Origin of the sequence: Stutzerimonas stutzeri (genome assembly GCF_038561965.1) — a bacterium.
Lineage (GTDB): Bacteria > Pseudomonadota > Gammaproteobacteria > Pseudomonadales > Pseudomonadaceae > Stutzerimonas > Stutzerimonas stutzeri_AA.
This window is the reverse complement of the sequence record NZ_CP139348.1, coordinates 632,324-689,994: the sequence shown is the minus strand read 5'-3', so window position 1 is coordinate 689,994 and position 57,671 is coordinate 632,324. Positions and strand designations below refer to the sequence as shown.

The following is a 57,671-nucleotide window of genomic DNA, read 5'->3' as shown; positions in this document are numbered from 1 at the left end:
GCTCGGCTTCGTCGAGGATCTCCTCGCCGGTACGGCCTTGCGGTGCGTAGGCGCTGTCGGCGATCTCGTTACTGATACCGATCAACTGCCGCAGCGTCGCGCGCTCGCGAATGATCTGCGCGTAGGCCTTGATGTTGGCTACCGACGGGGTGTTCTTCGCCAGCTCACCGAGATAGGCCAGGCCGCCGACCTGCGACAGGTGCCCTTCCTTGTCCAGCTGCTCGGACAGGGTGACCACGTCGAACGGCGAGTTGCGTTCGGCCAAGGTGAAAACGGCGCGGAAGATGAGGCGATGATCATGACGATAGAAATCGCCATCGGAGACCTGATCGAGCACGCGCTCCCAGGCATTGTTGTCCAGCATCAGACCGCCGAGCACCGCCTGCTCTGCCTCGATGGAATGTGGCGGCACCTTGAGCGCGGCGGTTTCCAGATCGTATTGCTGGGGGGCACTGATGTCGTTCATGGCACTCGGAATTCGGAACTACAGAAAAAACAAAGGGCACGTTCCATTCGCATGGAAACGTGCCCGATGTTACTCGTCAGGCACCAGCGGCGCCAAACGATGGCTTAGCCGGCTACGACGATCAGCTTGACGGTCGCTTCGACGTCGGTGTGCAGGTGCACAGCTACGTCGTATTCGCCAACCTGGCGAATGGTGCCGTTCGGCAGACGAACTTCGCTCTTCGCCACTTCAACGCCAGAGGCGGTCAGTGCGTCGGCGATGTCGTGAGTGCCGATGGAACCGAACAGCTTGCCCTCATCGCCCGCGGTAGCGGTGATGGTGACTTCCAGTTCAGCCAGCTGAGCAGCGCGAGTTTCGGCAGAGGCCTTACGCTCGGCAGCAGCTTTTTCCAGGTCAGCGCGACGAGCTTCGAACTCGGCGATGTTAACTGCGGTAGCAGCAGTAGCCTTGCGCTGCGGCAGCAGGTAGTTGCGACCGTAACCAGACTTGACGTTTACCTTGTCGCCCAGGTTGCCCAGGTTTGCGACTTTTTCCAGCAGGATGACTTCCATTTGAGTCTTACCTCTTAGCTTTTAACCTTCACCGTTCGCAGGTCCCGCACCGTTCTTACCGGCTGCGCGACCACGAAAATCAAACAGACTGTCGACAATGGCCAAAACGGCCAGTAGCGGATAAATCAACTGCATGAACAGCACCATGGTGACGTACAGCCCCACCAGCCAGAATCGCGGCAGACGCCCCTGAGCCACCAGTCCGTGCATCAGCGCGATACCGGCGAATACCAGCGGCACACTGCACAACGGCGTCAACACGGCCAGCTCTACGCCAAGGTTGGGCCCCAGCAACATGCCGACCAGCAACAGCATCGCCAGCAGCGGCGGAAACCGCAGCGCACGAAACTCGCTGCCGAAACCACCCGGGTTGTACAACGCACCCTGCCAGTACCGGCCCAGCATCAGGCTTAGCAACGTAACGATCTGCAGCAACGCAGCCAGAAGGCCGGTCAGTACAGGTGCCAACAACGACTCCAAGCGCCCGCGCTCTTCCACCGAAAGCTGCTGATAGGCGCCCGACAATGCGTCAGGCAACACTTTCTGCAGTTCGCTGGCCAGCGCCGCAATGGGCTCGCCGAACACCGCACCGAGAGCCCAGACATACAGCAGTCCAAGCCCCACGCTGCACAACATCACCCGCACCCACGACGCCTGGCTACGCAACAGCAACGCCAGCCCCAGCGAACCCAGTAATACCAGCAGGGTTCGCGGATCGCCGAAGTACCACCAGGCCAGAGCCGGCAATACGGCCCAGACCAGCACACCCAGCGCATCGTTGAGACCACGCCGCAGCAACACTAGGCAGCCCGCGGCAGCGCTCAACCAGAACAGCATGGGCAGCGCCGCGGCGCCGGCCACCACGAAGATGGCTTGCATACGGCCGCGCATGATGAACTCAGCCAGGGCGCGCATGCGATTTATCCTTTACTTCTGCCGACCAGCCGGATCAACGGCCGTGGCTGTCGGTGTAGGGCAGCAGGGCCAGGTAGCGGGCGCGCTTGATAGCGGTAGCCAGCTGACGCTGATAACGTGCCTTGGTTCCGGTGATACGGCTAGGAACAATCTTGCCGGTCTCGGAGATGTAGGCCTTCAGAGTGTTGAGATCTTTGTAATCGATCTCTTTCACGCCTTCGGCGGTGAAACGGCAGAACTTACGACGACGGAAAAAACGTGCCATGAAATAGGCTCCTCAATAGATCCGTGGATTACTCGTCAGCGTTGTTATCGCTGTCACTGTCGCTCTCATTGGAGCCATCAGTGTTGTCAGGGCGATCACGACGCTCGCGGCGCTCGCTACGGTTTTCCTCGGCCTTGAGCATTTCAGACTGCTCGGTCTCGGCTTCGTCGCGACGAATGACCAGGTTACGGATGACGGCGTCGTTGTAGCGGAAGTTGTCTTCCAGCTCGGCCAGGGCCTTGCCACTGCACTCGACGTTCAGCATCACGTAGTGAGCCTTGTGCACGTTGTTGATGGCATAAGCCAACTGACGACGGCCCCAGTCTTCCAGGCGGTGAACTTTGCCACCGTCTTCTTCGATCAGCTTGGTGTAACGCTCCACCATGCCGCCGACCTGCTCGCTCTGGTCCGGGTGAACCAGAAAGATGATTTCGTAATGACGCATAATTGCTCCTTACGGGTTGCAGCCTGCCGATAATACGGTCAGGCAAGGAGTGAATGACTTGTTGTCTTGCCTGTAGAAAGGCGCGCAAACGCCTGCCACCCAGGCAAGGGGCGCCATTCTAGTGAAGGGCCGGCAGTGGCGCAAGGCAAACTGGTGAATATTTAACCAGCCCGGCACCTGTCAGCGGCGCAACGCTGCGCGCTCGGCGCGAATGCCGTCCAGCAGCTCTCGAACCTGATGGATGTCGTAGGGCTTGAGCATGGTGCGCAGCCGTGCCAGACCGACGTCGGAGGCATTGACCGCATAACCCGAAGCAATCACCAACGAGAGTTGCGGCTGCCGGCTGGCCGCCTCACGAGCAAGGTCAATGCCACTCATACCAGCCAGCCCTACATCGGTCAGCAATACATCGAAGCTCTGCCGCTCGAGAACCTCAAGCGCCTCCTCTGCCGTTTCACTGGCCACGACCTGATGCCCGAGCTCCATCATCACCTCGCCGGTCAACATGCGCAGCGTAGGATCGTCCTCGACGAAGAGAATCTGCAGGCTGCGATCATCGTCCTGCCGCTCCGAGGTAGCTGCCAACGGCGCCTTCCCTGTAACCGCCTGGATTGGCCTGCCTGAACGGTCGCCATCCTCCCCCAATGACTGAGCATCGTCGACACAGCGGGGCAAATGAACATGCACAGCCGTACCACCGCGCTCGCCGCTCTCCAGCGTGACGAAGCCACCGCTCTGCTTGACGAAACCGTAGACCATGCTCAAGCCAAGGCCAGATGCGTTGCTGTTCTGTTTGGTAGTGAAGAAGGGCTCGAATGCCCGGGCACGTACGTCGTCGCTCATGCCACTGCCTTCATCGATCACACTGAGCAGAACGTACTGACCCCGCTGTTCGGCCGGAGCCTCTTCACCCAGCAGACGGTTCTCCAGGCGCAGCACGACGCGGCCACTGCCTGCCATCGCATCACGCGCATTGGATGCCAGGTTCAGCACCACGCTTTGCAGATTGCCTACATCGACAAAGATCGGCCAGGGCTGGCCCAGCACGTCCAGTTCCAGCTGCACGGCCGAACCCAGGGCCCCGTTTAGCAACTCGTGCATCTGTTCGAGAAGATCGGGCAAATCAACCTGCTGCGGAAGCAGCGGCTGGCGACTGGCGAAGGCGAGAAGCTGCGAAGCCAGACGCGCGCCCTTCTCGACTCCGCTAACCGCCGAATCCAAACGCCGCGCAGCGGTTTCGTCGCTACCAAGGCTGCGCCGCAGCAATTGCAGGTTGCCACCGATGATCTGCAACATGTTGTTGAAGTCGTGCGCGATACCGCCAGTCAGCTTGCCCACCGCCTCCAGGCGCTGGGCCTGCTGTAGCGCCTGCTCGGCCACCTGTCGCTCGGCCTCGCTTTGTTGCAATGCAAGACTGCGCTCGCGAACCAACTCCTCCAGATGTTCGCGATAGCGGCGCAACTCCGTTTCGTTGCGCTGCTGCTCAGTCACTTCCTGGCCCTGGACGAAAATACCGATGACAGCGCCGTCGTTCTCAACGATCGGCTGCAGCACGAAATCCAGAATCGTTTCCTCCGGCTCTCGGTCCGCCTGTCGTCGGAGAAATAGCGATACGCGCTTACCGATATACGGCTGTCCCGTCCGATAGACGTCATCGAGCAACCCGATAAGCGCCTGCCCCTGTATTTCCGGCAATCCTTCACGAACCGTCTTGCCCAACAACTGACGGTGCCCGGTAACCTGCCGGTAAGCATCATTGACCAGTTCGTAAACGTGTTCCGGACCACGCAGGAAGCACACGAATCCAGGCGCCTGGGCAAAGAGACGGCGCAGCTGCTCGCCTTCAGACTGCAACAATTTGGCGCGGGACATTACGCCCTGCTCCAGCTGTTGCACGGGCTGCTGGCCCGCCACGGCCTCGCGCAGGGAGTCTTTCATCGCCTGCAGCTCGGTGATGTCCGATGTGTGCTGCAGGATCGCAACCACCTCATCCTGCTCATCCAGGATCGGCGTGTGCGTAGCGCTCCAGTAACGATCCTCGTAGACGGGTCCGTGTGGCGTTTGGCGCGCGATGGAATAACGAATCACTGGCAGCGTATCGATCGTCTTGCGGCTCAGCACGCGAGCAAAAGAGTCGAGCAACTCCTGCACCCGAGTGGTTTCGGGACTGAGCGGATCGGCCGCAAAAGCCTCGTGCAGCCGCTGCCCCTGAATGTCACCTAGACTCCTGCCGGTCAGCGTCAGGTAGGCCGTATTGGCATCCAGAATGACCAAATTGGGATCAAGCAGGACATAGGCGTTCGGGGATAGCCGGAACAGGCTTTCGAAAGATGGGCGCTGCTGCATACAACCTCCATGGTACGAGCCTGACGCCGCGTAACGAACTCAGCAAGGCTCCGATGGCATCCGGAGCGCTCAAGCAATATGACGAGAAGCCGCTATCCGTCGGACGGGCCTGGGACACCGATTGACCACAAAAAGGTCAATCGGTTTCAGATGGCACAGGTAATCCTGCAAAGCTAACCAGTCACCTTTGCGCCCCTACGCTGGCGTAGTGCTTCGAACAGGCAAACGCCGGTGGCTACAGACACATTGAGACTACTGACGCTTCCGGCCATGGGCAGGCGCACCAGGTAATCGCAATGTTCGCGAGTCAAGCGCCGCATACCGCGACCTTCTGCGCCCATGATCAGAATGGTGGGCCCGGTAAGGTCCTGATCGTAAAGGGACTGCTCGGCTTCGCCGGCGGTGCCGACGACCCACAAGCCGCGCTGCTGTAATTTCTCAAGAGTACGCGCGAGATTGGTGACGGCGACCAGGGGAATCACCTCGGCCGCTCCGCACGCAACCTTACGCACGGTGGCGTTGAGGGTGGCCGACTTGTCCTTCGGCACGATCACTGCCAGCGCTCCCGCGGCATCCGCGGTGCGCAGGCAGGCGCCAAGATTGTGCGGATCGGTCACTCCGTCCAGCACCAAGAGCAGCGGCGGCCCTTCGGCGCGATCGAGCAACTCCTCGAGCATCGCCTCGCCCCATACCTGGCTTGGACTGACATCGGCGACCACTCCCTGATGCACGCCTTCAACCCAGGCATCCATCTCGCGGCGCTCGCACTGGCCGACACTCACGCGCGCCTGGGCGGCGAGCTCGATCAATACCTGAACGCGCGGATCGCCACGACCCTCGGCCAGCCAAACCTGTTTGACGCGCTTAGGATGATGGCGCAGCAACGCCTCCACGGCATGCAGACCGTAGATCTTCTCCAGCTGACTCATGACTTGGCCTTGCGCTTTCTGGGAGCACCGCTGGTACCGGACGGCTTCTCACCCGACTTCACGGCGGGCTTGGACTTCGCAGCCCCCGACCTGGACTTGCTGCCAGTCGCCTTCTCGCCCTTGCTCTTGCGACCGCCCTTGCCTTCAGCCAGTAGTGCCTTCTTCAGCTCTCGACTCTTGCGCACATCGGCATTGCCAGGCTCGCGACTACGACCCTCACCATCGCGCTGACCCGGGGCAGACTTGGTACCGCCTCCAATCAGCTCGAAGTCGATCTTGCGCTCATCCAGATCGACGCGCATGACGCGAACTTCGACGCTGTCACCGAGACGGAAACTACGACCGCTGCGCTCGCCGGACAGACGATGGTGCAACGGATCGAAGTGGTAGTAATCGCCCGGCATCGCTGTGACATGCACCAGACCCTCGACATAGATGTCGGTCAACTCGACGAACAGGCCGAAGCCGGTCACCGCAGTGATGACACCTGGGAAGGTTTCACCGACGCGATCTTTCATGAACTCGCATTTGAGCCAGTTCACCACGTCACGAGTGGCCTCATCGGCACGCCGCTCGGTCATCGAGCACTGCTCGCCCAACTGCTCCAGAGCCGCTTCGTCGTACGGATAGATGCGCGCCTTGGGCATGCTGCTTGCGCCTTCGCGGCGCACGTGCGGCGTATCACGACGAGAACGGATGACGCTACGAATGGCCCGATGCACCAGCAGATCTGGATAACGCCGGATCGGCGAGGTGAAGTGCGCGTAGGCCTCGTAATTCAATCCGAAGTGACCGTGATTCTCGGCGCTATACACCGCCTGGCTCAACGAGCGCAGCATCACCGTTTGGATCACATGGAAATCCGGGCGCCCCTGGATCTGCTCCAGCAACGCCTGATAATCCTTCGGCGTTGGACCATCCTTGCCCTTGTGCAACGAAAGACCAAGCTCACCAAGGAATGCGCGCAGTTTTTCCTGGCGCTCCAACGGCGGGGTATCGTGGACACGATACAGCGCTGGAATCTCATGTTTCTGCAGGAACTCCGCCGTGGCGACGTTGGCGCAGAGCATGCACTCCTCGATCAGCTTGTGCGCATCGTTGCGCTCGGTGGGCTTGATCTCGGCGATCTTGCGGTCGGCGCCGAAGACGATACGCGTATCCTGCGTCTCGAAGTCGATCGCTCCGCGAGTGTGACGCGCCTTGAGCAGGACTTTGTACAGCGAATAGAGCTGCTTGAGATGCGGCAGCACTTCGGCGTACTCGGCACTCAAGCGCTTGCCTTCGGCGGACTTGGGCTGTTCGAGCATGGCACTGACCTTGTTGTAGGTCAGACGTGCATGGGAGTGGATCACCGCCTCGTAGAACTGGTAGTCGGTCATCTTCCCCGATTTGCTCAGGGTGACTTCACAAACCATCGCCAGGCGATCGACCTGCGGATTCAACGAGCAGAGCCCATTGGACAGCTGCTCGGGCAGCATCGGCACCACCCGCTCGGGAAAATACACCGAGTTACCGCGAACCACCGCTTCCTTGTCGAGCGCCGAGTCGACTTTGACGTAATGCGAAACGTCAGCAATGGCGACGTATAGGCGGAAACCGCCAGTCAGCAGTTTCCAGCCACCCGGCTTTTCGCAATAGACGGCATCGTCGAAATCCCGCGCATCCTCACCGTCGATGGTCACAAACGGCAGATGGCGCAAATCAACGCGCTTGTGCTTGTCCTTTTCGTCCACCTCGGGCTTGAGCCGGGAAGCTTCCTTCAGCACCGCTTCCGGCCAAACATGCGGGATATCGAAGCTGCGCAGGGCTACATCGATTTCCATGCCCGGCGCCATGTAATTGCCGATCACCTCGACGATGTCGCCCTGCGGCTGGAAGCGCTGGGTCGGCCAGTGCGTGATCTTCACCTCGACGAACTGACCTGGCTTGGCATCCAGCGCCCGACCCGGCGTCACCAGCACTTCCTGCTGGATCTTCGGATTATCGGGAATGACGAAACCAACATCGCTTTCGATGTGGTAGCGACCGACGATGCTTTCATGCGCGCGACTGATCACTTCAACGATCGCGCCTTCGCGACGCCCGCGTCGATCGAGGCCGGCCACGCGGGCCAGAGAGCGGTCACCGTCGAAGACCAAACGCATCTGCGCAGGACTGAGAAACAGATCGTCGCTGCCATCGTCGGGTATCAGAAATCCGAAACCATCGCGATGACCACTGACGCGACCACAGACCAGGTCCAGCTTGTCTACCGGGGCATAAGTGCCGCGCCGGGTGTAGATCAGCTGGCCATCGCGCTCCATCGCGCGCAAACGGCGACGCAGCGCTTCGATATCTTCTTCGGACACGAGCCCGAACTCTTCAACCAGCTCTTCGCGGGCCGCCGGCGAGCCACGCTCACCGAGATGCTGGAGAATCAGCTCGCGACTGGGGATAGGGTTGTCGTACTTTTCCGCTTCACGAGCGGCCTCGGGATCGAGGGATTGCCAATCGGCCATTAAGAGATGTCACCTTTCATTCATTTATAGGGCCAGAACGCCCTTTTTCTATTGAAGCGCGAATCGCTGCCGGACGGCAGCTTTCACGCAAATTATTTTTCACCATCAGGGGTTTACAAGGCTATACCTCAGCCGTATAGTTCGCGCCCACAATGTCTGGCAGACGTTGTAACACGGAAACGGCCAAGTATCATCGTTTCTTGTGCCCAGGTGGCGGAATTGGTAGACGCACTAGGTTCAGGTCCTAGCGGTGGCAACACCGTGGAAGTTCGAGTCTTCTCCTGGGCACCACTTATTCAAATGAAACCCGCCGCAACATGGCGAGTCTCATGCAAGACGAAGAAGTCAACTTCGGTCGATCTGATCGACGAAATGGCAAAAAAAGTCGATGAGCAATCATCGCAATGTGCCCAGGTGGCGGAATTGGTAGACGCACTAGGTTCAGGTCCTAGCGGTGGCAACACCGTGGAAGTTCGAGTCTTCTCCTGGGCACCACTCTTCAAGAAAAAACCGAGCCTTTGGCTCGGTTTTTTCGTTTCAGTGCCAGGCCGGTCAGCAGCGTCACCAGCAGCGCACCCTATTCGATCGCCCACCCACAAGCCGTAACGCAAAAGACCGCCCGAGGGCGGTCTTTTGCTGTAGCCATAACCCTTCGATCAGGCGTACGGATGACGCAGCACGATGGTCTCGTTGCGGTCCGGGCCAGTGGAAATGATATCCACCGGGGCCTCGACCAACTCCTCGATACGCTTGATATAGGCACGTGCATTGGCCGGCAGCTCATCGAGCGCCTTCACACCAACGGTCGACTCGCTCCAGCCCGGCATTTCTTCGTAAACCGGCTGCAGGCCATCGTAGCTGTCAGCATCGGTAGGCGCATCGACGAGCACGTCGCCGTTGCGATCCCTGTAGCCAACACAGATACGAATGGTTTCCAGCCCGTCGAGCACATCGAGCTTGGTCAGGCAGATGCCGGAGATGCTGTTGATTTCGATGGCACGACGCAGAATGACCGCGTCGAACCAACCACAGCGACGCGCACGACCAGTAGTCGAGCCGAATTCATGACCACGCTCGGCCAGGCGAGCACCGACCTCGTCGAACAGCTCGGTCGGGAACGGACCGGACCCAACACGCGTGGTGTAGGCCTTGGTGATACCAAGAATGTAATCAAGGTATAGCGGGCCAAAACCGGAACCGGTGGCGGTGCCGCCAGCAGTAGTGTTAGAGCTGGTCACGTAGGGATAGGTGCCGTGATCAATGTCCAGCAACGAACCTTGAGCCCCCTCGAACATGATGCAGGCGCCCTGCTTACGCAGTTCGTGCAAACGCGCGGTAACGTCGGTGATCAGCGGCCTGAGAATCTCCACATAACCAAGCGCCTCATCGAGGGTCTTCTGGAAATCAACCGGCTCGACCTTGTAGTAGTTCTGCAGCACGAAGTTGTGATATTCCAGCAGCTCGCGCAGCTTGACGGCGAAACGCTCCGGATTGAACAGATCAGCGATGCGTAGACCGCGACGCGCAACCTTGTCTTCGTACGCCGGGCCGATGCCACGACCGGTTGTGCCGATCTTGCCTTCCGAGCGCGAAGCTTCGCGCGCCTGATCCAAGGCCACATGGTAAGGCAGGATCAGCGTACACGACGGACTGATGCGCAGACGCTCGCGTACCGGCACACCCTTTTCTTCCAGCTTGGTGATTTCGCGCAGCAGCGCATCGGGAGCGACCACCACACCATTACCGATGAGGCACTGCACGTTGTCGCGCAGGATGCCGGACGGAATCAGGTGCAGCACAGTCTTCTCACCGTCGATGACCAGAGTGTGACCGGCGTTGTGGCCGCCCTGGTAACGCACGACCGCAGCCGCCTGATCGGTCAGCAGATCGACGATCTTGCCCTTGCCCTCATCACCCCATTGGGTGCCCAGGACCACGACGTTCTTACCCATAACCCTTTGTCCTCTTCGGCGAAGCATACCGGTCGCAACCGGCGATAATCGAAACCAGGCCGGCGCCGCAGCGCGGCGCCACAGCCATTAGGACGCCAGCGAGGCTACCGTCCAGACATCATTACTCAACAGCAATTGCCGGTCACAACCCAGCTGCGCGGCGTCGGCCTGCGACTGACCGTCGAGAGCCTGAACGACGCGCTCGCCCTGGCTGCGCAAGTCGCGAATCGCACCCCACAAACCGGACTCATCACCCTGCGGCGCCCAGATGCCAGACACGGGCGTCGTCAGATCAGCATTCCCCAGACTGACCAAGGTCTTTAGATCCGTGGAAAATCCCGTCGCGGGCCGCGCACGACCGAAATCGGCACCGATATCGTCATAACGACCGCCCTGAGCGATCGACTGACCGACGCCAGGCACGAATACCGCGAACACCACTCCAGTATGGTAGTGATAGCCACGCAATTCGCCCAAATCGAAATACAGCGGAACATTCGGATATCGCGCTGCCAATTGATCGGCAATGACCACCAGGGTTTCCAGGGCTGCCTGCACGTCATCCGGCGCGCCAGCCAGCGCCGCACGCGCGTCGCCGAGCGCTTCGCGCCCGCCGCACAGTCGCGCCAGCGCACGCAGCATGCCCGCCAGGGCAGGCTCGATCGCTGCAGTCAGCTCGCCAATCTCATCCATTGCCTTGCGCTGCAACGCATCAAAAAGGCGCTGCTCAGCCTCGCCGCTAAGCCCAGCGGCCTTGGCCAGGCCGCGATAAATGCCGACATGACCGAGATCCATATGCACGTCAGGCACATCGGCCAACTCGAGCATTTCCAGCATCAGACTGATCACTTCGATGTCGCTCGAAGCAGACGCATCGCCATACAGTTCCGCGCCCAACTGAATGGGGCTGCGCGAAGTGGACAGTGCCTGCGGCTTGGCGTGCAGCACGCTGCCGGCGTAGCACAGGCGACTCGGACCTTCACGGCGCAGGGTGTGCGCATCGACACGAGCCACCTGCGGCGTGATATCGGCGCGAAGGCCCATCTGCCGCCCGGAGAGCGGGTCGATGACCTTGAAGGTACGCAAATCCAGATCCTGCCCGGAACCGGTGAGCAGAGACTCGAGAAACTCTACATGCGGGGTGATGACCAGCTCGTAGCCCCAGCGCTGGAACAGGTCCAGCACACGTCTACGCGCCGTTTCGATACGCGCCGCTTCGGGCGGCAGCACCTCTTCGATGCCATCTGGCAAAAGCCAGCGGTCTACCGTTGCCATTCGCGAAATCACCTCTCGTTCCGGTAAGCCCAGACGAAAACCGTGGCAGCAGCCTTGGCTGGCCTTCGGTCGCGTGCAGTTGTAATCGAACCATGGCATCCGAGCCATGCCCCTGAGGGGTCGGCATGACCACTGCATGCCTGGGATAGCCTGCGACCTCAAGGGCACAGACGCAAAAAAGCCGGGATTTCCCCGGCTGGCGGATCATAGCAATCTTTTCCCTACCGGTCACCCGGCGGCACTCGCGCGCCGCCGGGAAATCCGGACAGGTTGCCATGAAGCGCTACTTGCTGCTTTCCAGGTAACGGAAGAAGTCGCTCTTCGGATCGAGCACCATCACGTCTTCCTTGCTGGAGAAGCTTTCGCGGTAGGCCTGCAGGCTACGGTGGAACGCGTAGAACTCCTGATCCTGCCCGTACGCCGAAGCATAGATCGCTGCAGCTCTGGCATCACCATCACCACGCAGCTCCTCGGCCTCACGGAACGCCTCGGCCAGCAGTACACGTCGCTGACGATCGGCATCGGCGCGGATACCTTCGGCGAGCTCCTTACCTTTGGCGCGATGCTCACGAGCTTCACGCTCACGCTCGGAACTCATCCGCTCGAACACGCTGCGGTTCACTTCACGTGGCAGGTCGATACCCTTGACCCGCACGTCGACGACTTCAATGCCCAGCTCCTGCTGTGCTGCACGATTCAGGCTGGTAGTGACCTGCGCCATCAGCTCGTCACGCTGTCCGGACACGGACTCATGCAACGTGCGCTTACCGAACTGGTCACGCAGCGCCGCCTCGAGACGACGCGCCAGACGTTCATCAGCGATCTGCTTCACACCCGATGTCGCGGTATAGAAGCGCTCGGCATCGTCCACGCGCCACTTGGCGTAGGAATCGACCATCAACGCTTTCTTCTCCAGCGTCAGGAAGCGCGAAGTGGTCGTATCCAACGTCAGCAGTCGCGCATCGAACTTGCGCACCGAGTTCACGTACGGAATCTTCATGTGCAGACCCGGCTTCACATCAGGCTCAACGATGCGACCAAAGCGCAGCAGTACCGCGCGCTCAGTCTGCGAGACGATGTAGAAGCTGTTCCACAGGACGATTGCGGCGACTACACCCACGATCAGTGCCGTAAGGGATTTATTGCTCATCAGCGACTCTCCCTCGTACGAACTTCACGCGGATCCAGCTCCGGCGGCAAGCGAGTGCCCTGGGCTGCCGCACCCGAAGCCACGCCGGCAGGCGCTGGCGTGCTTGCGCCGCGGCTGTTGATCATCTTGTCCAGCGGCAGATAGAGCAAGTTCTGCCCACCGTCGCCGCTGATCATGACCTTACTGGTATTGCTCATGACTTCCTGCATGGTTTCCAGATACAGACGCTCGCGAGTGACCTCTGGCGCCTTGCGATACTCGGCAACCAGCTTGCTGAAGCGATCAGCCTCACCTGTCGCACGCGAAATCACCGCATCGCGATAACCACTGGCCTCTTCCAGCATACGCTGGGCCTGGCCGCGGGCTTCGGGAATCACGCCGTTGGCATAGGATTCAGCCTGATTCTTCTCGCGCTGTTCGTCTTCACGCGCACGAATCACGTCATCGAACGCTTCCTGCACTTCACGCGGCGCTGCCGCACTTTGCAGGTTGACCTGAGTGACAACGATGCCAGTGCCATAGTTGTCGAGGAACCGTTGCAGACGCTCCTTGACCTCACCAGCCATGACCTCACGACCTTCGGTCAGCACCTGGTCCATTGCCGTCGAGCCCACCACGTGGCGCACCGCGCTATCGGTAGCATGCTGCAAGCTGACCTCGGGCTGGTCTACGCTAAGCACGAAGGACTGCAGATTGCTGATCTTGTACTGAACGGTGAGCGGCACCTCGATGATGTTTTCATCCTCGGTGAGCATCTGACCCTGCTTGCTGTACGAGCGCTCGCGGGTAACGTTCTCTTGGAACTTGCGGTCGATCGGCGGGAAATAGATGTTCAGGCCCGGCCCCACCGTCTCGTGATACTTGCCGAAGCGCAGCACGACTGCCTGCTCCTGCTCGTCGACGATGTAGATGGCATTGAACAGCCATACCGCCAGCAGGACGACCAGGGCAATCCAGACCAAGCCGAAACCGCCGCGCTTGCCGCTGCCGCCCAAATTACTGCCGCCACCACGTTTCTTGCCGCCGAACATGCCGTTCAGGCTGTCCTGCAGCTTGCGGAAAGCCTCATCGAGATCCGGCGGGCCTTTCTGGTCGCCACCACCACGTCGGCCACCGCCACCGCTGCCCCAGGGATCCTGGTTGTTCGAGTTGCCACCCGGCTCATTCCAAGCCATAGCGCTCTCCATTCAAATAAAGCTAAAGGCGCGCCCACGGCGCGCCCGCCAATGCTACAGAAAGCCCCGAACGACCGGCAAAATTGCCAGCGCAGGCTTTATTGCAAAGTGTGTTGCTCGATGAACTCGTCCACCCGCAACCCTTCGCGGCTGATCAAGCGATTCAATTCGATTCTCGGCAGGCGAACCTCAAGCAGACTTCCACCCTCTTCGTCATGAGTTTCGCGCTGCACAGCACTCAGCTCGAAGAACTGCGCACGCAGCCGCCCGAGTTGCTGCGGCAACCGCAGCGTGCCGACAAACAGGTCATTACCCAGCAGTTCGGCAATTGCCTGGCGCACCAGATCCAAGCCCAACCCGTCACGCGCAGACACCCAAACGCGCTGAGGCCTACCATCGGCATCACGCTGAATTTGCGGCTCGATACCGACCATGAGATCGACCTTGTTGTAGACCTCAAGCATCGGCAGTTCGTTGGCGCCGATCTCTCCGAGCACGGCCAGCACCTGCTCGATCTGCTGATCACGCTCTGGCTCGTGCGCATCAATGACATGCAACAGCAAGTCAGCATTGCTGGATTCTTCCAGCGTCGCCCGGAAAGACTCCACCAACTTGTGCGGCAGATGACGAATGAAACCCACGGTATCGGCCAGCACCACCGGCCCGATATCGTTAAGCTCCAATCGGCGCAGAGTCGGATCGAGCGTGGCGAACAGCTGATTTGCCGCGTAGACGTCGGACTCGGTCAGTGCATTGAACAGAGTAGACTTGCCGGCGTTCGTGTAACCGACCAGCGACACCGAGGGGATATCGGCGCGACGACGGCCGCGACGAGCCTGCTCGCGCTGCCCGCGGACCTTTTCCAGACGTTGCTTGATTTGACGAATGCGCACACGCAACAGGCGGCGGTCGGTTTCCAGCTGGGTTTCACCCGGGCCACGCAGACCGATACCGCCCTTCTGACGCTCAAGGTGGGTCCAGCCTCGAACCAGGCGCGTGCTCATGTGCTCGAGCTGGGCCAGTTCGACCTGCAGCTTGCCCTCATGGGTACGAGCACGCTGCGCGAAGATATCCAGAATCAGACCAGTACGATCCAGCACGCGGCATTCGAGCGCCCGCTCAAGGTTACGCTCCTGACTGGGCGTCAACGTGTGATTGAAGATCACCAGTTCGGCCTCGCCATCCTTGACGAGGTCATGCAACTCCTCGACCTTGCCGCTGCCAATCAGGAACTTGGCGGTCGGCTGATGCCGAGCGACGTTGACGAAGCCAACCGCTTCGGCACCAGCGGAGCGCGCCAACTCCTGGAACTCCTGTGGATCCTCGCGTGCCGCGGGGTCCTGGCCATCCAGGTGCACCAGGATAGCCCGCTCACCACCACCGGGACGTTCGAAGAACAAGGAAACCTACCTCAATCGTTGCCCGACTCGGATTGCTCGGCATCGCCAGCGGTCGGCAGGCGCACAGGGCGGCCCGGCACAACAGTGGAAATCGCGTGCTTATAAACCATCTGGCTGACGGTATTCTTCAGAAGAATGACGAATTGGTCGAAGGATTCGATCTGGCCCTGCAGCTTGATGCCGTTAACCAGATAGATGGAAACCGGGACGCGTTCCTTACGCAGTGTGTTGAGGTAAGGGTCTTGTAGCGAATGCCCTTTTGACATGTGCCGCACTCCTTAGAGGATCTGTTTTCATTAGTGTTCTAAAAGTAAAACCGACGATCCACGTGTTTGAGAATAGACGGTCAATTCGCAGTGTCAGCTCAATATGGAGAGCGATTGCAGGTATTTCAATGCGCGCGGCAGATTGTCGCGGGACAAACTGTCCAGCCAGTGTACCTCCCCCCAACTCCGCAACCAGGTGAATTGCCGCTTGGCCAGTTGCCGAGTTGCAATAATGCCGCGCTCCACCATTTCCTCTCGGGTCGATGATCCGTCCAGATATTCCCAGACCTGACGATAACCGACCGCACGTATCGACGGCATTCCGAGATGCAGATCACCGCGGCGCCTCAGGGCTTCGACCTCTTCGACGAGACCCTGTTCAACCATGTGCCGAAAACGGCTCTCAATACGCTCATGCAGAATATGGCGTTGCGCAGGGGCGATGGACAGTTGCGCGAGAGTATAAGGCAAGACACCCGAGCCCGGCGCGTCTGCGGCGCCTTTTTGCGACCTTTGTCGGGCGCGGTGCTCGCTCATGGTCAAGCCACTGACGCGATAGACCTCCAGCGCGCGCACCAGCCGTTGCGGGTCGTTGGGATGAATGCGCGCAGCCGACTCCGGATCGACCTGCGCCAGTTGATCGTGTAGCGCCTGCAACCCTTCGGTCGCGGCCATGGTTTCCAACTCGGCGCGCAGCAAGGGATCGGCCGCGGGCATGTCAGCGAGGCCTTCCTGCAATGCCTTGAAATACAACATGGTCCCACCAACCAGCAGGGGGATGCGCCCAGCGGCAGTGATTTCGGCCATGGCTGCCAGCGCATCCGCACTGAACTCGGCCGCCGAGTAACTCTCAGCCGGATCGCGAATATCCACCAAGCGATGCGGAAACTCCGCCAGCACTTCGGATGAGGGTTTCGCCGTGCCGATGTCCATGCCGCGATAGACCAATGCCGAGTCGACGCTGATCAGCTCACAGGGCAGCACGCGAGCCAACTCCAGCGCCAGATCGGTCTTGCCCGAAGCAGTCGGGCCCATAAGGAAGATGGCAGGAGGCATGGAAGGCATCGGCAGGCTCGCGGGCACGGCGGCATAGTGTCCGGTGGCGGGCGGCCGGCTGCAAGCGTGGCTCGCCGAGGACGTTACTTACCGCCCACGCATGAACAGCTTGTCCAGCTCGTCCATGCCAAGCTGGGTCCAGGTCGGCCGGCCGTGATTGCATTGTCCGCTGCGCTCGGTGTGTTCCATATCGCGCAGCAAGGCGTTCATTTCCGGTAGCGTCAAGCGTCGGTTGGCGCGCACCGCACCATGGCAAGCCATAGTTGCCAGCAGCTCGTTGAGATGCGCCTGGATACGATCGCTGGTGCCGTACTCGAGCAGGTCAGCCAGCACGTCGCGCACCAGCTGGGTTGCTTCAGCCTGTTTGAGCAGCGATGGAATCTGCCGAATCGCCAATGTCTCCGGCCCTAGTCGCTGCAACTCGAAGCCCAGCTTCTGGAACCATTGCCCGTGCTCTTCGGCACAATCGGCTTCACGCTGGCTGACCGCGATGGATTCGGGCACCAGCAGCGGCTGGCCGCGCAGCCCTTCGCTGGCCATGGCCGTCTTCAGCCGTTCGTAAGTGATGCGTTCGTGAGCGGCGTGCATGTCAACCAGCACCATGCCCTGGGCATTCTCGGCGAGGATGTAGACGCCCTTGAGCTGCGCCAGCGCATACCCCAGCGGCGGAACGTCATCCTGACTCGCCGGCAGTGCTGCGGGACCACTTTCGGGCAACGGCGTGAAGAACTCGCGATAAGCGCCCTGAGCTTCGGCGGTATAGCCTGCAGATGCTGGGCGTGGCGCCTGATAACCGGCCCCTGCGCCGCGCCAGGACGACGTATCGCCCTGGGGCCGCTCAAGCACGCTGGCCGCCAGACTCATTTCGTTCTGCCCGGCGAACTCGCCAGCGGCAAGCCCGGAAGCCTGGGTCATTGGAGAGACGCTGGCCGGCGCCGCGAGCTGATCCTCCGGACGCACGTCGCCCAGCGCACGATGCAGCGTCCCGTAAAGGAAGTCGTGCACCATTCGGCTGTCGCGGAAACGCACCTCGTGCTTGGTGGGGTGCACATTGACATCCACCACCGCCGGATCAACATCGAGGAACAGCACGAAGGTCGGATGCCGCCCATTGAACAGCACGTCGCGATAGGCCTGGCGCACGGCGTGGGCGACCAGCTTGTCGCGGACCATGCGACCGTTGACGTAGAAATACTGCAGGTCGGCCTGGCTGCGCGAGAAGGTCGGCAACCCAACCCAACCCCACAACCGCAACCCGTTACGCTCGATCTCGATGGGCAGCGCCTGTTCGAGGAACGCCGGCCCGCAAACCGCAGCCACTCGCCGTCCACGCGACGCGTTATCGCCCGCCTGGTGCAGCGCCAATATCGCTTTGCCGTTATGCCGCAGATGGAAGGCAACGTCGAAACGCGCCAGTGCCAGGCGCTTGATCACCTCCTGCAGGTGGTCGAACTCGGTCTTCTCGGTGCGCAGGAACTTGCGCCGCGCCGGTGTGTTGAAAAACAGGTCACGCACTTCGACGGAGGTGCCGACCGGGTGCGCCGCCGGCTGCACCCGCGCCTCCATTTCCCGCCCTTCGGTTTCCACCTGCCAGGCCTCACTGGCATCGGCGGTACGCGAGGTCATGGTCAGGCGCGAGACGGAGCTGATCGACGCCAGCGCCTCACCTCGAAAACCCAGGCTCATGACCCGCTCAAGATCTTCCAGATCGCGAATCTTGCTGGTGGCGTGGCGCGCCAGGGCCAGCGGCAAGTCATCCGGGGCAATACCGCAACCGTCGTCACGTACCCGCAGCAGCTTGGCGCCGCCTTGCTCAATGTCGACCTCAATGCGAGTCGCGCCCGAGTCCAGGCTGTTCTCCAGCAGCTCCTTGATCACCGAGGCCGGACGTTCGACCACCTCACCGGCGGCGATCTGGTTCGCCAGCCGCGGACTGAGCAGCTGGATGCGCGGCGTATCGGTCATGGCTGAGAAGCCAGTGTGGTAGCGGGGATATTCAGCGTTTGGCCGACCTTGATCACGTCATTACTCAGGCTGTTGGAACTGCGCAAAGCCGCCAGGCTGACCTGATAGCGCTGAGCGAGCAATGCCAGGCTCTCGCCCGAACGCACCACATGCTCGCGCGGCGCACTGGCGATCTTGCCGGAGTCCCGCAGCCAGGCGACGTAGGTGCCAGGCGGTGGGTTTTCATGGAAGAACTGCCGCACGCCACTGTGAATCGAGCGCGCCAGCGATTGCTGGTGGCTAGCCGTCTGTAGTTTCTTGGCTTCCGAAGGATTCGAGATAAACCCGGTTTCCACCAGAATCGATGGTATGTCCGGCGACTTCAGCACCATGAAGCCGGCCTGCTCGACACGGCGTTTGTGCAACGGGGTGATACGCCCCATGTTGCTCAACACCTTCTGCCCGACGTTGAGACTGGAAGACAAGGAAGCGGTCATCGACAGGTCCAGCAACACGCCTGCGAGCATCTGATCCTTGTCGCCGAGACTGACGTTGCCAGCACCGCCGATCAGATCGGAACGGTTTTCACTGTCGGCCAGCCAGCGCGCGGTTTCCGATGTGGCGCCGCGGTCCGACAAAGCGAACACCGAGGCACCGTAAGCCGCCGAGCGCGGGGCGGCATCGGCATGGATCGAGACGAACAGATCGGCGCCTTTCTTGCGCGCGATCTCGGTGCGCTTGCGCAGCGGAATGAAGTAATCGCCGGTGCGCACCAGTTCGGCACGAAAGCCTTTGTCGGCGTTGATCTGGCGCTGCAGTTCCTTGGATATCTGCAGCACCACATGCTTCTCGTAGACCTTGCCAGGCCCGATCGCACCCGGATCTTCGCCACCATGACCAGCGTCGATGGCGATCACGATGTCACGCTTGCTGCCGCCCGTAGCAGGCAGCTTGACCGCTGGCAGGGTTGGCGAAACAGGGGCGGCAGGCGTGGCCGGGGTAGCGGTGGCTGGTGGCTGTGTCGCGGCGCGGGCAGCCGTTGCCTGGTCGAACAGATCGACCACCAGGCGGTGCCCGTATTGCTGATTGGGCGCCAGGCTGAAGCTCTTCGGCGAGACTGGCGCGTGCAGGTCGACCACTACACGCAGGGTGTTGGCGTCATGCTGACCGGCACGCAGCGAAGCTACCGGCGTGTTCTGTAGCCCGAGTTTGTCGAGCTGAGCCTTGAGCGTGGCGCCTGTGACATCGATGACCAGCCGATCAGGCGAAGTGAGCGTGAAGATCTTGTGCTCGACCGGACCGGACAGATCGAACACCAGGCGGGTGTTGTCCGGCGCGCGCCACAGTCGCACGCTCTGCACATCGCTGGCAGCCAACAGGTCCGCTGCCATCAGCAACAGCACCAGTCCGCCTATAAGGGTGCGAATGCGCATACCCAAACCCATGTTATTCATAGCTCTCCGTCGGTCAGGGCGACACACCAGGCTTCGCCCCGCGCAGTGTGGGGCGACAGGCGCAGCGTACGGCCGGCCTCATGCGGTGCAATGGTAATGTCCATGTCGGCCTTTGGCAAAATGCCCGCCCCGCGCTCCGGCCATTCGATCAGGCACAGCGCATTGCCTTCGAAATAGTCGCGAATGCCGAGAAATTCCAGCTCTTCCGGGTCGACCAGGCGATAAAGGTCGAAATGGAAGACCTGCACGTCGCCTAACTCGTAAGGCTCGACCAGGGTGAAGGTCGGGCTCTTGACCTTGCCCTCATGGCCAAAGCCGCGGATCAGGCCGCGCGACAGCGTCGTCTTGCCGGCACCTAGATCACCGTGCAGATAGATGACGCCACGACCGTCGGTCACCTGAGCGATTCGTGCGCCCACGGCCAGCATGGCGTCCTCGTCAGCGGCGTACAGGTTCACTTCAGGCATGGCGACTGCTCCTCAAGCAACTGTCGGATCACGGGAATCAGATCACTGGCGGCCAGCCCCCGGCCCTGCTCACCTAGGCGCTCACCTGAGGCGGCGTGCAACCAGGCACCCAGGCAGGCCGCGTCGAATGGCGTCAAGTCCTGTGCCAGCAAGGCGCCGATCACGCCGGCCAACACATCGCCGAGGCCGGCGCCGGCCATGGCCGGATGGCCGCGATCACAGAGCGCGAGCCGGCCATTCGCTGCGGCAATCAGCGTACCGGCGCCCTTCAACAGCGCCACGCAGGCATAACGCCGGGCCAATGCGCGTGCCGCGGCCGGGCGATCGGCCTGGACCTCGCCCACCGAGCATTGCAGCAGGCGCGCGGCCTCGCCCGGATGCGGTGTAATCACGCTCCCTGCCGGCAATTCGACGGCACCAGCCGCCAGCAGGTTCAGCGCATCGGCATCCCACACCTGCGGCAAATCACGCTGCGCCGTGAGTGATAACAGGCTACGACCCCACGGCGTTTGCCCGAGCCCAGGGCCGACCACCAAAACATCGGCACGCTCGACGAGCGCCGTCAGACCGTAGGTTGACTCGACGCCGCTGCACATGATTTCCGGCCGCCGTACCAGCGAGGCCGTTACGTGTTCCGGCCGGGTCGCCAGCGTCACCATGCCGGCGCCGCAGCGCAACGCCGCCTCGGCACTGAGCAGTGCGGCGCCGCCAGTACCCAGATCGCCGCCAATCACCAACACCTGACCAAAACTGCCCTTGTGCGCGACCGGCGAGCGTGGCGCGACCTGCGCCAACATGGGCCGATCGAGGCGGACAGCTGCGCTTTCGACCTGACTGACGATCTGCGGATCGGCCTGCAGGTCATCGAACACCAGCGTGCCGACGCGATCGGGACCATCACCAGTGAACAGACCGAGCTTGAGGCCTATAAAGGTGACGCTAAGGTCGGCACGCACCGCATGACCCAGCACATGCCCGGTGTCAGCGCAGAGCCCGGAAGGCAGATCGATCGCCAGCACCGGTAACCCACTGGCATTGATCGCCTCGATCGCAGCGACATAGGGTTCGCGCACGTCGCCGGAAATGCCGGTGCCCAGCAGCGCATCCACCAGCACACCCTGGAGCGGCGCGTCGGCATGCCAGGGCCCGATGGCCACGCCACATGCCTGCGCCTCGGCGAGGGCCAGCGCGGCGTCACCCTGCAGCGCTTGCGGGTCACCTGCCGCCAGCACCGCGACCTGCCAGCCGGCACGCTGCGCCAGCGCCGCCAGCAGATAGCCGTCGCCGGCGTTATTACCGCGCCCGGCCAGCACAGTGACCACCCCGGTTTCGGGCCAGCGCCGGCGCAGCGCACGCCAGGCGGCATGGGCGGCACGCTGCATAAGTTCGAAACCAGGAGTGCCAGCGGCGATCAGTCGCGCATCGAGTTCGCGCACCTGTGCGGCGGTGTACAGAGCGACGGGCAGAGAATCGGTCATCGGAGCAGGGATCATCGCGGCGGAATGTCTGGCAGAATTATACGCACCCGCCCGCCAAGCCGCCCTACTCTCCGATGTCCAGCCAAACTCTAGATCCAGCCGCCCTTGCCGCCTCTATCAAAGAGTGGGGGCGTGAGCTCGGTTTTCAGCAGGTCGGCATCACCGATGTCGACCTCGGTGAGCATGAAGCGCACCTGGAGGCCTGGCTGGCGGCCGGCTATCAGGGCGAAATGGACTATATGGCCGCCCACGGCACCAAGCGCTCACGACCGGACGAACTGGTGCCCGGCACGCTGCGCGTCATCTCCCTGCGCATGGACTACCTGCCCGGCGACACACGCATGACCCAGCAGCTGGCCAGCCCGGAAAAGGCTTACGTGTCGCGTTATGCGCTGGGCCGCGACTATCACAAGCTGATCCGCAAACGCATCCAGCAGCTCGCCGAGCGCATTCAGCAGGAGGTCGGCCCGTTCGGCTTTCGCGCCTTCGTCGACAGCGCACCGGTGCTGGAAAAGGCCGCCGGGCAGCAGGCCGGCCTCGGCTGGATCGGCAAGAACACCCTGCTGCTCAACCGCAAGGCCGGTAGTTGGTTCTTTCTCGGCGAGCTGTTCGTCGATATCGCCCTGCCGGTCGATGAGTCGATGACTCGTGATCACTGCGGCAGCTGCCATGCCTGCCTGGACGCCTGCCCCACTGATGCCTTCGTCGGCGAACGACTGCTGGATGCGCGGCGCTGCATTTCCTATCTCACCATCGAGCTGAAAGGACCGATTCCGGTCGAGCTGCGCGACAAGATTGGCAACCGCGTATTCGGCTGCGACGATTGCCAGATCGTCTGCCCGTGGAACCGCTTCGCCCGCCCCACCGAGCAAAGCGACTTCCAGCCACGCCACAGCCTGGACAACGCCGAGCTGGCGACACTGTTCCGCTGGACAGAGGAGGAGTTTCTCAGCCGCACCGAGGGCTCGCCGCTGCGCCGCGCCGGCTACCAGCGCTGGCTGCGTAATCTGGCGGTCGGCCTGGGCAATGCGCCCTCGAGCATTCCGGTGCTGCAAGCGCTCGAAGCGCGCCGCGACGATCCGTCAGAGCTGGTGCGTGAGCATGTCGAATGGGCGTTGACGCAGCACGCTCGGCGCTAGCCCGGCTGATCGCCGGGCCGTCAGACAGCATCAGATCCGAGCAGTCACCTGAGCCGGATCGCTGACTGGCGCAGCATTGAGTTCGCGCAGCGCTTCGGCATCCAGCGTCTCCTGCTGGAGCAACCGCCGGGCGCAGCGCTCGAGTAGTTCACGCCGTGCTTCGAGCAGCTCCAGGCTGCGCTGAAACGCCGACTGGACCAGCTCCTGTATTTCCTCATCGATGGCGGTTGCGGTGCTCTCGGCATAGTCGTGCTGCGGCTTGAGCCCCAACATTGCCTCATTGCCAAGAAACGCATTCGGCTCACGCTCCAGCGCCAGGTGGCCGAGGCGTTTGGACATGCCGTAGCGGGTGACCATGGCGCGGGCAATATCGGTGACTTTGGCCAGGTCGTCCGCCGCGCCGGTGGACAAATGGGCGAACACCAGCCACTCGGCGGCGCGCCCGCCGAGCAGAACGGCCATCTTGTTTTCCAGCTCCTCGCGGGTCATCAGGAAACGATCCTCGATCGGCCGCTGGATGGTGTAGCCCAGCGCGCCCATGCCACGCGGAATGATCGACACCTTGTGCACCGGGTCGACCCCCGGCAGCGCCATGGCCACCAGTGCATGGCCCATTTCGTGATACGCGACGATCTCGCGTTCACGCGGGTTGAGCAGGCGATTGCGCTTCTCCAGCCCGGCGATGATGCGCTCGATCGCTGCGGTGAAATCCTCCATGGCCACCGCCTCGGCATTGCGCCGGGTCGCCAGCAGCGTTGCCTCGTTGACCAGGTTGGCCAGATCGGCCCCGGTGAATCCCGGTGTCAGCGCGGCGATGGCTTGCGGATCAACATCGGTGCCCAGTCGCGACTTTTTCAGGTGCACGTTGAGAATCTGCACCCGTCCGATCTTGTCCGGGCGATCGACCAGCACCTGACGGTCGAAACGGCCCGCACGCAGCAACGCCGGGTCGAGAATTTCCGGGCGGTTGGTGGCAGCCAACAAGACCAGTCCGCTGGAGGTATCGAAACCGTCCATTTCCACCAGCAGCTGGTTGAGCGTCTGCTCTTTCTCGTCATGCCCACCCGACATCGGCCCGGCACCGCGGGCACGGCCCAAGGCATCCAGCTCGTCGATGAAAATGATCGCCGGCGCCTGGGTACGGGCCTGCTCGAACAGGTCACGCACCCGCGCCGCACCAACGCCGACGAACATCTCGACGAATTCGGAGCCGGAAATGGAGAAGAACGGCACCTTCGCCTCACCGGCCACGGCCCGCGCCAGCAAGGTCTTGCCGGTGCCGGGCGGACCGACCAGCAGCACGCCTTTGGGCATGCGTCCGCCGAGGCGGCCGTAGGTCTGCGGATCACGGAGGAATTCGATGATTTCCTTGAGCTCGTCCTTGGCCTCGTCGACCCCTGCCACATCGGCGAAGCTCACCTTCATGTCGGTTTCGACGTAGACCCGCGCCTTGCTCTTGCCGATCTGCATCATGCCGCCGCCACCCAGACCGCTGCCGATGCGCTTGAGCAGGAACAGCCAGATGCCGAAGAACAGCATCGCCGGCACGATCCACGACACCAAGTCGCGCACCAAGGTGCTTTCCACCTTGCCGGCGTAGCGCACTGGATACTGCTGCAGATGCTCGGCCAACTGTGGCTCGACGCGATTGCTGATGAAACGGCGCTGACCGCTGGCCAGCGGCTCCTTGAGCGTGCCCTCGATGCGGCGCTCGGTGATCGCCAGCTCTTCGACGCGGCCTTCCTTGAGGTGCTGTTCGAACTCACTGTAGGGAATGGTTGCCACCTCCTGCTGGATCGACAGCAGGTACTGGATACCGAGGAATACCAGGATGGCGATCATCCAGTAATTCATGTGGAACTGAGCCCGGTCTTTCACACCTTCTCTCCTTGTGCCGCAAGACTTGGAAATTATGCCTGCTGCGCGAGGGGCCAGCCGGAACCTAGATCAGTAATGCTGCACGCAGCTCAAAGCCCGCCGCGAACGCCGAGGCCGACACCCAGCTCCGCCGCCACAGCGAAGGGCAGCAGCAGCGTATCCACCAAGGCACTGGCGGGAAGATCCAGCGCTGGATATCTCGGTGGCAAGGTACCGAAGCGGTCAACTGGGCAGCAGCCGCCATTGAGGCTGTACCAATCCAGGCGTGTGCCGGAATAGATGATCGGCGCGCCGGGCTTGGCCGCATCCAGCGTGCGCACCGTGGCGCAACCGCCCAGCTGGCTCAGGACAAGCAGTAGAAGCGCGCCGCGGCCGATCATTTCAATCGTCGCTGACGATATGGTGCTCACCCCAACGCGGCAGCATGTCCTGCGGGATGTTGAGCAGGTTGAGGATACGCGCGACGACGAAGTCGACCAGGTCATCGATGGTCTGCGGCTGGTGATAGAAACCGGGCGACGCCGGCAGGATGGTCACGCCGAGGTTGGATAGCTTGAGCATGTTCTCAAGGTGGATGCTCGAATAAGGCGCCTCACGCGGCACCAGGATCAGCTGCCGGCGCTCCTTGAGCGCGACGTCGGCGGCGCGCTCGATCAGGTTGTTGCAGGCGCCGGCGGCGATCGCCGACAGGGTGCCGGTCGAGCACGGCACCACCACCATGGCGGTCGGCGCGCCGGAACCCGACGCGGCCGGCGCCATCCAGTCCTCCTTGGCGAATACGCGGATCTGCCCCGCAGCGGCGCCGGTGTATTCGGAGAGAAAAGCCTGCATGGCCTGGGGCTTGGCCGGCAGCACCACATCGGTCTCCGTGGCCATGACCAGCTGCGCCGCCTTGGAGATCAGAAAGTGCACCTCGCGGTCTTCCTGGATCAGGCAGTCGAGCAGGCGCAGACCGTACTGCGCGCCGGATGCGCCGGTCATGGCCAGGGTGATGCGTTCCGGTCCGCTCATGAATTTGCTCCCAAAGCTGCTGCGCTTGTATGCCGCGTTGAAACCTTATTCGAAATGCTCACTTGCACCAGCAAGCTCCGCTTTCTCGCAAGGTTTCGCCTTGCCTAAGCTTCGCTTGCGACGCGCTGGAAACAAATTCGCCGTATCCAATCTCGCAGGGTGGAAAACCGCGAAGCGTTTTCCACCGTTACATGGCGTTGGCGCTTCGGCCGTAACCTTACACGTGGAAAAGCCTTCGGCGTTTTCCACCCTACGCCAGTGCGGCGGCCAGCTTGCCGTGCAGCCCGCCGAAACCGCCATTGCTCATGACCACCACCTGAGTGCCTGGGGCGGCGTCGGCTTTCACCTTGGCGATGATCGCTTCCAGCGAATCACAGACGGTGGTTGGAACCGGCGAGCCGGCCACGGTGGCAGCCAAGTCCCAGCCTAGATTAGCCGGCGCGTACCAGATGGCCTGATCCGCCAGCGCTACCGAGTCGGCCAAGCCTTCGCGGTGCGCACCGAGTTTCATGGAGTTGGAGCGCGGCTCGACCACGGCAATGATCGGCGTATCGCCCACCTGCTTGCGCAGCCCGTCAAGGGTGGTGGCGATGGCGGTCGGGTGATGGGCGAAGTCGTCGTAGATGGTCACGCCGCTGACTTCGGCGACCTTCTCCATGCGTCGCTTGACGCTCAGAAACTCGCTCAGCGCCTCGGCGCCCTGCTTCGGCAGCACGCCCACATGCCGCGCCGCCGCCAGTGTCGCCAGCGCGTTGTTAACGTTGTGCTGGCCTGTCAGCGCCCAATCCACCACGCCCTGAACGGCACCTTCGAAAATCACTTCGAAGCGCGAACCATCAGCACTTAGCAGGTTTGCCTGCCATTGCCCGCCTTCGCCGGTGGTCTGCACCGGCGTCCAGCAGCCCATGCCGATCACACGCTTGAGCGCCTGTTCGGACTCGGGATGGATGACCAATCCTTCACTGGGCACGGTGCGCACCAGATGGTGAAACTGCCGCTCGATGGCGGCGAGGTCCGGGAAGATGTCCGCGTGGTCGAATTCGAGGTTGTTGAGGATCGCCGTGCGCGGGCGGTAGTGGACGAACTTGCTGCGCTTGTCGAAGAAGGCGCTGTCGTACTCATCCGCCTCGACCACGAAGAACGGCGTATCCCCCAGCCGTGCGGAAATGCCGAAGTTCTGCGGCACCCCGCCGATGAGAAAACCCGGACTCATTCCGGCATGCTCGAGCACCCAGGCCAGCATGCTGCTGGTGGTGGTTTTGCCGTGAGTGCCGGCAGCAGCCAGCACCCAACGGCCCTGCAGCACGTGATCGGCCAGCCACTGCGGGCCGGACACGTATGGCAAACCCTTGTTCAGCACATATTCCACCGCCGGGTTGCCGCGCGACAGCGCGTTGCCAATCACCACTAGATCCGGCGCCGGCTCGAGCTGGCTCGGCTCGTAGCCCTGCGTCAGTTCAATGCCCTGGGCTTCGAGCTGGGTGCTCATCGGCGGGTATACGTTGGCATCGGAACCGGTAACACGATGGCCGAGCGCCTTGGCCAGCACCGCGAGCGAACCCATGAAGGTGCCGCAGATACCGAGAATATGGATATGCATGGAAGCCCTCAAAACCGGTGAGACCCACTGAAAACTGCGGCGCAGATTAGCACAGCAGGCCCTGCCAGCCGACCAGCCGCCGTTAGTCAGACGCAGGGCCGGAACTCGACCGACGGGTCACTTCCTTGAGCCAGATCATTTCACGCTCCGGTTCAGATGCGATGCTGCAAGAACCACTTTCAGACAAGCACAAGGAATTCTCCATGAGCAGCACCTTCTTCATACCCGCAGTGAACATGATGGGCGCCGGAAGCCTCGATGAAGCGATGGTCGCCATCGCCAACTACGGCTTTCGCAAAGCGCTGATCGTCACCGACGCAGGGCTGGCGCGTGCAGGCGTCGCTGAAAAAGTTGCGGCGCTGCTGGCTGCCGCGGATATCCAATCAGTCGTATTCGATGGCGCCCAACCCAATCCAACCGTGGGCAACGTTGAAAAGGGCCTGACCCAGCTGCGCGAAAGCGCGTGCGATTTCATCATCTCCCTCGGCGGCGGCTCACCCCATGACTGCGCCAAGGGCATCGCCCTGTGTGCCACCAATGGCGGCCACATTGCCGACTACGAAGGCGTGGACCGCTCTGCCAAACCGCAACTGCCACTGGTAGCGATCAACACCACCGCCGGCACCGCCAGCGAGATGACTCGCTTCTGCATCATCACCGACGAAACCCGCCACGTGAAAATGGCCATCGTCGACCGCAACGTCACACCGCTCCTGTCGGTGAACGATCCGGCGCTGATGGTAGCCATGCCCAAGGGTCTGACCGCCGCCACCGGCATGGACGCGCTCACCCACGCGATTGAAGCCTACGTCTCGACCGCCGCCACCCCGATCACCGACGCCTGCGCGCTCAAGGCCATCGAACTGATCTCGGCAAACCTGCGTACCGCAGTCGAGAACGGCAGCGACATGCCAGCCCGGGAAAACATGGCCTACGCGCAATTCCTCGCCGGGATGGCGTTCAATAACGCCTCGCTGGGCTACGTTCATGCCATGGCTCACCAGCTCGGTGGTTTCTACGATCTGCCGCATGGCGTCTGCAACGCCGTACTGTTGCCCCACGTGGAGAACTACAACGCCAGCGTCTGCCCTGAACGACTGCGCGACATTGCCGCGGCGATGGGCGTAGAAACGCGCGAGCTTGATGCAGCCCAGGGCGCCGAGGCGGCGCTCGCGGCAATCCGCACCCTGTCCCAGGAAATTGGCATTCCGCGTGGGCTGGCCGAGCTTGGCGCCAAGGCCGATGACATCCCTACCCTGGCAGCCAACGCCATGAACGATGCCTGCGGCCTGACCAACCCGCGCCGCGCCACGCAGAAGGAGATAGAGGCCATCTTCCACAGCGCTCTCTAACTGCCCGGGCCGGGGATCTTACCCCCGGCCCAACCCAGCGGCAGCCTTCGCTTTGCCGCTTCAAAAAGCGCCCTCGGCCGCCCGCGACAGTATTCAAGTCCTGATCTACGCTTTGTGCAGCGAATCTCCATCCAAGAACAAACTGGAGCCCAACATGATCTACGCCCCTCCCGGCACCGACGGTGCCATCGTTACCCTCAAGGCCCGCTACGGCAACTTCATCAATGGCGAGTTCGTCGAGCCAGTCAACGGGCAGTATTTCACCAACCTCTCTCCGGTGAACGGCCAGCCGATCGCCGAATTCCCGCGCTCCGACGCGGCGGATATAGAAAAGGCACTGGACGCCGCCCACGCAGCGGCTGATGCCTGGGGCAAGACCAGCGTGCAGGCGCGCTCGCTGATCCTGTTGCAGATCGCCGATCGCATCGAGCAGAACCTGGAGATGCTCGCCGTCACCGAAACCTGGGACAACGGCAAGGCCGTGCGGGAAACGCTGAACGCCGACATCCCGCTGGCGGCTGATCACTTCCGCTACTTTGCCGGCTGCATCCGCGCCCAGGAAGGCACCAGCGCGGAAATCGACGAGCACACCGCGGCCTATCACTTCCACGAACCACTGGGCGTGGTGGGGCAGATCATTCCCTGGAACTTCCCGATCCTGATGGCCGCCTGGAAGCTCGCCCCGGCGCTCGCTGCGGGCAATTGCGTGGTGCTCAAACCGGCCGAGCAGACCCCACTGGGTATCACGGTGCTGATGGAGGTGATCGGCGACCTGCTGCCACCGGGCGTGCTCAACGTGGTGCAGGGCTACGGTCGTGAGGCCGGCGAGGCGCTGGCCAGCAGCAAACGCATCGCCAAGATCGCCTTTACCGGCTCCACGCCGGTGGGCTCGCACATCATGAAGCGTGCCGCAGAGGCCATCATCCCGAGCACTGTGGAACTGGGCGGCAAGAGCCCGAACATTTATTTCGAAGACATCATGCAGGCCGAGCCGACCTTCATCGAGAAAGCTGCCGAAGGCCTGGTACTGGGCTTCTTCAACCAGGGCGAGGTGTGCACCTGCCCGTCGCGCGCGCTGGTGCAAGAGTCGATCTACGCGCCCTTCATGGAAGCGGTGATGAAGAAGGTTGCACAGATCAAGCGCGGCGACCCGCTGGATACCGACACCATGGTCGGTGCGCAAGCCAGCCAGCAGCAATTCGACAAGATCCTGTCCTACCTCGAGATCGCCAAGCAGGAAGGTGCCGAAGTGCTCACCGGCGGTGCGGCCGAAAAACTCGAAGGCTCGCTCGCCACCGGCTATTACATTCAGCCGACCCTGCTCAAGGGCACCAACGAGATGCGCGTGTTCCAGGAGGAAATCTTCGGCCCGGTGATCGGTGTCACCACCTTCAAGGATGAAGCCGAAGCATTGGCCATCGCCAATGACACCGAGTACGGCCTCGGTGCTGGCGTCTGGACCCGCGACATCAACCGCGCCTACCGCATGGGCCGGGCGATCAAGGCGGGCCGCGTCTGGACCAACTGCTACCACCTCTACCCGGCGCATGCCGCGTTCGGTGGCTACAAGAAGTCCGGCGTCGGGCGCGAAACCCACAAGATGATCCTCGACAGCTATCAGCAGACCAAGAACTTGCTGATCAGCTACGACATCAATCCCCTGGGCTTCTTCTGATAGGTCAGCGCGGGCGGCGAACGCCGCTCGCGCCTTGAACAAGACACCTGCCGAGCTCCGCCGTGGTGCCGCGAAGCTCACAAAAGGTGCGTTCCTGCCGAACTTGGCTGACAAAACACCGCAACTTCATTGCTTTCGGTGCGGGGCACGACGCTTGCTAGGGAGAGACTTGCCAACCTATCCAAGAGGATTCCTCCATGGCTCTCGAACACAGCCGTTCAACGCCACCGCACCACGCAATTGATTTCGAAACCGTTGGCAGTAGCTACTTCCAGGAACGCGAACTGAAAAAAGGCGCCGCCGGCTGGGTGTTGCTGGTTGGTCTCGGCGTCGCGTATGTCATTTCCGGCGACTACGCCGGCTGGAACTTCGGTCTGGCCCAGGGCGGCTGGGGCGGCCTGTTCATCGCCACCCTGCTGATGGCAACCATGTACCTGTGCATGTGCTTCTCGCTGGCCGAGCTGTCCTCGATGGTGCCCACCGCCGGCGGCGGCTACGGCTTTGCGCGCACCGCCTTCGGCCCGCTGGGTGGCTTTCTCACCGGCACGGCGATCCTTATCGAATACGCCATCGCGCCAGCAGCCATCGCCGTGTTCATCGGCGCCTACTGCGAATCATTGTTCGGCATTGGCGGCTGGATGATTTATCTGGCCTTCTACATCATCTTCATCGGCATCCATATCTTCGGTGTCGGCGAGGCGCTGAAGCTGATGTTCATCATCACCGCCGTCGCTGCCCTGGCTTTGGCGGTGTTCATCGTCGCGATGGTGCCGCACTTCTCCGTCGACAAGTTGCTGGACATTGCCCCGACCACTGCCGCTGGCGCCAGCAACTTCCTGCCGTATGGCTACGTCGGCATCTGGGCGGCGATTCCCTACGCGATCTGGTTCTTCCTCGCCGTCGAAGGCGTACCGCTGGCCGCCGAAGAAACCAAGAACCCGCAACGTGACATGCCGCGCGGGCTGATCGGCGCCATGCTGATACTGGTCGCCTTTGCTGGCCTGATCCTGCTGGTCGGCCCAGGCGGCGCCGGCTCCAGCACGCTGGTGGCATCCGGCAACCCGCTGGTGGAAGCACTGACCACCGCCTATGGGTCGTCAACCTGGATGAGCGGTTTCGTCAATCTGGTCGGCCTGGCCGGGCTGATCGCCAGCTTCTTCTCGATCATCTATGCCTACTCGCGGCAAATCTTCGCGCTGTCACGCGCCGGCTACCTGCCACGCAAGTTGTCGCTGACCAACAAGAACAAGGCGCCGGTGCTGGCCTTGATCATCCCCGGCATCATCGGCTTCGCCCTGTCGCTGACCGGCCAGGGCGACCTGCTGATTCTGGTGGCGGTATTCGGCGCGACCATCTCCTATGTGCTGATGATGGCGTCGCACATCGTCCTGCGTCTGCGCCGACCGGACCTGCATCGCCCGTACAAGACGCCCGGCGGCATCGTCACGTCCGGCGTGGCCCTGGTGTTGGCCTGCATCGCCGTGATTGCGGGGTTCCTGGTCGATCCGCGGGTGGTGATCGGCGCCGCGATCATCTACGGGATCTTCATCGCCTATTTCGCGATCTACAGTCGACACCATCTGGTGGCCGGCACGCCGGAAGAGGAATTCGCGGCGATCGAGAAAGCCGAGGCATCGCTGCACTGAACGAAGGAGGCTGACATGGCGTACTCGCACAGCGTGGGCGGCACCACCTGGCGCTTCGACGACCTGCGCGAGGTGATGGCCAAGGCCAGCCCGGCACGCTCCGGCGACCTGCTCGCCGGGGTTGCTGCCGACAGCGACGCCGAACGCGTGGCGGCGCAGATGTGCCTCGCCGCGGTGCCGCTCAAGCGCTTTCTCGAAGAAGCGCTGATTCCCTACGAAAGTGATGAAGTGACCCGGCTGATCATCGACAGCCACGACGACGCGGCCTTCGCCCCGGTCAGCCACCTGAGCGTGGGCGATTTCCGCAACTGGCTGCTCGGCGATGATGCTAACGAGTCGTCGCTAAAGGCTCTGGCGCCGGGACTGACGCCGGAAATGGTCGCCGCGGTATCGAAGATCATGCGTGTGCAGGACCTGATCCTGGTCGCGCAGAAAGCCCGCGTCGTCACCCGCTTTCGCAACACCATCGGCTTGGCCGGGCGCATGTCCACCCGGCTGCAGCCCAATCACCCGACCGACGATGGCGCCGGCATCGCGGCGAGCATCCTCGACGGCCTGCTCTACGGCAACGGCGATGCAGTGATCGGCATCAACCCGGCCACCGACAGCACCAGCGGCATCTGCGAGCTGCTGAAGATGCTCGACGCGGTGATCGGCCGCTACGAGATCCCAACCCAGGCCTGCATCCTGACCCACGTCACCACGTCCATCGAGGCGATCAACCGCGGCGCGCCGCTGGACCTGGTGTTCCAGTCCATCGCCGGCAGCGAGGCGGCCAATGCCAGCTTCGGCATCAACCTGGCGACCCTGCAGGAAGGTTACGAGGCCGGCCTGTCGCAGAAGCGCGGCACGCTTGGCGACAACCTTATGTACTTCGAGACCGGCCAAGGCAGCGCGCTGTCGGCCAACGCTCACCACGGCGTCGACCAGCAGACCTGCGAGGCACGGGCCTATGCGGTGGCGCGCCGTTTCAAGCCGCTGCTGGTCAATACCGTGGTCGGCTTTATCGGCCCGGAGTACCTCTACAACGGCAAGCAGATCATCCGCGCCGGGCTGGAGGACCACTTCTGCGGCAAGCTGCTCGGCGTGCCCATGGGTTGCGACATCTGCTACACCAACCACGCCGAAGCCGACCAGGACGACATGGACATGCTGTTGACCCTGCTCGGCACGGCGGGCATCAACTTCATCATGGGCATCCCGGGCTCGGACGATGTGATGCTCAACTACCAGACCACCTCCTTCCACGACGCCCTCTACGTGCGCCAGGTGCTGGGTCTCAAGCCCGCACCGGAGTTCGAGGAATGGCTGGCGAAGATGCAAATCCTGCGGCAGGACGGCAACCGCCTGCAGCTCGGCCGCGAGTTGCCCGAGCCATTCCGTCGGGCGCTGGAGAACATGGCATGAAGCCGCTCTCGTTACCTCGCCCATCCTCAGGTGGAAAACGCCGCGCGCTTTTCCACTCGCCTGACCGTCACACTCCGAGGTAGCCATGCCCGACCGCTCCCCCGCCATCGAAAACCCTTGGCAGCACCTGCGCCAGCTGACCCCGGCACGCATCGCACTTGGCCGGGCTGGTGTCAGCCTGCCAACCGACGCGCAGCTGGACTTCCAGTTCGCTCACGCCCAAGCGCGCGACGCGGTACATCTGCCGCTGGACTGCGAAGCGCTGGCCGGCGAACTGGAAAAGCATGACCTCAGCCATCTGCACCTGCGCAGCGCCGCTTCAGACCGACAGATCTATCTGCAGCGTCCCGACCTCGGTCGGCGCCTCGACGAAGCCAGCGCCGCGACGCTCGACGAGCACACTGGCGAAGGCTGCGATCTGGCGCTGGTAATTGCCGACGGCCTCTCCGCCCTGGCCGTGCAACGCCACGCCGCACCGATGGCCTTGAAGATCGCCGAGCACTGTCAGGCCGAAGGCTGGTCGCTCGGGCCGATTACCCTGGTCGAACAGGGCCGCGTCGCGATTGCCGACGAAATCGGCCAGCGGCTGAAGACGCACATGGTGGTCATTCTGCTCGGCGAACGCCCCGGGCTCAGCTCGCCGGACAGCCTGGGCCTGTACTTCACCTGGGCGCCGCAGGTCGGCCGGCACGATGCGCAGCGCAACTGCATTTCCAACATTCGCCCCGAGGGTCTGAGCTACAACCTCGCCGCGCACCGCCTGCTCTATCTGATGCGCGAAGCCAGCCGCCGCCAGCTCTCGGGTGTGCAGCTCAAGGACGAAGCGGAAGTGCCGACGCTGGAAGGCGAACCCCGCGCCGGCAACTTCCTGCTCGGCTGACGTCAACTCAGACGGCCGGCTGCCAGGGCTCAAGCGTCTGGCTGTAGACCACCGTCCCGTCGATGTCGCGCAGACTCACACCCAGCGCACCACTCTGGGCGTCGATCTCCACCTCACCGAAGAACTGGAAGCCCGCCCGCGGCGAGCTGTTCGCAGTCGGCGGCGCTTTCTGAAACACCACCTCCGGACCAAAGGTGCCGTCCAGCGGGTTCGGACCGAAGCTGCCGGCATTCAGCGGGCCGGCGACGAATTCCCAGAACGGCTCGAACTGCTGATAGGCCGCGCGATTGGGGTGGTAGTGATGCGCCGCGCAGTAATGCACATCGGCGGTCAGCCAGACGGTATTGCGCACCCGCGCGCGCTGGATGAAGGTCAGCAGCTCGGCAATCTCCAGCTCGCGGCCAAGCGCTTCGCCGTCATGGCCGTTGGCGATCGCCTCCCAACGCGGGCCGTCCGGTACGTGCAGGCCGATGGGCATGTCCGCGGCGATGACCTTCCAGGTTGCGCGAGAGGCCCGCAGCTCGCGCTTGAGCCAGCGCAGCTGCTCGCGACCGAGAAACGCCGTGTCGGCGCCCTGCTCCGCTTGCAGGTTGTGGGTGTTCGGCCCGCGATAGCTGCGCATGTCCAGCACGAACACATCCAGCAGCGGCCCGTAGCCGACCTTGCGGTAGATGCGCCCCTGGGTGTCGCCGCGGGCCATGCGCATCGGTGCGTATTCCAGATACGCCTGACGAGCGCGCTGCACCAGGGTATCGATGTCGCGCACCTGCTGATAACGCTCGTCCAGCTCCTTGCTCGGCGACCAGTTGTTGGTCACTTCATGGTCATCCCACTGCCAGATCTGCGGCACTTCGGCATTGAAGGCACGCAGGTTCTCGTCCAACAGGTTGTAGCGGTAGTTGCCGCGAAACTCATTGAGCGTCTCGGCGACCTTGCTTTTCTCCTCGGTAACCAGATTGCGCCAGATGCTGCCGTCCTCGACGGTCACCTCGGCGGGAATCGGCCCATCCGCGTAGATCACGTCGCCACTGTGCAGGAAGAAATCCGGCCGGCGCATACGCATGCTTTCGTAGATGCGCATGCCGCCGAAGTCCGGGTTGATGCCGTAACCCTGGCCGCAGGTGTCGCCGCCCCAGACGAAGCGGATGTTGCGCGGCCGCTTTGGCGCGCTGCGCAGGTGGCCTAGCCAGGGCTCGCTGAGCATGCCGCTGCGGGCATCTTCAAAGCGCGCGCGGTAGAAGATCGATTGATCCGCCGGTAGCCCGCGCAGGTCGACGCGGGCAGTGAAGTCCTGGCCGGCATCGGTGATCGGCGAAACCATGCGCCGTGGATTGCCGAAGCGGCTGCGCGTATCCCACTCGACGATCAGCCGGCCGGGCCGATCGCAGCGGCTCCAGATCAGCGCACGGTCACGCGCCACGTCACCGGATTGCACGCCATCAAGCATCTGCGGGCGTGCGCGCGGCGCGGCGATGATAGCGGGCGCAACGCCCAGGGCCGGCAGGGCCAGGCCGGCCCCGATACCCTGCAACAGTTGGCGGCGCTTGTGATCCGGTACGGTCATGACGGGGGTCTCCTTGCGAGCGGGTGTCCTCCTGATGTACCCACCACGCTTGACAGTCCCATGACGCGCCGACCGGCGGTACTTCACTGCTTGTCGCATCCTGCAGCCACGCTTAATGTGGGCGCCCCGCCCCGCTGGAAGCTTCACCATGTGGTCCTACCGCGCCTGGCAGCGCAAACGCATCCTCGCCCGTAACCCAGTTGCTCCGCAGCTGTGGCAGCAGGTGCTCGACAGTCTGCCGATTCTCGATGGTCTGAGCGAAGACGAGTTGAGTCGTCTGCGTGAGCGCGCCGTGCTGTTCCTGCACGACAAGCGCCTGACGCCGCTGGCAGGCGTCGAGCTGCAACCTGAAGACCGGTTGCGCCTGGCGTTGCAAGCGCAGCTGCCACTGCTGCACCTGGCCGACCTGGGCTGGTATCACGGCTTCCACGAGATCGTCATCTACCCCGACGACTTCCTCAGCCCGCAGAAGCACCGCGATGCCGCCGGCGTCGAGCATGAATGGAACGGCGAACACAGCGGCGAGGCCTGGCTGCAAGGCCCGGTGATCCTCGCCTGGCCGGGCGTACAGCAGAGCGGTGGCTGGGAGGCCTACAACCTGGTGATCCACGAGCTGGCGCACAAGCTGGACATGCTCAACGGCGACGCCAACGGCCTGCCGCCGCTACACCGGCAGATGCGCATCGATGCCTGGGCCAGCGCCATGCAGAGCGCCTATGACCAGCTCGACCACATGCTTGACGCCGACCCCGATGCCGAGACGCCAATCGACCCCTACGCAGCCGAAAACCCGGCGGAGTTCTTCGCCGTCACCAGCGAATACTTCTTCAGCGCGCCGGACGTACTGCAGCAGGTCTTTCCCGAGGTCTACGCGCAGCTTGCCGCCTTCTACCGCCAGGACCCGCTAGCCCGACTGCAACGCCTGCAAGCGGAACATCCGGCCTACCGGGAACCTGCGTAGGCTGCGCGCGTCGAAGCCGGCGTGCATTGCACGCGACATTGCGCCTATAATCGCGCCCACTTTTTCCCGCCCCCAGGCCGCGCTGGCCGATCAGGAGCCCATCGTTCATGAGCTACAGCAAAGTCCCGGCTGGCAAAGACCTGCCGAACGACATCTACGTCGCCATCGAAATCCCGGCCAATCACGCGCCGATCAAGTACGAAATCGATCACGACACCGACTGCCTGTTCGTCGACCGTTTCATGGCCACCCCGATGTTCTACCCGGCCAACTACGGTTTCATCCCGCACACCCTGGCCGATGACGGCGACCCCCTCGACGTACTGGTCGTGACCCCCTATCCGGTTGCCCCGGGTTCGGTCATCCGCTGCCGTCCGGTCGGCGTGCTGAACATGACCGACGAAGCCGGTGGCGACGCCAAGCTGATCGCTGTACCGCACGACAAGCTGAGCCAGCTGTACGTGGACGTTAAGGAATACACCGACCTGCCGCCGCTGCTGATCGAGCAGATCAAGCACTTCTTCGAGAACTACAAGGATCTCGAGAAAGGCAAGTGGGTCAAGGTCGAAGGCTGGGAAGGCGCCGACGCCGCCCGCGCCGCCATCATCAAAGCTGCCGAGGCTTATCAGAAGTAAGCCGAAGCACTGAAGAAAAGCCGGCCACAAGCCGGCTTTTTTATTGCCTGCGTTTTTTGCGAGGCCCATCCACAGTTGACCGGCTCATCTGTGAGCCCGTCCAGCGCACCCATTGGTGAAGCCCCAGTCAGACGCTCGGGCAATCGACCCGTACCTGGTTTCGGCCGCCATGCTTGGCGTCGTAAAGCGCCTTGTCCGCCCGCGCGATGAGCTGCTCGATCTCATGCCCCCCGGTATCCATCTGGGCTAAGCCAATGCTGACGGTGATATTGATATCGCCGGCGGCTGTTGCGATTGGCGTATGCGCGATTGCCATGCGGATCTTCTCGGCGACGCTCAGAGCACCGTCCGCATCGGTATGCGGCAGCGCGACGGCGAACTCCTCACCGCCGAGGCGGCCGAACAGATCGTGAGCGCGAAGCATGCCGGCGCAAATCGCAGTGAACTGCTTGAGCACTGCGTCGCCGATCGGATGGCCATGTACATCATTGACGCGCTTGAAGTGGTCGATGTCGAGCATCAGCAGGCTCAGGCTTTCATCATGGCGGCGAGCCCGGGCAAGCTCCGCCTCCAGCCGTGCGAGAAACGAACGGCGACTGCTAACGCCCGTCAGCACATCGGTATTGGCAAGCTGTGCCAACAGATCGTGAGCCTGGCGCAGCCGCTCGGTACTCTGGAAATACCGACTGCTCAGCACGAAGACCAACAGCGCGATCGCCGATAGCAGCAATGAAATGATGCCGGCCGAGGCGATCAGCAGCTCCTTGCGCTGATGAAAGGACGCCATGAAATCCTTGGGCGCCAGCAGCACGACTACCACAACACCTTCGGCAGGAAGACGCCGATACGCGCCGAGGCGATACTCGCCATCGATGGAACTCACGCCTTCGTAATAGCCGTGTGCAGGCGCTTTCGGGTCGAAATAGGGTCTGTCCTCCGGTACTTTGAAGCGGCCGTAGCGGCCTGGTATCGGCGTACCCGAGGCGATCGCGCGCAAGCTGCGGTCGATGCCCACCAGCGCAATGGTGCCGTTCGGGCCTACGTTGATCTGCTGGTAGTAATCGGCGAAAAAGCTGGTTGGCACGGAAAGCACCAGCACACCGGCAAACTCGCCATTCTGGTGGATGGGCCGGGTGAACTGGATGGTCCACTGTTTCGACACCCTGCCCAACACCGGCTTGCTGATGAACAAGCGGTCGTCCTGCGGGTTGTCATGGTGAACGCGGAAATGCTCACGATCACTGAGGTCGACAGGTTTGACGGATGGCGCGAGATTGGAAAAAACCAAGAAGCCGTTCTTGTCTATCACCGCCAGCTGCGTGACGAAGCTTCCGTAGGCCTGCATTTCCTCCTGCACGTACTGCTGAAAATCGGAGTGTTCAAGCACGTCTTCGCGCATGTCCAGCAGCACGATGTCCATTAGCCTGATCGCGCTGTGCACATGCGCTTCGAATGCGGTTGCCAGATTCATCGCATCGTTACGCGCGGCCTCCGCCGTAGCACTGCGCTGATGCTTGATCTCGTCCAGAACGAAGGTCCACATGGGCACCAATGTGAGTGCGAGGATAAGTACTGCTAGAAGTCCTGCCTTGCGTTTCAAGCTTTCTCCGTCGCGTCCCACGCGAAGTTCTTGTTCTCGAAGCTACCAGACGCCGGATTTGCCACAGCGGACACGTTGTCGCAGGCAGCCAGTTCACTTCGGAGACGCCTTGCGATACCACCGCAGCCCCCAGCTACGGGGCCTGCAGACCCTAACCGGCTTGCCTAGTTCGCTAGCAGCGAATATCCCCTGCTTTAGCAGGGATTCACGTGACCGTACGGTTTCGCTATGGTGGCTATCAGGTATCACGGAGTAGTCGCATGGTACGGGCCTCAATCCTTCTGCTGTTGTTCGTTGCCCTGCTCGGCTGCCAGCCCGACCCGGAAGCGATCCGCGTCGGCAGCAATCGCTGGCTTGGCTACGCGCCCTACTATCTTGCAGACGATCTCGGCCTGACTAACCCCAGCGGCATTCGCATGGTCGAGTATCCAAATGCCACAGGCGTGTTGCGGGGTTTCCGCAACGGCATGCTGGATGCCGCCATGCTGACGCTGGACGAGACGCTGCTGCTGCAAGGCAGCGCGCCGGATCTCGACCTGGAGATCATCCTGGTCGCCAATGTTTCGGCCGGCGCCGACGCGCTGTTCGCGCGAGCTCCGGTGACCACCATCACAGAACTCAAGGGCCGGCGCATCGGCGTGGAGAACACGGCGCTCGGTGCCTATTTTCTTTCCCGCGTACTGGACCATGCGCAACTGACCATCAACGATCTACAGGTGATCAGCCTGCCGATTCACGAGCAGGTCGCAGCATTCACCGACGACCGGGTCGATGCGGTCATCACCTTCGCCTCTGAAGGCCCCGCGCTTGAGAACAACGGCGCACGAAGGATCTTCGACAGCCGCCAGCTGCCGGGGGAGATCGTCGATGTGCTGGTGGTGGACCGCAATCGGGTGAGCCTCGACCAACGCCGACGACTCAAGGCTTTGTGGTTCGATGCACTGCACGCCTGGCAGAGCGATCGAGCCAAAACCGACTCGCGCCTTCGTACCCGACTAGGCTTGTCGCATGCAGCCCTCGAGGTCACTGCCGGCGGCCTGCTGATGGGCGACGAGGCCGTTAATCGCGAATGGTTCGAAGACGGCCAGCTGCGCCGAAGCATCGATAGGATGAGGCTGTACATGAACGAGCGGCACCTGCTGGACGGAACACGCCATCATGATCTGCTGCCCAGCTGCGAGGTGCTCGGATGCTGACCCGGCTATCGCTGCGCAAATCGCTTCCGCTGTTGCTGGGGATCTTCGGTCTGCTGTTTACCGTACTGCTGACCGCCTGGCATCTGCCTACGCGAATCGAGGAAACGCTTACCGGCTGGCGCAACCACACCTATCAGCATCTGGCATTGCTGCAAAGCAGCCTGAGCGATCACCGTCGCCTCGGCCGTATCGCCGAACTGGAGACCGAACTGGCGGACCTTGCGAGCCTCCAGGGCGTGCGCTGGGCGATGGTAATCGATGCTGATCTGCAGATGATCGCAACGACGCGCCTGGGCCTGAAACCAGGCCGGCTAGAGCTGATCAGCGCCGCCGACCTCAAGCAATACGTCGATAGCGGACGTGCTGGCTGGACCGGTGAAGGCTCTCGGCAACTGGCAATCTATCCGCTGGACCGTGTCGCGCAGGACGGCACGCCTCTGCACGAAGTGCTGCTGGTGGAATACGACTTCGCACCGATGCTGGCACAGACCAAGCGCGAGGCCTGGTTCTATCTGGCGCAGACCCTGACCTTGCTGCTGTTACTCGGGCTTATCCTGAACAGGCTCTACGGCAGGCTACTGACACGCCGTCTAGCCCAGATCGACCAGGCGGCTCGCCAGTTCGCCATCGACCAACACCCGCAGAAGCTGGCAGTCGGCGGCAGAGACGAGATCAGCCGCCTCGCCAGAACCCTGAACCGGATGATGAACCAGCTGCACGAACGGCAACTGGCACTCAGCGAGAGCGAGCAGCTGCTGCGCGACCTGATCGACACGGCGCCGATCGGCATGCTGGTGGTCGATCGCGAGTTGCGGGTGCTGCAGGCCAACCCGGCCGCAGCCGCCCTTTTCGGCTGCTCGCCCGAGGAGCTTCGCGGCAACCTGCCCAGCGACCGGCTGGTCGAACGCGACGCCACTACCCGCCTGCTCAGCACCCCGGCTAACACGGCCCTGGAGCTGACCGGGCGCCGCAACGGTCAGGATGTTCCGCTGGAAATCAGCTGCACCCCGTTCCAGCGCTACGGGGTAAGGCACTTCCTGGTGCTGCTGCGCGATATCAGCGATCAGATACGAGCCGAGCAGCGCCTGCGTTTTCTTGCCCACTTCGACCCGCTCACCCAGTTGGCCAACCGCAATTACCTGATGCAGCGACTCGAGAATCTGCTGGTCGCGCGGCTCCCGCTAACCCTGCTCTATCTCGATCTCGACCATTTCAAGCGCGTCAACGACAGCCTCGGCCATGAGATCGGCGACAAGTTGCTCGTACAGATCGGCGATCGCCTCAACCAGTTGCTGCCCGAGCAGGCCCTGCTGGCCCGCACCGGCGGTGATGAGTTCATGCTGCTGCTCAACGGCAGCAGTACCGCACGTGCCAGACAGCTGGCCGAGCAGATCATCGAAGGCTTTCGGCCACCGGTGCGCATCGGTCAATACGAATGCTTCGTCAGCCCCAGTATCGGCGTCGCCGTAAGTGATGGCCGCCATAGCGCCACCGACCTTCTGAAGCAGGTCGACCTGGCGCTTTACGCAGCCAAGGATGCCGGTCGCAACTGCATGGTGGTCTATAACGATTCGCTGAGCGAAGCCGCCGCCCGCCGACGTGAACTCGAACAAGCACTGCGCCGTGCGCTCGACCGTGATGAGTTCGTGCTGCATTACCAGGCGCAGGTCAATGCCCAGGGCGAGGTGGAGGTCATGGAGGCGCTGCTGCGCTGGGAATCACCCGAGCGCGGTCTGGTGCCGCCCGGCGATTTCATCCCGGTGCTCGAAGAAAGCGGCATGATCATCGAGGCAACGCGCTGGGTGTTTCGAGAGGCTTGTCGGCAGGCCTGCCGCTGGCACGCTGCGGGGCACAGGCTACGCATTGCGGTTAACCTGTCGCCGCTGGATTTCAGGCAGGCCGATCTCGCCGGCAGCCTGCTGGCGATCATCGAGGAAGAAGGCGCCTCGGCGAGCATGCTGGAGTTGGAAATCACCGAAAGCGCGCTGCTCGAAGCGGACGAGCATGTCCAGCAAACGCTGGACAGGCTGAAAGCTGCCGGGCTGCCGTTGTTGCTGGATGACTTCGGCACCGGCTATGCCTCGCTGACCTACCTGCAACGCTTCCGCTTCGATGGCATCAAGATCGACCGTGAGTTCGTCAGCGGGCTGCCCGATAGCGAGCAATCGGTCGCCCTGGTGCGCGGCATTCTCACCATGGCCAGCCACCTTGGCCTGCATGTAGTCGCCGAAGGGGTCGAGAACGAGCGCCAGGCGGCCTTCCTGCGACTCAACGGCTGCCCCAGCCTGCAAGGGTTTTACTACGCCCGCCCGCAACCGGCGGCGCAGTGCCGATTGCGCCAGCAATGGGTGGCATCGATCAATCTGCAGTTACCGCTGGACGGCTGAGGTCAGCCACAACCGGATAGCGCTGCAGGAGCAGTGGGGGCAAACCGCCTTCAATTGCGAATCGTTATCATCTGAGCTAGTTTCACTGCCCCTTTTGGCGGCACGACTTCTCATGCAGAACAACGACACGGCCACCGATCCCTGCCTGCAATGCTACGTCCACCATCGCCAGCAATTGGTCGCACATCTGACTCGTCTCGGCGGCTGCCGCGCATTGGCCGAGGATCTGGCCCAGGACGCCTGGCTGAAACTCGCCCAGGTCATGCACGAGCAACGCCTCGATAACCCCAAGGCCTATCTCTTTCGCATCGCCACCAACCTGCTGCGCGACGCCATGCGCCATCGAGCCCTGCTCGGGGCGCCCGACGAAGCGCCGCTGGAACTCATCGAGGCGGTACAGGCCGACCCGTCAGTGCTGGTGGAAAATCGCTGCGCGCTGCAATGCGTGCTGCGCCAGCTCGATGATCTGCCGCCGCGCTGTCGCGAAGTATTCGAACTGGCTCGTTTGGAGGAACTCAGCCAGGCCGAAATTGCTGGGCGCCTGGGTATTTCGGTGAATACCGTGATCGCGCAGCTAGCCAAGGCGCGTCAGCGGTTGGAGCGCCCATGAAATTTTTTTCATCATCCGGGTAATGGTTTTTCCGCGCTGGTTCGTCTTGCCTGTGCCTTTGCGCAATTGAGATTGATTCTCGATTAACAAGCATTCTCGCAGATGCTCCCGTGCGGCCTCGCCGCCAGACCAGAAACCACCGAAGCCGCGAAAACGGCCCGTACAGGGCCGCGGTCGCGCTCGGCCCGAGGAATGTGCATGACCCCGTCCAGTACCGTAGTGCCCTTCGCCCCCAGCCCCGTCAGCAACGGGCTGTTCACCCGCGGCAATCACGATGCTTACCGGCAGCTCCTGCAGCAGGGGCTGACTCTGGTGCAGCAGTGTCTGCAGCGTCAGCAGCAACCGTTCAGCGGCATTCTTCCGCAGGAACTGGCCGCCGATTTCGAACGCGTCGATCTGGAGCGCCCGCTGGGCGATGCCGGCGCCGCGCTCCGCGAGCTGGATCAGCTCTACCTGCGCGACGCGGTGTACTTCCACCATCCGCGCTATGTCGCCCACCTCAACTGTCCGGTGGTGCTGCCCGCGCTGCTCGCCGAAGTGCTGGTGTCGTCGCTCAATTCCTCTCTGGACACCTGGGACCAGAGCGCCGGCGGTACGCTGATCGAGCAACGGCTGATCGACTGGACCTGTGCGCGAATCGGCCTCGGCGCCCAGGCCGATGGCGTATTTACCAGCGGCGGCACCCAATCGAACCTGATGGGTCTGCTGCTGGCCCGCGAGCATGTCTGCAATCGCCTGTCGGGTCATGGTGGCAACCTGCGTCATGGCCTGCCGAGTGAGGCCCGCGAACTGCGCATCTTTGCCTCCGGCGCCAGCCATTTCAGCGTGCAGAAATCCGCCGCGCTGCTGGGCCTGGGCTATGACGCGGTGCGCACCATCGAAACCGATGCCAGCCAGTGCATGAGCGTGCCGGCGCTCGCCCAGGCGCTGGCCGACTGTCAGCGCCTGGGCGAGCTGCCCATGGCCGTGGTCGCCACCGCCGGCACCACGGACTTCGGCAGCATCGACCCGCTGCCGGAAATCGCCGCGCTTTGCCAGCACTACGGTGTCTGGCTGCACGTGGACGCGGCCTATGGCGGCGGTCTGCTGGTCGCAACGCGCTACCGCGACTGGCTGGCCGGCATCGAACATGCCGACTCAGTCACCGTCGACTACCACAAGTCGTTCTTCCAGCCGGTCAGCTGCAGCGGCTTCTTCGTTCGCCAGCGTCAGCACCTGAGCTACATCACCCACCATGCCGACTACCTCAACCCCCGCAGCCAGACCCGCGAGGGCACGCCGAACCTGGTCAACAAGAGCATCCAGACGACCCGCCGCTTCGACGCACTGAAGCTCTGGCTGACCCTGCGCATCCTCGGCGCCGAGCATATCGGCGCGATGTTCGAGGAGGTCATCGACCGCGCCGCCGATACCTATCGCCTGCTCGCCAATGATCCCGCCTTCGAAGTCTTCACCCCGCGCCTGAGCACGCTGGTGTTCCGCTTCGTCGCGCCAGGCGTGGCGGACGAGCGCCTGGACGAGATCAACCGCGAAATCCGCAAGGCGATCTTCCGCTCCGGCGCGGCGGTCATTGCCGCCACCGTGGTCAAGGGCCGGCAGTACCTCAAGTTCACCCTGCTCAACCCGGAAACCACGCTGGACGACCTGCGCGCCATCGTCGAGCTGATTCGTGACCACGGCGCCCGCCTGCTCGACGAGCTACCCACCGCCGCCAACCAGTAAGGAGATCGCACATGAACAAGGTGTATGACTTCATTGGCATCGGCATTGGCCCGTTCAACCTCGGCCTGGCCTGCCTGGCCGAACCCATCGACGGGCTCGATTGCCTGTTCCTCGACCGCGCCGAGGGCTTCAACTGGCACCCCGGCATGATGCTCGACAGCGCCACTCTGCAGACGCCGTTCATGGCCGATCTGGTGACCCTCGCCGACCCCACCAGCCGTTTCAGCTTCCTCAACTACGCCAAGCAGGTCGGCCGGCTGTACGCCTTCTACATCAAGGAAGATTTCTTCCTGATGCGCCGCGAGTACAACCAGTACTGCCAATGGGTGGTCGAGCAGCTCGACAGCCTGCGCTTCGACCACTTCGTCCAGCACGTCGACTACCTCGATGAGCGCCGCTGCTACCGGGTACGCGGCGTGCACACGCGCAGCGGCGAGGGCTTCGAGCTCCTCACCCGCCGCCTGGTGCTCGGTACCGGCACCACGCCCTACCTGCCGACCTGTTGCGAGGCACTGGCCGAGCACGTCAGCCACAGCGGCAACTACCTGCAGGACAAGGCGCGACTGCAGGGCAAGCGCTCGATCACCGTGGTCGGCAGCGGTCAGAGCGCGGCGGAGATCTACTACGACCTGCTGCAGGACATCGACCGCCATGACTACCAGCTCAACTGGATCACCCGGGCGCCGCGCTTCTTTCCGCTGGAATACACCAAGCTGACCCTGGAAATGACCAGCCCGGAGTACATCGACTACTTCCACAGCCTGCCGCGCAGCACCCGGGAAAAGCTCATCGACAGCCAGAAGGGCCTGTACAAGGGCATCAATGCCACCCTGATCAACGCCATCTACGACGAGCTGTACAACCAGAGCCTCAAGGGCGAGGTACCGACCCAGCTGCTGACCAACGCCGAGCTGCGCCGCTGCCAGCGAATGGCCGATGGCACGCTGGAGCTTGAATTCTTCCAGCACGAACTGGAGCAGAGTTATCGCCACCGCAGCGATGCGCTGGTCATGGCCAGCGGGTATCAGTACCGCCTGCCGCGCTGCATCCAGCCGATCGCCGAGCGTATCGCCTGGCAGGCACCGGAACGCTTCGCCGTGGCGCGCAACTACAGCATCGACCGCAACGGAGGCGAGGTCTTCGTTCAGAACGCCGGGCTGGTCGATCACGGCCTGGTCACGCCGGATCTCGGCATGGGCTGCTACCGCAATGCCTGCATCCTGCGCGAGATCTGCGGGCGCGAGCACTACGCGGTGGAAACGAAGATCGCCTTCCAGCAGTTCAGTCTGCCGCAGCCGCTGACACCTCAGGGCGCGGTGGCGGCGCGATGACACTGCGACGCGCGCTGATCGGCATGACACTGCTGGCAGTACTCGGCGACAGCTTGCTGATGCCGTTCTACCCGCAGTATTTCGCCGAGCGTTTCGGCGAGCTGCGCAGCGAGCAGGTCGGGCTGTACCTGGCCGCGGTGTGCCTGGTGGCGATGCTCGCCTTGCCGCTGTGGGTGCGCCTGTCCAGGCATGCGCATCCGCTGCGGCTGCTGATCTTCGGTCAGCTGATGGCTGGGCTGCTGGCGCTGGCCTGCGCGGCGATCGAGCAGCAATGGCTGTTCTGGCCGGTGTCGCTGACGATGATCGCCTTCAAGGCCAGCTACCTGCTGATGTACCCCTACGTGATGGGACTGGTGGGCGCCGACCAGCAGGTGCGTACCATCGGCCTGCTCTCGGTGGTGGTGCATCTGGGCGCGATTGCCGGCGCCACGCTGGGTGGCGGGGTGCTGCATTACCTCAGCCCGGCGCGGATGTTCGTGCTGATGGGCCTGATGGATTTCGTGCAGATGGCTGTCAGCCTGCTCTTGTTGCGCCATGCGCCGCAACCGACCCGAGTCGATGCAAGCACGCCACCACGGCCGCGCGGGGAGCACCTGGCAATCGCCCGGCTGTGCTTGCTGATGCTGGCGTTCTACTTCTGCATCTACCTGGCGCGGCCGTTCTTCACGGTGTACTGGGAACAGCTCGGCGGGCCTCAGGCAAGCTGGATCACCGGCCTGGTCTATGCCATTCCCGGCATGCTGGCGCTGCTCGCCCTGGCCCTGCATTACCACGCCGGCCAGCGCCTGACCGCCTGGCTGCTGCTGGGCGCGGCCGGACTGGCGCTGCAGGGCATCGAGCAGATGCCAACAGTGCTCGCCGGCCGTGTGCTGTTCGGCTGGGCGTTGTATCAGCTCACCGTGGCGCTGGATGCACGGCTGTTCGCCCTCAGCCGGCCGGAGCACTACGGCCGCGACTACAGCCTGATCAACATCTTCCAGAACCTCGGCGTGCTCGCCGCCTCTTGGCTGGCCGGACTGGTGGTCCGCGACGCCGGCCTCGCCGCGCCGTTCTTCCTGTCCGCCATCGGCCTCGTTCTCACCGCCTGCGTGCTGCGCTGGTTGCTGGTTTCAGCACCAGTCAGTGCGCCCCTCTGTGGAGCCAAATCATGAATACCGCTCTTTCCCGCGCGGATGGTCCGCGCTTCGTTCGCTACTGTGCGCTTGGCGCCATGCACTTCGAGAGCGTGCAGCCGGAGCATTTGCCGCTGCTGCATGACTGGCTGCGCCGCGACTATGCGCGCTTCTGGGCCATGAGCCATCTGAGCCTGGCGCAACTGGCCGACTATGTTGGCGAGATCCAGCACAGCAGCCACCGCGAGATTGCCCTCGGTATGTGCAACGGCGAGCCTGCGTTCCTTTTCGAGGGCTATCACCCAGCCCACGACCGCCTCGCCGATCATTACCAGGTGCGCCCGGGCGACCGTGGCATGCACCTGTTGCTCGCGCCCTGCGAAAAGCCCATGCACGGCTTCAGCCTGGAAGTCATGCGCAGCATCCTCGCCTACCAGTTCGCCGACCCTTTCGCCCGCCGCATCGTCGTCGAGCCCGATGCGCGCAACGCCAAGGTGCACGCCTTGAACCAGCGTGTCGGCTTCGTTTACCAGCGCCTGCTGCAGCTACCGGAAAAGGACGCCTGCCTGGCGTTCTGCACCCGCGCGCAGTTCCTCGCCACCCTTCAGGAGAATCCGCAATGAATCAGCTCGTGCACCTGCCAACCACCGCCGGCGATCTGGCCACCGAACACCTGCAGGCCGAACATTGGGCCCGCGCCAATCGCCTGTTGTTGAAGAAGGCCCTGGCCGAGTTCAGCCACGAGAAGCTGCTCAGCCCCGAGCCGCTGGGCGACTGTTGCTACCGTGTGGCGGTGCCGGATAGCACCAGCGAGTACCGCTTCAAGGCGCGGCGGCTGGCGCTGGATCACTGGTCCATCGGCACCGAGTCCATCGAAAAACTAAGCGATGGCCAGCCGCAGCCACTGGACGCGCTGAGCTTCATCATCGAGTTCGCCGAAACCCTCGGAATTTCCGAAAACAACCTGCCGGTCTATCTGGACGAGATCAGCAGCACCCTGTTCGGCAGCGCCTACAAGCTCGCCAACAGCCCGCTGAGCGCCGCCCAGCTGGCCCTGGCGGATTTCCAGCAGATCGAGACCGGCATGCGCGAAGGCCACCCGGGCTTCGTCGCCAACAACGGGCGGATGGGCTTCGATGCCCAGGATTACCGCGCCTACGCGCCGGAGGCCGCGAGCCCGGTGCGCCTGGTCTGGCTCGCCGTACACCGCAGCCGCGCCAGCTACAGCGCCATCGAGGGGCTGGATCAGACGATCCTGCTGCGCGAGGAGCTGGGTGGCCAGCTCGATGTGTTTCACAACCAGCTGCAGGCACTGCATCTCGCACCCGAGGATTATCTGCTGATGCCGGCCCACCCCTGGCAATGGCACAACATCCTCGCCATCGGTTTCGCCGCGGAGATCGCCAGCCGGCAGATTGTCCATCTCGGCCTGAGCAATGACCGCTACCTGGCGCAGCAGTCGATCCGCACCTTTTTCAACCAGAGCCAGCCACAGCGGCGCTACGTGAAGACCGCCCTGTCGATCCTCAACATGGGCTTCATGCGCGGGCTGTCGCCCTACTACATGCAGGCAACGCCGTCGATCAACGCCTACCTCGCCGAGCGTGTGGCCAGCGACCCGCTGCTGCGCGACTGCGGCTTCCAGCTGCTGCGCGAAGTCGCGGCCATCGGCTACCGCAACCCCTATTACGAGCAGGCGCTGCCGGCCAGCAGTCCTTATCGCAAGATGCTTTCGGCGCTGTGGCGGGAGAGCCCTTATGGCCACATTCAACCCGGCCAGCGGCTGATGACCATGGCCGCACTGCTGCACAGCGACGGCGAAGAACGTGCCCTGCTGGCAACGCTGATCAGTGCCTCGGGCCTGAACGCCGACCGCTGGGTGCGCCGCTATCTCAACGCCTATTTGACGCCGTTGCTGCACTGCTTCTACGCCCACGACCTGGTGTTCATGCCCCACGGCGAGAACCTGATTCTGGTGCTGGAAGACCATGTACCGGTGCGCGTGCTGATGAAGGACATCGGCGAGGAAGCAGTGATTCTCGATGCCGACGCACAGATTCCCGAGGCCGTGGGTCGGCTGGCGGTATCGGTGCCCGACGAGCTCAAGGTGCTGTCGATCTTCACCGACGTGTTCGACGGCTTCTTCCGTTATCTGGGACAAATCCTCGATGAGCAGGTCGGCCTGCCGGAGCAGCGTTTCTGGCAACAGGTGGCCGACTGCATCGCCGACTACCAGGCCGGCCAGCCACAGCTGTGCGACAAGTTCGCCCGCTACGACCTGTTCGCCGAGGAATTCGCCCGCTCCTGTCTTAACCGCCTGCAGCTGGGCAACAACCGGCAGATGCTCGATCTGGCCGACCCAGCCGGCGCGCTGAAATTCGCCGGCACCCTGAAAAACCCCGTCGCACCCTATGCACCGGAACGCTGAAACCCAATGGGCGGATGACGAGGCGCTGAACGACCTGCTGCTGCGGGTGCGCAACGCCCTGCCTGGACTGGACGGACGCGTCGGCTCGCCAAGACCCGACGAGCTGATGCTGGATCGCCCGCAGTCGTTGGCCGCCCTGCTGGCGCACTGGCAGGCGGCGCATCCGGAAGCGGGCCGCCATTACTGGGCGGCGCGCTGCTGGACGCTGCTGGTCTGGCAACCCATCTATCTGCAGGTGCTGGCCGTACAGCTCGATGGCCAGGCGCCTTGCCTGGACGGCATGGCGCAAGGTGTGGCGCAAGGCTTCGTCGCCGGTTTCTGCCTGCCGGCCCACCAGCCGTTGCATGCCGATTCTCAGCGGCTGCTGCGGCATGCCGGGGAGCAGGTTCGCCACTTCTGCGGCCAGGCCCACGCGGCCTGCGGCACGCTGCTAGGCCTGCATCCAAAGCTGGCGCAACGCCTCGCCGCGGACTGCGTGATGGCCGCGCTGCTGCACACGCAACAGACTGATGGTTGCGGCAACCTGCAGCTCTGCCGGCGCGCCGATGCCTGGCTGGAAGCCTGCGCCATGCGCGGCGCCAGCGGCCTGCTGGCGGTGCAGCTGGCCGATGGCGGCAGCCGCCTCGGCTTGCAGCGCAAGGCCTGTTGCCAGCACTTCCGCCGCGCCGATGGCGAGCTCTGCGACAGCTGTCCCAAGCTCTCGGCCGAAGAGCGCGGCAGACGGCTGCGTACGCAGGGCTGAACGACCCGCTAGCCGGCGCGCAGCGGCTTGGATACTCTGCATCTTTTTGGTGCGAGCCCACCCATGACGCTGTTCGAGATTCTGCTGCTGGTTGTTGCCGGTTTTGCCGCTGGCGGAATGAATGCCCTGGCTGGTGGCGGCACCTTCTTCTCCTTCCCTGCCCTGCTGGCCATCGGCCTGCCGCCGGTGACGGCCAATGCCACCAATGCCGTAGCGCTCTGGCCGGCCAGCATTGCCGGTGCCTGGGCCGCCCGTTCGAGCTTGCGCCCGCTGGGTCCGTATCTTCTGCCGTTGCTGCTGGCGGGCCTGGCCGGCGGTCTGCTCGGCGGCCTGCTGTTGCTGGCCGGCGGCGACGACGTGTTCAGCCTGCTGATCCCCTGGCTGCTGCTGTTGGCCACCGCCCTGTTCGCCGCCAGCCCCTGGCTTAGCCGCTGGCTGGCCGCACGGCGCAAGGAAGCAACCGCGGTACCGCCGCACTCACCAGCATCGATGGTCGCGCACGGCGTGGTATCGATCTACGGCGGCTATTTCGGCGCCGGCATGGGCATCCTGCAGCTGGCCGCATTTTCCATCGAAGGCCATGCGCTGGTGCGCGCCAACGCCCTTAAGAACCTGATCTCAGCGGTGATCTACAGCGTCGCCAGCCTGACCTTCATCATCGCCGGGCGCGTCAGCTGGTACGAGCTGCTCATCCTGCTCACCGGCGCCACGCTGGGTGGCTATGCGGGCGGGGCTCTGAGCCAGAAGCTGCCGGCGGCCTGGCTGCGCGTCTTCGTCATCCTAGTCGGGGCCAGCATGACGGTCTATTACTTCTGGGCGACCTACGCCGCCTGATACCTGCTACGCCGGCGAACCTTGTGGCTGCGACGGGCCTTTCTTTGCTAATGTCGCGCCCGTTTCCGACTCGCTGCCGACGACAGGTTCCCGCATGGCCCGCAAGAAAGCTGCCCTCGATTTCGAACAATCCCTCGCCGAGCTACAACAGCTGGTTGAGCGCCTGGAAAGCGGCGAGCTGTCGCTGGAAGACTCGCTGACCTGCTTCGAACAGGGCATCGGCCTGACCCGCGACTGCCAGGCCGCGCTGAGCCAGGCCGAGCAGAAGGTGCAGATTCTCCTCGAACGCGACGGCAGCCTGCAGGAAGCGCCCTTCGAGTCGGACCCCGAAGCATGATGATCGGCGCCTACCAGAAAAGCGCTCAGCAGCGCGTCGACGGCTGCCTCGAAAACCTGTTCGCCGCACCACTGCCGCAGCTCGAACGCCTCTATCAGGCCATGCGCTACAGCGTCATGAATGGCGGCAAGCGGGTCCGCCCACTGCTGGTCTACGCCGCCTGCGAAGCGCTGAATGGCGACAAGGCCGATGCTGACGGCGCCGCCTGTGCCGTCGAGCTGATCCACGCCTACTCGCTGGTGCACGATGACCTGCCGGCGATGGACGACGACGACCTGCGCCGCGGGCAGCCCACCACGCACAAGGCCTTCGACGAGGCCTGCGCGATTCTGGCCGGCGACGGCCTGCAAAGTCTGGCCTTCGAGGCCATGGCCCAAGCCGAGCGCAATCCGCAGGATGCCGCGCTGCGCCTGCGCATGTTCGCCGTACTGGCCCGCGCCGCCGGGCCGGCGGGAATGGTCGGCGGGCAAGCCATCGACCTCGGTTCGGTCGGCCTCAAGCTCGATCGCGACGCTCTGGAACTGATGCACCGGCACAAGACCGGCGCGCTGATCGAAGCCAGCGTGCAGCTCGGCGCACTCGCCAGTGGCCGTGCCGATGCCGACAACCTCGCCTCGCTGAGCCAGTACGCCCGCGCCATCGGCCTGGCCTTTCAGGTCCAGGACGACATTCTCGACGTCGAAAGCGACACCGCGACCCTGGGCAAGCATCAGGGCGCCGACATCGCCCGGGACAAGCCCACCTACCCGTCACTGCTCGGCATGGACGCGGCCAAGGCCTATGCTCTGGAGCTACGCGACCAGGCGCTGCACACGCTGCGGCCGTTCGATATCGCCGCCGAGCCGCTGCGCGAGCTGGCCCGCTACATCGTCGAACGACGCAACTGAGCGTTTTCGCGCCGAACGCAGTCAAACCCCTACCGGACCCCGGGCCGTTCTTATCGAAGGGCCCATCGGGTAAACTGCCGCTCTTTTTTCAACGACAACGATCCGCCTGATGCCCAAGACTTTTCACGAGATCCCTCGGGTTCGCCCCGCGACGCCCGTTCTTGACCGAGCGGCGACACCCGAGCAGCTGCGCCGACTGGGCGAGGCGGAACTCGAAGAGCTTGCCAACGAACTGCGCCAGGAGCTGTTGTACAGCGTCGGCCACACTGGCGGGCACTTCGGCGCCGGCCTTGGCGTGATCGAGCTGACCATTGCCCTGCACTACGTTTACGACACGCCGGACGACCGCCTGGTGTGGGACGTCGGCCATCAGGCCTATCCGCACAAGATCCTCACCGGGCGCCGCGAACGCATGAGTTCGTTGCGCCAGAAGGACGGCCTGGCCGCCTTCCCGCGCCGCTCGGAAAGTGAATACGACACCTTCGGCGTCGGCCATTCCAGCACCTCGATCAGCGCCGCTTTGGGCATGGCGGTTGCCGCCCGTCTGAAAGGCGAGCAACGCAAGTCCATCGCCGTGATCGGTGACGGCGCGCTCACCGCCGGCATGGCCTTCGAGGCGCTCAATCACGCCCCGGAAGTCGGCGCCAATATGCTGGTGGTGCTCAACGACAACGACATGTCGATCTCGCGCAATGTCGGCGGACTGTCCAACTACCTGGCCAAGATCCTCTCCAGCCGCACCTATTCGAGCATGCGCGAAGGCAGCAAGAAGATCCTCTCGCGCCTGCCGGGTGCCTGGGAGATTGCCCGCCGCACCGAGGAATACGCCAAGGGCATGCTGGTGCCGGGTACGCTGTTCGAAGAGCTGGGCTGGAACTACATCGGCCCCATCGACGGCCACGACCTGCCGACGCTGATCGCCACGCTGCGCAACATGCGCGACCTCGACGGCCCGCAGTTCCTCCATGTGGTGACCAAGAAGGGCAAGGGTTTCGCCCCGGCCGAAGCCGACCCGATCACCTGGCATGCGATCAGCAAGCTCGAGCCGGTCGGCGCGCCAGCCAAGCCGAAAAAGCCCACCGGACCGAAATACTCCAACGTGTTTGGCCAGTGGCTGTGCGACATGGCCACGGCTGACGCGCGCCTGGCCGGCATCACCCCGGCGATGAAGGAAGGTTCGGATCTGGTGGCCTTCAGCGAGCGCTATCCGGACCGTTATTTCGATGTCGCCATCGCCGAGCAGCATGCGGTGACGCTGGCGGCCGGCATGGCCTGCGAAGGGCTGAAGCCGGTGGTGGCGATCTACTCGACATTCCTCCAGCGCGCCTACGACCAACTGATTCACGACGTCGCCGTACAGAATCTCGATGTGCTGTTCGCCATCGACCGCGCCGGATTGGTCGGCGAAGACGGGCCGACGCATGCCGGCAGCTTCGACCTGTCCTACCTGCGCTGCATCCCGGGCATGCTGGTGATGACGCCAAGCGACGAGAACGAGATGCGCCGCATGCTCACCACCGGCTACCACTTCGCAGGCCCGGCGGCGGTGCGCTACCCGCGCGGCAACGGCCCCAATGCGGCCATCGAGCCGGGACTGGAGCCGCTGGAAATCGGCAAGGCCGTGGTACGCCGCCAGGGCAGCAAGATCGCCTTGCTGGTATTCGGCGTGCAGCTGCCGGAGGCAATGCAGGTCGGCGAGGCGCTGGACGCCACGGTGGTCGATATGCGTTTCGTCAAACCGCTGGATGAGGCCGTGCTGCGCGAGTTGGCCGACAGCCACGAGTTGCTGGTGACGGTCGAGGAAAACAGCATCATGGCCGGTGCCGGCAGCGCCGTCGCAGAATTCCTCACCGGCGAAGGCATTCTCCAGCCGATGCTGCATCTGGGCCTGCCGGACTACTACGTCGAACACGCCAAGCCCAGCGAAATGCTCGCCGAGTGCGGCCTGGACGCCGCCGGCATCGAAGCCTCGGTGCGCAAGCGTCTGGCGGCACTCGGCAAGGCCTGACGCACGTTTTGGTGGATGGATAAAGCGCCATTCACCCTACGTCGATGCCGCGCGCAAGCATGTGGCGCTGCTCGATCAGGTCTGAAACGGTCACGGCGGTCGTAGGGTGGGCTTCAGCCCACCAAGGCCGCCACAGCCGGCGGACCAGAACACCACCCCGCTCAGCCACGCAGCAGCAGATCGCCCTCGATCGGCACATAGCGCGTTGCGGCGCGGATCAGTGATTGCGCAGTGAGCCCCGGCACACCGTAGGCAGTCGCCTCGGCGCCGCCAGCGCGCACCCGATCGAGCAATAGATCGAAATCGCCATCGCCGGAAGCCAGCACCACCTCGTCGACCCGTGCCGCGGCGTCCAGCACGTCGATGGTGATGCCCACGTCCCAGTCGCCTTTGGCCGAGCCGTCGCTACGCTGGATATAGGGCTTGAGCCTTACCGTGAAGCCCAGCTTGCGCAGGATCTGCTGGAACTGCTGCTGACGCGCGTCGCCGCGCTCGATGGCATAGGCATAGGCTTCGACGATGGTGCCGCGCCGGCTGACGTCAGCCCACAGCGCCGAGTAGTTGAAGTGGCAGCCATGGGCCTGACGCACGGTGTAGTAGAGGTTCTGCACATCGGCGAACAGGGCGATCTTCTTCACGCGGCAGCCTGGGTCTGGAGTGGGCCACCAGTATGGACGGCGAAATCGCGCATGTCCCGCCCTCGCCTCATCCGTTACAGTGGCGCCCCGAATCGACCCCTCACCTTCGGTCTGCAATGAACGCTCTTGTTATCCTGCGTGACGCCTGGTTCTTCTACTCCCGCCATTTCCTGACCATCGTCCGGCTCTGCCTGCCGCTGATCCTGCTCGAAAGCATCACCCGCCTGGCGCTCGATCACTGGCTCGGTGAGAACGCACCGCCCGCGCTGGACCTGCTGGTGGGCCTGATCTTCTATCCGCTGTACGTCGGCGCGCTGATCCTCTATCTGGACGCCCGCAGCCGCGGCCATGAACCGGCGCTGCGAGCGGTCTACGCCCGGGCGTTGCCACTGTGGCCGGCATTGGCGGTGCTCTCGGGCCTCGGCACGCTGCTGATCCTGCTCGGCGCCTCGCTATTCGTGCTGCCCGGCATCTGGGTGATGGTCAAGATCGCCTTCGCCGAATACCTGCTGGTGCTGCGTGGGCTGTCACCGCTGGCGGCTTTGAAGCAGAGTTTCATCCTCACCCGCGGGCATTTCCTGCTGGTACTCGGCTGCGTGCTGACCGTGCTGCTACCGATCTGGATACTCGAAGCCTGGATTGCCGCACAGCTGTTCGCCGAGCAGACACCGCCCGTGCTACCAGCGATGCTGCTGGACGGTGTCGTCGGCCTGCTGCAATTGCTGCCGACCATCATGCTGTTCCGCTGCTTCATGCTTTGCACCGAGCAACCAGCGCGCGAGCCGAACACTGACTGACATTGCTGATTTGCCGTGGTCGGGCCAAGCGTCCAGGGCCTGCTAGGCTTTCTCCGGCCAGATCAGGAGACAGCACCATGGCCGAACAGAACCCCAGCATCCTTTCCCACGTTTCCCTGGGCAGCAATCGCTTCGATGAAGCGGTTGCCTTCTATGACCAGGTCCTCGCCACACTGGGCTGCAAGCGCATCCTCGAACACCCCGGCGCCGTCGCCTGGGGCCGCGAATACCCGGAGTTCTGGGTCCAACGGCCATTCGATGGCAGCGCGGCATCAACAGGCAACGGCACGCATGTGGGCTTCTTTGCGGCCGATCAGGCCGAGGTGGACGCCTTTCACCGTGCCGCGATAGCCGCTGGCGGCGTAGACGAAGGCGCCCCCGGTCCACGCCCCGAATATGGCGAGCCCTACTATGGCTGTTTCGTACGCGACCTGGACGGCCACAAGATCGAGGCGTCGTATTGGGACATGGCGCTGATGCAGCAGCTCTACGGCAGCGGCAGCTAGTCAGCCGCGTTCAGGACGTGCGACTGCCAAGCAGTCGCGGCAATAGCAGGCTCTGGTACAACCGCGGAAAGCAGCGCGCCAGCAGCTGGGCTTTCCAGTCCAGATTGGAGAGCACCAGCAGCCGGCGCCGGCGCAGCGCACCCTGGTAGATCGCTTCGGCGACGTCCTGCGGCGAGGCGACCCGACCGATATCCAGCACTGGCTGCGGTGCAGTGGAGCCATCACCGACCAGGACGTTCTTGCGCAAATCGGTGGCGGTGTAACCAGGGCAAACGAGCATGACGTTGACGTCGGTACCACGCAGCTCGCAACGCAGGGTTTCGAAAAGACCGTGCAGGGCGTGCTTGCTGGCGTTGTAGGCGGCACGGTCTGGGACTGGCGCATATTGCGAAAGCGAACTGAGCACGATGATTTGCCCGTCGCGGGCAAGCAGGCTCGGTAGCGCGGCCTGGGTGCAATTCAACGCGCCATAGAAGTTGACTGCCATGACCCGCTGAAACACCGCCAGGCTGGTGGCCGCCACTGGGCTGCGGTGGGTAATGCCGGCGTTGTTGATCAGCACGTCGATGCCACCGTAACGCTCGACCACCAGAGCCACTGCGCGCTGTACCGCTTCTGCATCGCTGACATCGCAACACAGCCCCAGCGCATCGGCGTTGTGATGATCGGCCAGATGCTGCACCAAGCCATCCAGGGCATCCTGATGCAGATCGAAGATCACCAGCCGCGCGCCAGCCTGAGCCATGCGCACGGCCA

50 protein-coding genes and 2 tRNA genes (2 of these 52 running past the window's edge) are annotated in these 57,671 nt (G+C 63.2%); 25 read left to right on the top strand and 27 right to left on the bottom strand.

Annotation, left to right across the window (positions count from 1 at the left end; translation table 11 throughout):
* The 8 genes from dnaB to rnr form a co-directional block, all read right to left on the bottom strand.
* Window positions 1-466, bottom strand: partial view of a replicative DNA helicase gene (gene dnaB / locus SM130_RS03030; protein WP_102824351.1) — the beginning only. 929 nt of this gene lie to the left of the window's left edge; the window shows 466 of its 1,395 coding nt (coding positions 1-466); the start codon lies at window positions 464-466; its stop codon lies off the left edge, out of view.
* Between the two features lie 104 nt (window positions 467-570).
* Window positions 571-1,017, bottom strand: a complete 447-nt coding sequence (gene rplI, locus SM130_RS03025) for a 50S ribosomal protein L9 (RefSeq protein WP_102824350.1) — start codon at window positions 1,015-1,017, stop codon at window positions 571-573.
* Between the two features lie 21 nt (window positions 1,018-1,038).
* On the bottom strand, window positions 1,039-1,932 hold the full coding sequence (locus SM130_RS03020; protein ID WP_102824349.1) for a hypothetical protein: 894 nt from the start codon (window positions 1,930-1,932) through the stop codon (window positions 1,039-1,041).
* Between the two features lie 34 nt (window positions 1,933-1,966).
* A complete protein-coding gene (gene rpsR, locus SM130_RS03015; RefSeq protein WP_003283112.1) occupies window positions 1,967-2,197 on the bottom strand; it encodes a 30S ribosomal protein S18 in 231 nt (76 codons plus the stop codon).
* Between the two features lie 28 nt (window positions 2,198-2,225).
* Complete coding sequence (gene rpsF, locus SM130_RS03010; RefSeq protein ID WP_038656701.1) at window positions 2,226-2,642, bottom strand: 30S ribosomal protein S6; 417 nt, start codon at window positions 2,640-2,642, stop codon at window positions 2,226-2,228.
* A 180-nt stretch (window positions 2,643-2,822) separates the two neighbouring features.
* Window positions 2,823-4,988 (bottom strand): PAS domain-containing protein, encoded by a 2,166-nt coding sequence (locus SM130_RS03005; protein ID WP_102824348.1) that lies wholly within the window; start codon window positions 4,986-4,988, stop codon window positions 2,823-2,825.
* A 173-nt stretch (window positions 4,989-5,161) separates the two neighbouring features.
* Window positions 5,162-5,917, bottom strand: a complete 756-nt coding sequence (gene rlmB / locus SM130_RS03000) for a 23S rRNA (guanosine(2251)-2'-O)-methyltransferase RlmB (protein ID WP_102824347.1) — start codon at window positions 5,915-5,917, stop codon at window positions 5,162-5,164.
* Window positions 5,914-8,415 carry a ribonuclease R gene (gene rnr / locus SM130_RS02995; protein ID WP_102824346.1) on the bottom strand — a complete coding sequence of 834 codons (2,502 nt, stop codon included), beginning with the start codon at window positions 8,413-8,415 and terminating at the stop codon, window positions 5,914-5,916. The genes rlmB and rnr overlap by 4 nt, the downstream gene beginning before the upstream one ends.
* Window positions 8,416-8,619: 204 nt before the next feature.
* Between rnr and SM130_RS02990 the strand changes: the two genes are divergently transcribed.
* Window positions 8,620-8,706 (top strand) — tRNA-Leu (locus SM130_RS02990).
* Between the two features lie 117 nt (window positions 8,707-8,823).
* Window positions 8,824-8,910, top strand: a tRNA-Leu gene (locus SM130_RS02985).
* Between the two features lie 161 nt (window positions 8,911-9,071).
* On the opposite strand, the gene SM130_RS02980 is transcribed toward SM130_RS02985, so the two are convergent.
* From SM130_RS02980 to SM130_RS02930, 11 genes are all read right to left on the bottom strand, one after another.
* On the bottom strand, window positions 9,072-10,367 hold the full coding sequence (locus SM130_RS02980) for an adenylosuccinate synthase (protein ID WP_102824345.1): 1,296 nt from the start codon (window positions 10,365-10,367) through the stop codon (window positions 9,072-9,074).
* A gap of 87 nt (window positions 10,368-10,454) precedes the next feature.
* Window positions 10,455-11,642, bottom strand: a complete 1,188-nt coding sequence (locus SM130_RS02975) for an ATP phosphoribosyltransferase regulatory subunit (protein WP_102824344.1) — start codon at window positions 11,640-11,642, stop codon at window positions 10,455-10,457.
* Window positions 11,643-11,925: 283 nt separating this feature from the next.
* The gene (gene hflC, locus SM130_RS02970) at window positions 11,926-12,792 is read right to left on the bottom strand and encodes a protease modulator HflC (protein ID WP_102824343.1); all 867 of its coding nucleotides are present in this window, start codon (window positions 12,790-12,792) and stop codon (window positions 11,926-11,928) included.
* A complete protein-coding gene (gene hflK / locus SM130_RS02965) occupies window positions 12,792-13,967 on the bottom strand; it encodes an FtsH protease activity modulator HflK (RefSeq protein ID WP_102824342.1) in 1,176 nt (391 codons plus the stop codon). Before hflK ends, hflC begins: the two co-directional genes overlap by 1 nt.
* Before the next feature lie 98 nt (window positions 13,968-14,065).
* On the bottom strand, window positions 14,066-15,367 hold the full coding sequence (gene hflX, locus SM130_RS02960; protein WP_102824341.1) for a ribosome rescue GTPase HflX: 1,302 nt from the start codon (window positions 15,365-15,367) through the stop codon (window positions 14,066-14,068).
* 11 nt (window positions 15,368-15,378) lie between these two features.
* A complete protein-coding gene (gene hfq, locus SM130_RS02955) occupies window positions 15,379-15,633 on the bottom strand; it encodes an RNA chaperone Hfq (RefSeq protein ID WP_003283098.1) in 255 nt (84 codons plus the stop codon).
* Between the two features lie 93 nt (window positions 15,634-15,726).
* Complete coding sequence (miaA, locus tag SM130_RS02950; RefSeq protein WP_102824340.1) at window positions 15,727-16,698, bottom strand: tRNA (adenosine(37)-N6)-dimethylallyltransferase MiaA; 972 nt, start codon at window positions 16,696-16,698, stop codon at window positions 15,727-15,729.
* Window positions 16,699-16,776: 78 nt separating this feature from the next.
* Complete coding sequence (gene mutL / locus SM130_RS02945) at window positions 16,777-18,654, bottom strand: DNA mismatch repair endonuclease MutL (RefSeq protein WP_102824339.1); 1,878 nt, start codon at window positions 18,652-18,654, stop codon at window positions 16,777-16,779.
* Window positions 18,651-20,066 carry an N-acetylmuramoyl-L-alanine amidase gene (locus tag SM130_RS02940; RefSeq protein ID WP_102824632.1) on the bottom strand — a complete coding sequence of 472 codons (1,416 nt, stop codon included), beginning with the start codon at window positions 20,064-20,066 and terminating at the stop codon, window positions 18,651-18,653. The genes mutL and SM130_RS02940 overlap by 4 nt, the downstream gene beginning before the upstream one ends.
* Before the next feature lie 17 nt (window positions 20,067-20,083).
* Complete coding sequence (gene tsaE / locus SM130_RS02935; protein WP_102824338.1) at window positions 20,084-20,554, bottom strand: tRNA (adenosine(37)-N6)-threonylcarbamoyltransferase complex ATPase subunit type 1 TsaE; 471 nt, start codon at window positions 20,552-20,554, stop codon at window positions 20,084-20,086.
* A complete protein-coding gene (locus SM130_RS02930; RefSeq protein ID WP_102824337.1) occupies window positions 20,542-22,032 on the bottom strand; it encodes an NAD(P)H-hydrate dehydratase in 1,491 nt (496 codons plus the stop codon). Before SM130_RS02930 ends, tsaE begins: the two co-directional genes overlap by 13 nt.
* Window positions 22,033-22,106: 74 nt before the next feature.
* On the opposite strand from SM130_RS02930, the gene queG reads away from it, so the two are divergent.
* The gene (gene queG, locus SM130_RS02925; RefSeq protein WP_102824336.1) at window positions 22,107-23,171 is read left to right on the top strand and encodes a tRNA epoxyqueuosine(34) reductase QueG; all 1,065 of its coding nucleotides are present in this window, start codon (window positions 22,107-22,109) and stop codon (window positions 23,169-23,171) included.
* A gap of 30 nt (window positions 23,172-23,201) precedes the next feature.
* Here queG and ftsH read toward each other — a convergent pair whose 3' ends face one another.
* From ftsH to mpl, 4 genes are all read right to left on the bottom strand, one after another.
* Window positions 23,202-25,049 carry an ATP-dependent zinc metalloprotease FtsH gene (gene ftsH / locus SM130_RS02920; RefSeq protein ID WP_102824335.1) on the bottom strand — a complete coding sequence of 616 codons (1,848 nt, stop codon included), beginning with the start codon at window positions 25,047-25,049 and terminating at the stop codon, window positions 23,202-23,204.
* 89 nt (window positions 25,050-25,138) lie between these two features.
* Window positions 25,139-25,429, bottom strand: coding sequence for a YceK/YidQ family lipoprotein (locus SM130_RS02915; RefSeq protein ID WP_102824334.1), 291 nt, complete (start codon window positions 25,427-25,429; stop codon window positions 25,139-25,141).
* A gap of 1 nt (window position 25,430) precedes the next feature.
* Window positions 25,431-26,060 carry a flavin prenyltransferase UbiX gene (gene ubiX, locus SM130_RS02910; RefSeq protein ID WP_102824333.1) on the bottom strand — a complete coding sequence of 210 codons (630 nt, stop codon included), beginning with the start codon at window positions 26,058-26,060 and terminating at the stop codon, window positions 25,431-25,433.
* A gap of 250 nt (window positions 26,061-26,310) precedes the next feature.
* Window positions 26,311-27,660 (bottom strand): UDP-N-acetylmuramate:L-alanyl-gamma-D-glutamyl-meso-diaminopimelate ligase, encoded by a 1,350-nt coding sequence (gene mpl, locus SM130_RS02905; protein WP_102824332.1) that lies wholly within the window; start codon window positions 27,658-27,660, stop codon window positions 26,311-26,313.
* A gap of 203 nt (window positions 27,661-27,863) precedes the next feature.
* Here mpl and yiaY point away from each other — a divergent pair, with 203 nt between their 5' ends.
* From yiaY to eutC, 5 genes are all read left to right on the top strand, one after another.
* Complete coding sequence (gene yiaY, locus SM130_RS02900) at window positions 27,864-29,012, top strand: L-threonine dehydrogenase (RefSeq protein ID WP_102824331.1); 1,149 nt, start codon at window positions 27,864-27,866, stop codon at window positions 29,010-29,012.
* 154 nt (window positions 29,013-29,166) lie between these two features.
* Window positions 29,167-30,687, top strand: a complete 1,521-nt coding sequence (gene exaC, locus SM130_RS02895; RefSeq protein WP_102824330.1) for an acetaldehyde dehydrogenase ExaC — start codon at window positions 29,167-29,169, stop codon at window positions 30,685-30,687.
* A 197-nt stretch (window positions 30,688-30,884) separates the two neighbouring features.
* Window positions 30,885-32,333 carry an ethanolamine permease gene (eat, locus tag SM130_RS02890; protein WP_102824329.1) on the top strand — a complete coding sequence of 483 codons (1,449 nt, stop codon included), beginning with the start codon at window positions 30,885-30,887 and terminating at the stop codon, window positions 32,331-32,333.
* A gap of 15 nt (window positions 32,334-32,348) precedes the next feature.
* Window positions 32,349-33,740 carry an ethanolamine ammonia-lyase subunit EutB gene (locus SM130_RS02885; protein WP_102824328.1) on the top strand — a complete coding sequence of 464 codons (1,392 nt, stop codon included), beginning with the start codon at window positions 32,349-32,351 and terminating at the stop codon, window positions 33,738-33,740.
* 85 nt (window positions 33,741-33,825) lie between these two features.
* Complete coding sequence (gene eutC, locus SM130_RS02880; protein ID WP_102824327.1) at window positions 33,826-34,620, top strand: ethanolamine ammonia-lyase subunit EutC; 795 nt, start codon at window positions 33,826-33,828, stop codon at window positions 34,618-34,620.
* 7 nt (window positions 34,621-34,627) lie between these two features.
* On the opposite strand, the gene SM130_RS02875 is transcribed toward eutC, so the two are convergent.
* Window positions 34,628-36,184 (bottom strand): alkaline phosphatase D family protein, encoded by a 1,557-nt coding sequence (locus tag SM130_RS02875; RefSeq protein WP_102824326.1) that lies wholly within the window; start codon window positions 36,182-36,184, stop codon window positions 34,628-34,630.
* Between the two features lie 148 nt (window positions 36,185-36,332).
* Here SM130_RS02875 and SM130_RS02870 point away from each other — a divergent pair, with 148 nt between their 5' ends.
* Window positions 36,333-37,145, top strand: coding sequence for a zinc-dependent peptidase (locus SM130_RS02870; RefSeq protein WP_102824325.1), 813 nt, complete (start codon window positions 36,333-36,335; stop codon window positions 37,143-37,145).
* A 107-nt stretch (window positions 37,146-37,252) separates the two neighbouring features.
* Window positions 37,253-37,780: an inorganic diphosphatase gene (ppa, locus tag SM130_RS02865; protein WP_015275614.1), complete on the top strand. Its 528-nt coding sequence runs from the start codon at window positions 37,253-37,255 to the stop codon at window positions 37,778-37,780.
* A 127-nt stretch (window positions 37,781-37,907) separates the two neighbouring features.
* Here ppa and SM130_RS02860 read toward each other — a convergent pair whose 3' ends face one another.
* Entirely contained in the window at window positions 37,908-39,380 is a 1,473-nt protein-coding gene (locus SM130_RS02860) for a sensor domain-containing diguanylate cyclase (RefSeq protein WP_256044871.1), read from the bottom strand.
* Between the two features lie 260 nt (window positions 39,381-39,640).
* Between SM130_RS02860 and SM130_RS02855 the strand changes: the two genes are divergently transcribed.
* The 13 genes from SM130_RS02855 (at window position 39,641) to dxs (ending at window position 54,974) form a co-directional block, all read left to right on the top strand.
* Entirely contained in the window at window positions 39,641-40,576 is a 936-nt protein-coding gene (locus tag SM130_RS02855) for an ABC transporter substrate-binding protein (protein WP_102824323.1), read from the top strand.
* Complete coding sequence (locus SM130_RS02850) at window positions 40,570-42,963, top strand: EAL domain-containing protein (protein WP_102824322.1); 2,394 nt, start codon at window positions 40,570-40,572, stop codon at window positions 42,961-42,963. The genes SM130_RS02855 and SM130_RS02850 overlap by 7 nt, the downstream gene beginning before the upstream one ends.
* A 112-nt stretch (window positions 42,964-43,075) precedes the next feature.
* The gene (locus tag SM130_RS02845) at window positions 43,076-43,573 is read left to right on the top strand and encodes an RNA polymerase sigma factor (protein ID WP_102824321.1); all 498 of its coding nucleotides are present in this window, start codon (window positions 43,076-43,078) and stop codon (window positions 43,571-43,573) included.
* 198 nt (window positions 43,574-43,771) lie between these two features.
* Complete coding sequence (locus SM130_RS02840; protein WP_102824320.1) at window positions 43,772-45,295, top strand: pyridoxal phosphate-dependent decarboxylase family protein; 1,524 nt, start codon at window positions 43,772-43,774, stop codon at window positions 45,293-45,295.
* Window positions 45,296-45,306: 11 nt separating this feature from the next.
* A complete protein-coding gene (locus SM130_RS02835) occupies window positions 45,307-46,626 on the top strand; it encodes a lysine N(6)-hydroxylase/L-ornithine N(5)-oxygenase family protein (protein ID WP_102824319.1) in 1,320 nt (439 codons plus the stop codon).
* A complete protein-coding gene (locus tag SM130_RS02830; RefSeq protein ID WP_102824318.1) occupies window positions 46,623-47,777 on the top strand; it encodes an MFS transporter in 1,155 nt (384 codons plus the stop codon). The genes SM130_RS02835 and SM130_RS02830 overlap by 4 nt, the downstream gene beginning before the upstream one ends.
* Complete coding sequence (locus SM130_RS02825; RefSeq protein ID WP_102824317.1) at window positions 47,774-48,361, top strand: GNAT family N-acetyltransferase; 588 nt, start codon at window positions 47,774-47,776, stop codon at window positions 48,359-48,361. The genes SM130_RS02830 and SM130_RS02825 overlap by 4 nt, the downstream gene beginning before the upstream one ends.
* The gene (locus tag SM130_RS02820) at window positions 48,358-50,166 is read left to right on the top strand and encodes an IucA/IucC family protein (RefSeq protein WP_102824316.1); all 1,809 of its coding nucleotides are present in this window, start codon (window positions 48,358-48,360) and stop codon (window positions 50,164-50,166) included. The genes SM130_RS02825 and SM130_RS02820 overlap by 4 nt, the downstream gene beginning before the upstream one ends.
* Window positions 50,150-50,908, top strand: a complete 759-nt coding sequence (locus SM130_RS02815; RefSeq protein ID WP_102824315.1) for a siderophore ferric iron reductase — start codon at window positions 50,150-50,152, stop codon at window positions 50,906-50,908. Before SM130_RS02820 ends, SM130_RS02815 begins: the two co-directional genes overlap by 17 nt.
* Window positions 50,909-50,971: 63 nt before the next feature.
* Window positions 50,972-51,742 carry a sulfite exporter TauE/SafE family protein gene (locus SM130_RS02810; RefSeq protein WP_102824314.1) on the top strand — a complete coding sequence of 257 codons (771 nt, stop codon included), beginning with the start codon at window positions 50,972-50,974 and terminating at the stop codon, window positions 51,740-51,742.
* Between the two features lie 94 nt (window positions 51,743-51,836).
* Window positions 51,837-52,079 (top strand): exodeoxyribonuclease VII small subunit, encoded by a 243-nt coding sequence (locus SM130_RS02805; protein WP_003283056.1) that lies wholly within the window; start codon window positions 51,837-51,839, stop codon window positions 52,077-52,079.
* A complete protein-coding gene (locus SM130_RS02800) occupies window positions 52,079-52,966 on the top strand; it encodes a polyprenyl synthetase family protein (protein WP_102824631.1) in 888 nt (295 codons plus the stop codon). The genes SM130_RS02805 and SM130_RS02800 overlap by 1 nt, the downstream gene beginning before the upstream one ends.
* 109 nt (window positions 52,967-53,075) lie before the next feature.
* A complete protein-coding gene (gene dxs, locus SM130_RS02795; protein WP_102824313.1) occupies window positions 53,076-54,974 on the top strand; it encodes a 1-deoxy-D-xylulose-5-phosphate synthase in 1,899 nt (632 codons plus the stop codon).
* A 161-nt stretch (window positions 54,975-55,135) separates the two neighbouring features.
* Here the strand turns inward: dxs and SM130_RS02790 are convergent, their stop codons facing one another.
* Window positions 55,136-55,612 carry an NYN domain-containing protein gene (locus SM130_RS02790; protein WP_102824312.1) on the bottom strand — a complete coding sequence of 159 codons (477 nt, stop codon included), beginning with the start codon at window positions 55,610-55,612 and terminating at the stop codon, window positions 55,136-55,138.
* A gap of 116 nt (window positions 55,613-55,728) precedes the next feature.
* Between SM130_RS02790 and SM130_RS02785 the strand changes: the two genes are divergently transcribed.
* Window positions 55,729-56,409: a YciC family protein gene (locus SM130_RS02785; protein ID WP_102824311.1), complete on the top strand. Its 681-nt coding sequence runs from the start codon at window positions 55,729-55,731 to the stop codon at window positions 56,407-56,409.
* Between the two features lie 77 nt (window positions 56,410-56,486).
* Window positions 56,487-56,915, top strand: coding sequence for a VOC family protein (locus SM130_RS02780; protein WP_102824310.1), 429 nt, complete (start codon window positions 56,487-56,489; stop codon window positions 56,913-56,915).
* Between the two features lie 10 nt (window positions 56,916-56,925).
* On the opposite strand, the gene SM130_RS02775 is transcribed toward SM130_RS02780, so the two are convergent.
* Window positions 56,926-57,671, bottom strand: partial view of an SDR family oxidoreductase gene (locus SM130_RS02775; protein ID WP_102824309.1) — the 3' portion only. 85 nt of this gene lie beyond the right edge of the window; 746 of the gene's 831 nt are visible here — the last part of the coding sequence; its start codon lies off the right edge, out of view; its stop codon occupies window positions 56,926-56,928.

Excerpts from the sequence above, each read along its gene's own strand:
- rplI (WP_102824350.1), bottom strand. The coding sequence starts at position 1,017 with ATGGAAGTCATCCTGCTGGAAAAAGTCGCAAACCTGGGCAACCTGGGC.
- SM130_RS03020 (WP_102824349.1), bottom strand. The coding sequence starts at position 1,932 with ATGCGCGCCCTGGCTGAGTTCATCATGCGCGGCCGTATGCAAGCCATC.
- rpsR (WP_003283112.1), bottom strand. The coding sequence starts at position 2,197 with ATGGCACGTTTTTTCCGTCGTCGTAAGTTCTGCCGTTTCACCGCCGAA.
- rpsF (WP_038656701.1), bottom strand. The coding sequence starts at position 2,642 with ATGCGTCATTACGAAATCATCTTTCTGGTTCACCCGGACCAGAGCGAG.
- SM130_RS03005 (WP_102824348.1), bottom strand. The coding sequence starts at position 4,988 with ATGCAGCAGCGCCCATCTTTCGAAAGCCTGTTCCGGCTATCCCCGAAC.
- rlmB (WP_102824347.1), bottom strand. The coding sequence starts at position 5,917 with ATGAGTCAGCTGGAGAAGATCTACGGTCTGCATGCCGTGGAGGCGTTG.
- rnr (WP_102824346.1), bottom strand. The coding sequence starts at position 8,415 with ATGGCCGATTGGCAATCCCTCGATCCCGAGGCCGCTCGTGAAGCGGAA.
- SM130_RS02980 (WP_102824345.1), bottom strand. The coding sequence starts at position 10,367 with ATGGGTAAGAACGTCGTGGTCCTGGGCACCCAATGGGGTGATGAGGGC.
- SM130_RS02975 (WP_102824344.1), bottom strand. The coding sequence starts at position 11,642 with ATGGCAACGGTAGACCGCTGGCTTTTGCCAGATGGCATCGAAGAGGTG.
- hflC (WP_102824343.1), bottom strand. The coding sequence starts at position 12,792 with ATGAGCAATAAATCCCTTACGGCACTGATCGTGGGTGTAGTCGCCGCA.
- hflK (WP_102824342.1), bottom strand. The coding sequence starts at position 13,967 with ATGGCTTGGAATGAGCCGGGTGGCAACTCGAACAACCAGGATCCCTGG.
- hfq (WP_003283098.1), bottom strand. The coding sequence starts at position 15,633 with ATGTCAAAAGGGCATTCGCTACAAGACCCTTACCTCAACACACTGCGT.
- miaA (WP_102824340.1), bottom strand. The coding sequence starts at position 16,698 with ATGCCTTCCATGCCTCCTGCCATCTTCCTTATGGGCCCGACTGCTTCG.
- mutL (WP_102824339.1), bottom strand. The coding sequence starts at position 18,654 with ATGACCGATACGCCGCGCATCCAGCTGCTCAGTCCGCGGCTGGCGAAC.
- SM130_RS02940 (WP_102824632.1), bottom strand. The coding sequence starts at position 20,066 with ATGCGCATTCGCACCCTTATAGGCGGACTGGTGCTGTTGCTGATGGCA.
- tsaE (WP_102824338.1), bottom strand. The coding sequence starts at position 20,554 with ATGCCTGAAGTGAACCTGTACGCCGCTGACGAGGACGCCATGCTGGCC.
- SM130_RS02930 (WP_102824337.1), bottom strand. The coding sequence starts at position 22,032 with ATGACCGATTCTCTGCCCGTCGCTCTGTACACCGCCGCACAGGTGCGC.
- queG (WP_102824336.1), top strand. The coding sequence starts at position 22,107 with ATGTCCAGCCAAACTCTAGATCCAGCCGCCCTTGCCGCCTCTATCAAA.
- SM130_RS02915 (WP_102824334.1), bottom strand. The coding sequence starts at position 25,429 with ATGATCGGCCGCGGCGCGCTTCTACTGCTTGTCCTGAGCCAGCTGGGC.
- ubiX (WP_102824333.1), bottom strand. The coding sequence starts at position 26,060 with ATGAGCGGACCGGAACGCATCACCCTGGCCATGACCGGCGCATCCGGC.
- mpl (WP_102824332.1), bottom strand. The coding sequence starts at position 27,660 with ATGCATATCCATATTCTCGGTATCTGCGGCACCTTCATGGGTTCGCTC.
- yiaY (WP_102824331.1), top strand. The coding sequence starts at position 27,864 with ATGAGCAGCACCTTCTTCATACCCGCAGTGAACATGATGGGCGCCGGA.
- exaC (WP_102824330.1), top strand. The coding sequence starts at position 29,167 with ATGATCTACGCCCCTCCCGGCACCGACGGTGCCATCGTTACCCTCAAG.
- eat (WP_102824329.1), top strand. The coding sequence starts at position 30,885 with ATGGCTCTCGAACACAGCCGTTCAACGCCACCGCACCACGCAATTGAT.
- SM130_RS02885 (WP_102824328.1), top strand. The coding sequence starts at position 32,349 with ATGGCGTACTCGCACAGCGTGGGCGGCACCACCTGGCGCTTCGACGAC.
- eutC (WP_102824327.1), top strand. The coding sequence starts at position 33,826 with ATGCCCGACCGCTCCCCCGCCATCGAAAACCCTTGGCAGCACCTGCGC.
- SM130_RS02875 (WP_102824326.1), bottom strand. The coding sequence starts at position 36,184 with ATGACCGTACCGGATCACAAGCGCCGCCAACTGTTGCAGGGTATCGGG.
- SM130_RS02870 (WP_102824325.1), top strand. The coding sequence starts at position 36,333 with ATGTGGTCCTACCGCGCCTGGCAGCGCAAACGCATCCTCGCCCGTAAC.
- ppa (WP_015275614.1), top strand. The coding sequence starts at position 37,253 with ATGAGCTACAGCAAAGTCCCGGCTGGCAAAGACCTGCCGAACGACATC.
- SM130_RS02855 (WP_102824323.1), top strand. The coding sequence starts at position 39,641 with ATGGTACGGGCCTCAATCCTTCTGCTGTTGTTCGTTGCCCTGCTCGGC.
- SM130_RS02850 (WP_102824322.1), top strand. The coding sequence starts at position 40,570 with ATGCTGACCCGGCTATCGCTGCGCAAATCGCTTCCGCTGTTGCTGGGG.
- SM130_RS02845 (WP_102824321.1), top strand. The coding sequence starts at position 43,076 with ATGCAGAACAACGACACGGCCACCGATCCCTGCCTGCAATGCTACGTC.
- SM130_RS02840 (WP_102824320.1), top strand. The coding sequence starts at position 43,772 with ATGACCCCGTCCAGTACCGTAGTGCCCTTCGCCCCCAGCCCCGTCAGC.
- SM130_RS02835 (WP_102824319.1), top strand. The coding sequence starts at position 45,307 with ATGAACAAGGTGTATGACTTCATTGGCATCGGCATTGGCCCGTTCAAC.
- SM130_RS02830 (WP_102824318.1), top strand. The coding sequence starts at position 46,623 with ATGACACTGCGACGCGCGCTGATCGGCATGACACTGCTGGCAGTACTC.
- SM130_RS02825 (WP_102824317.1), top strand. The coding sequence starts at position 47,774 with ATGAATACCGCTCTTTCCCGCGCGGATGGTCCGCGCTTCGTTCGCTAC.
- SM130_RS02820 (WP_102824316.1), top strand. The coding sequence starts at position 48,358 with ATGAATCAGCTCGTGCACCTGCCAACCACCGCCGGCGATCTGGCCACC.
- SM130_RS02815 (WP_102824315.1), top strand. The coding sequence starts at position 50,150 with ATGCACCGGAACGCTGAAACCCAATGGGCGGATGACGAGGCGCTGAAC.
- SM130_RS02810 (WP_102824314.1), top strand. The coding sequence starts at position 50,972 with ATGACGCTGTTCGAGATTCTGCTGCTGGTTGTTGCCGGTTTTGCCGCT.
- SM130_RS02805 (WP_003283056.1), top strand. The coding sequence starts at position 51,837 with ATGGCCCGCAAGAAAGCTGCCCTCGATTTCGAACAATCCCTCGCCGAG.
- SM130_RS02800 (WP_102824631.1), top strand. The coding sequence starts at position 52,079 with ATGATCGGCGCCTACCAGAAAAGCGCTCAGCAGCGCGTCGACGGCTGC.
- dxs (WP_102824313.1), top strand. The coding sequence starts at position 53,076 with ATGCCCAAGACTTTTCACGAGATCCCTCGGGTTCGCCCCGCGACGCCC.
- SM130_RS02785 (WP_102824311.1), top strand. The coding sequence starts at position 55,729 with ATGAACGCTCTTGTTATCCTGCGTGACGCCTGGTTCTTCTACTCCCGC.
- SM130_RS02780 (WP_102824310.1), top strand. The coding sequence starts at position 56,487 with ATGGCCGAACAGAACCCCAGCATCCTTTCCCACGTTTCCCTGGGCAGC.